The organism is Paenibacillus terrigena DSM 21567 (genome assembly GCF_000374845.1).
GTDB lineage: Bacteria > Bacillota > Bacilli > Paenibacillales > Paenibacillaceae > Paenibacillus_K > Paenibacillus_K terrigena.
Window position 1 is genome coordinate 461,371 of record NZ_KB895414.1, and the last position, 57,671, is coordinate 519,041.

General features: G+C 46.6%; 55 protein-coding genes and 1 riboswitch (2 of these 56 only partly in view). Of the genes, 12 read left to right on the forward strand and 43 right to left on the reverse strand.

Translation table 11 applies throughout. The annotated features are described in order from the left end of the window. Positions 1–1,199, reverse strand: partial view of an ATP-binding protein gene (locus C558_RS0110105; protein ID WP_018756144.1) — the 5' portion only. The gene continues 403 nt to the left of window position 1, outside the view; the window shows 1,199 of its 1,602 coding nt (coding positions 1–1,199); the start codon lies at positions 1,197–1,199; its stop codon lies off the left edge, out of view. 158 nt (positions 1,200–1,357) lie between these two features. Beyond that, positions 1,358–2,167 (reverse strand): phytanoyl-CoA dioxygenase family protein, encoded by an 810-nt coding sequence (locus C558_RS0110110; RefSeq protein WP_018756145.1) that lies wholly within the window; start codon positions 2,165–2,167, stop codon positions 1,358–1,360. A 176-nt stretch (positions 2,168–2,343) separates the two neighbouring features. On the opposite strand from C558_RS0110110, the gene C558_RS0110115 reads away from it, so the two are divergent. Further along, on the forward strand, positions 2,344–3,141 hold the full coding sequence (locus C558_RS0110115; protein ID WP_018756146.1) for a helix-turn-helix domain-containing protein: 798 nt from the start codon (positions 2,344–2,346) through the stop codon (positions 3,139–3,141). 1 nt (position 3,142) lies between these two features. Here the strand turns inward: C558_RS0110115 and C558_RS0110120 are convergent, their stop codons facing one another. Together C558_RS0110120 and C558_RS0110125 are read right to left on the reverse strand one after the other, a co-directional pair. Further along, entirely contained in the window at positions 3,143–3,568 is a 426-nt protein-coding gene (locus C558_RS0110120; RefSeq protein ID WP_018756147.1) for an Rrf2 family transcriptional regulator, read from the reverse strand. A 159-nt stretch (positions 3,569–3,727) separates the two neighbouring features. Further along, positions 3,728–4,177: a DUF3939 domain-containing protein gene (locus tag C558_RS0110125; RefSeq protein WP_018756148.1), complete on the reverse strand. Its 450-nt coding sequence runs from the start codon at positions 4,175–4,177 to the stop codon at positions 3,728–3,730. A 160-nt stretch (positions 4,178–4,337) separates the two neighbouring features. Here C558_RS0110125 and C558_RS0110130 point away from each other — a divergent pair, with 160 nt between their 5' ends. Continuing rightward, positions 4,338–5,174: a protein phosphatase 2C domain-containing protein gene (locus tag C558_RS0110130; RefSeq protein ID WP_018756149.1), complete on the forward strand. Its 837-nt coding sequence runs from the start codon at positions 4,338–4,340 to the stop codon at positions 5,172–5,174. 52 nt (positions 5,175–5,226) lie between these two features. Here the strand turns inward: C558_RS0110130 and C558_RS0110135 are convergent, their stop codons facing one another. The 6 genes from C558_RS0110135 to C558_RS0110160 all read right to left on the reverse strand — a co-directional run bounded on the left by C558_RS0110135 (position 5,227) and on the right by C558_RS0110160 (position 10,963). After that, complete coding sequence (locus C558_RS0110135) at positions 5,227–6,228, reverse strand: globin-coupled sensor protein (protein ID WP_018756150.1); 1,002 nt, start codon at positions 6,226–6,228, stop codon at positions 5,227–5,229. A gap of 117 nt (positions 6,229–6,345) precedes the next feature. After that, positions 6,346–6,903, reverse strand: a complete 558-nt coding sequence (locus tag C558_RS0110140; protein ID WP_018756151.1) for a GNAT family N-acetyltransferase — start codon at positions 6,901–6,903, stop codon at positions 6,346–6,348. Further along, on the reverse strand, positions 6,900–8,093 hold the full coding sequence (locus tag C558_RS0110145; protein WP_018756152.1) for an MFS transporter: 1,194 nt from the start codon (positions 8,091–8,093) through the stop codon (positions 6,900–6,902). Before C558_RS0110145 ends, C558_RS0110140 begins: the two co-directional genes overlap by 4 nt. Before the next feature lie 21 nt (positions 8,094–8,114). Continuing rightward, entirely contained in the window at positions 8,115–8,561 is a 447-nt protein-coding gene (locus C558_RS0110150; protein ID WP_018756153.1) for a MarR family winged helix-turn-helix transcriptional regulator, read from the reverse strand. Between the two features lie 171 nt (positions 8,562–8,732). After that, complete coding sequence (locus tag C558_RS0110155; RefSeq protein WP_018756154.1) at positions 8,733–10,079, reverse strand: MATE family efflux transporter; 1,347 nt, start codon at positions 10,077–10,079, stop codon at positions 8,733–8,735. Positions 10,080–10,186: 107 nt separating this feature from the next. Continuing rightward, on the reverse strand, positions 10,187–10,963 hold the full coding sequence (locus tag C558_RS0110160; protein ID WP_018756155.1) for a class I SAM-dependent methyltransferase: 777 nt from the start codon (positions 10,961–10,963) through the stop codon (positions 10,187–10,189). A gap of 187 nt (positions 10,964–11,150) precedes the next feature. Here C558_RS0110160 and C558_RS0110165 point away from each other — a divergent pair, with 187 nt between their 5' ends. Continuing rightward, positions 11,151–11,447: a hypothetical protein gene (locus C558_RS0110165; RefSeq protein ID WP_018756156.1), complete on the forward strand. Its 297-nt coding sequence runs from the start codon at positions 11,151–11,153 to the stop codon at positions 11,445–11,447. A 123-nt stretch (positions 11,448–11,570) separates the two neighbouring features. Here C558_RS0110165 and C558_RS0110170 read toward each other — a convergent pair whose 3' ends face one another. Continuing rightward, positions 11,571–13,466, reverse strand: a complete 1,896-nt coding sequence (locus C558_RS0110170) for a PrkA family serine protein kinase (RefSeq protein ID WP_018756157.1) — start codon at positions 13,464–13,466, stop codon at positions 11,571–11,573. A 215-nt stretch (positions 13,467–13,681) separates the two neighbouring features. Here C558_RS0110170 and C558_RS0110175 point away from each other — a divergent pair, with 215 nt between their 5' ends. Then, positions 13,682–14,434, forward strand: a complete 753-nt coding sequence (locus C558_RS0110175; protein WP_018756158.1) for a DUF2161 domain-containing phosphodiesterase — start codon at positions 13,682–13,684, stop codon at positions 14,432–14,434. Between the two features lie 78 nt (positions 14,435–14,512). Here C558_RS0110175 and C558_RS0110180 read toward each other — a convergent pair whose 3' ends face one another. Further along, entirely contained in the window at positions 14,513–15,751 is a 1,239-nt protein-coding gene (locus tag C558_RS0110180) for an aminotransferase-like domain-containing protein (protein ID WP_018756159.1), read from the reverse strand. A gap of 235 nt (positions 15,752–15,986) precedes the next feature. On the opposite strand from C558_RS0110180, the gene C558_RS0110185 reads away from it, so the two are divergent. Together C558_RS0110185 and C558_RS0110190 are read left to right on the forward strand one after the other, a co-directional pair. Continuing rightward, positions 15,987–16,400 (forward strand): hypothetical protein, encoded by a 414-nt coding sequence (locus C558_RS0110185; RefSeq protein ID WP_018756160.1) that lies wholly within the window; start codon positions 15,987–15,989, stop codon positions 16,398–16,400. Continuing rightward, positions 16,397–17,464, forward strand: coding sequence for a phosphodiester glycosidase family protein (locus C558_RS0110190; RefSeq protein ID WP_018756161.1), 1,068 nt, complete (start codon positions 16,397–16,399; stop codon positions 17,462–17,464). The genes C558_RS0110185 and C558_RS0110190 overlap by 4 nt, the downstream gene beginning before the upstream one ends. A 293-nt stretch (positions 17,465–17,757) precedes the next feature. Here the strand turns inward: C558_RS0110190 and C558_RS0110200 are convergent, their stop codons facing one another. Then, positions 17,758–18,012 (reverse strand): AbrB/MazE/SpoVT family DNA-binding domain-containing protein, encoded by a 255-nt coding sequence (locus C558_RS0110200; protein ID WP_018756163.1) that lies wholly within the window; start codon positions 18,010–18,012, stop codon positions 17,758–17,760. A gap of 116 nt (positions 18,013–18,128) precedes the next feature. Continuing rightward, positions 18,129–18,593, reverse strand: coding sequence for a tRNA (uridine(34)/cytosine(34)/5-carboxymethylaminomethyluridine(34)-2'-O)-methyltransferase TrmL (trmL, locus tag C558_RS0110205; RefSeq protein ID WP_018756164.1), 465 nt, complete (start codon positions 18,591–18,593; stop codon positions 18,129–18,131). A 201-nt stretch (positions 18,594–18,794) separates the two neighbouring features. Between trmL and C558_RS0110210 the strand changes: the two genes are divergently transcribed. Together C558_RS0110210 and rsgA are read left to right on the forward strand one after the other, a co-directional pair. After that, positions 18,795–19,511, forward strand: a complete 717-nt coding sequence (locus tag C558_RS0110210) for a response regulator transcription factor (protein ID WP_018756165.1) — start codon at positions 18,795–18,797, stop codon at positions 19,509–19,511. Between the two features lie 289 nt (positions 19,512–19,800). Then, positions 19,801–20,871 carry a ribosome small subunit-dependent GTPase A gene (rsgA, locus tag C558_RS0110215; protein ID WP_018756166.1) on the forward strand — a complete coding sequence of 357 codons (1,071 nt, stop codon included), beginning with the start codon at positions 19,801–19,803 and terminating at the stop codon, positions 20,869–20,871. 93 nt (positions 20,872–20,964) lie between these two features. Here the strand turns inward: rsgA and serC are convergent, their stop codons facing one another. From serC to aroF, 3 genes are all read right to left on the reverse strand, one after another. Then, the gene (serC, locus tag C558_RS0110220; protein WP_018756167.1) at positions 20,965–22,053 is read right to left on the reverse strand and encodes a 3-phosphoserine/phosphohydroxythreonine transaminase; all 1,089 of its coding nucleotides are present in this window, start codon (positions 22,051–22,053) and stop codon (positions 20,965–20,967) included. A gap of 264 nt (positions 22,054–22,317) precedes the next feature. Then, complete coding sequence (gene glnA / locus C558_RS0110225; RefSeq protein WP_018756168.1) at positions 22,318–23,742, reverse strand: type I glutamate--ammonia ligase; 1,425 nt, start codon at positions 23,740–23,742, stop codon at positions 22,318–22,320. Positions 23,743–23,991: 249 nt separating this feature from the next. Next, positions 23,992–25,056 (reverse strand): 3-deoxy-7-phosphoheptulonate synthase, encoded by a 1,065-nt coding sequence (gene aroF / locus C558_RS0110230; RefSeq protein WP_018756169.1) that lies wholly within the window; start codon positions 25,054–25,056, stop codon positions 23,992–23,994. A 265-nt stretch (positions 25,057–25,321) separates the two neighbouring features. Here aroF and C558_RS0110235 point away from each other — a divergent pair, with 265 nt between their 5' ends. Both C558_RS0110235 and C558_RS0110240 read left to right on the forward strand, forming a co-directional pair. Continuing rightward, a complete protein-coding gene (locus C558_RS0110235; RefSeq protein ID WP_018756170.1) occupies positions 25,322–25,603 on the forward strand; it encodes an ArsR/SmtB family transcription factor in 282 nt (93 codons plus the stop codon). 69 nt (positions 25,604–25,672) lie between these two features. Further along, positions 25,673–26,881, forward strand: a complete 1,209-nt coding sequence (locus C558_RS0110240; protein WP_018756171.1) for an MFS transporter — start codon at positions 25,673–25,675, stop codon at positions 26,879–26,881. A 45-nt stretch (positions 26,882–26,926) separates the two neighbouring features. Here C558_RS0110240 and C558_RS0110245 read toward each other — a convergent pair whose 3' ends face one another. The 19 genes from C558_RS0110245 to metA all read right to left on the reverse strand — a co-directional run bounded on the left by C558_RS0110245 (position 26,927) and on the right by metA (position 50,324). Then, a complete protein-coding gene (locus C558_RS0110245) occupies positions 26,927–27,427 on the reverse strand; it encodes a DUF2062 domain-containing protein (RefSeq protein WP_018756172.1) in 501 nt (166 codons plus the stop codon). Between the two features lie 11 nt (positions 27,428–27,438). Beyond that, entirely contained in the window at positions 27,439–28,386 is a 948-nt protein-coding gene (locus tag C558_RS0110250; RefSeq protein WP_018756173.1) for a 4-hydroxy-3-methylbut-2-enyl diphosphate reductase, read from the reverse strand. A 58-nt stretch (positions 28,387–28,444) separates the two neighbouring features. Further along, on the reverse strand, positions 28,445–29,896 hold the full coding sequence (locus C558_RS0110255) for a sensor histidine kinase (RefSeq protein ID WP_018756174.1): 1,452 nt from the start codon (positions 29,894–29,896) through the stop codon (positions 28,445–28,447). Then, positions 29,896–30,591 (reverse strand): response regulator transcription factor, encoded by a 696-nt coding sequence (locus C558_RS0110260; RefSeq protein WP_026263832.1) that lies wholly within the window; start codon positions 30,589–30,591, stop codon positions 29,896–29,898. The genes C558_RS0110255 and C558_RS0110260 overlap by 1 nt, the downstream gene beginning before the upstream one ends. A 72-nt stretch (positions 30,592–30,663) precedes the next feature. After that, positions 30,664–32,271: a S1C family serine protease gene (locus tag C558_RS0110265; protein ID WP_018756176.1), complete on the reverse strand. Its 1,608-nt coding sequence runs from the start codon at positions 32,269–32,271 to the stop codon at positions 30,664–30,666. A gap of 115 nt (positions 32,272–32,386) precedes the next feature. Further along, entirely contained in the window at positions 32,387–33,040 is a 654-nt protein-coding gene (locus C558_RS0110270; RefSeq protein ID WP_018756177.1) for a response regulator, read from the reverse strand. After that, the gene (locus C558_RS0110275) at positions 33,027–34,070 is read right to left on the reverse strand and encodes a sensor histidine kinase (protein WP_018756178.1); all 1,044 of its coding nucleotides are present in this window, start codon (positions 34,068–34,070) and stop codon (positions 33,027–33,029) included. The genes C558_RS0110270 and C558_RS0110275 overlap by 14 nt, the downstream gene beginning before the upstream one ends. Positions 34,071–34,073: 3 nt before the next feature. Next, a complete protein-coding gene (gene liaF, locus C558_RS33100; protein ID WP_018756179.1) occupies positions 34,074–34,940 on the reverse strand; it encodes a cell wall-active antibiotics response protein LiaF in 867 nt (288 codons plus the stop codon). Between the two features lie 191 nt (positions 34,941–35,131). After that, a complete protein-coding gene (locus C558_RS0110290) occupies positions 35,132–35,389 on the reverse strand; it encodes a hypothetical protein (protein ID WP_018756181.1) in 258 nt (85 codons plus the stop codon). 22 nt (positions 35,390–35,411) lie between these two features. Continuing rightward, on the reverse strand, positions 35,412–35,969 hold the full coding sequence (locus tag C558_RS34640; RefSeq protein WP_156826057.1) for a 3D domain-containing protein: 558 nt from the start codon (positions 35,967–35,969) through the stop codon (positions 35,412–35,414). A 123-nt stretch (positions 35,970–36,092) separates the two neighbouring features. Next, complete coding sequence (locus tag C558_RS0110300; protein WP_018756183.1) at positions 36,093–39,584, reverse strand: cohesin domain-containing protein; 3,492 nt, start codon at positions 39,582–39,584, stop codon at positions 36,093–36,095. A 34-nt stretch (positions 39,585–39,618) separates the two neighbouring features. Beyond that, positions 39,619–40,692, reverse strand: a complete 1,074-nt coding sequence (locus C558_RS0110305; protein ID WP_018756184.1) for a peptidyl-prolyl cis-trans isomerase — start codon at positions 40,690–40,692, stop codon at positions 39,619–39,621. A 191-nt stretch (positions 40,693–40,883) separates the two neighbouring features. Beyond that, the gene (thrS, locus tag C558_RS0110310) at positions 40,884–42,824 is read right to left on the reverse strand and encodes a threonine--tRNA ligase (RefSeq protein ID WP_018756185.1); all 1,941 of its coding nucleotides are present in this window, start codon (positions 42,822–42,824) and stop codon (positions 40,884–40,886) included. A 373-nt stretch (positions 42,825–43,197) separates the two neighbouring features. Then, complete coding sequence (locus tag C558_RS0110315; protein ID WP_018756186.1) at positions 43,198–44,112, reverse strand: putative sporulation protein YtxC; 915 nt, start codon at positions 44,110–44,112, stop codon at positions 43,198–43,200. 153 nt (positions 44,113–44,265) lie between these two features. Then, on the reverse strand, positions 44,266–45,399 hold the full coding sequence (gene mqnC, locus C558_RS0110320; protein WP_018756187.1) for a cyclic dehypoxanthinyl futalosine synthase: 1,134 nt from the start codon (positions 45,397–45,399) through the stop codon (positions 44,266–44,268). Between the two features lie 189 nt (positions 45,400–45,588). Next, positions 45,589–46,947, reverse strand: a complete 1,359-nt coding sequence (locus tag C558_RS32525; RefSeq protein ID WP_018756188.1) for an EAL domain-containing protein — start codon at positions 46,945–46,947, stop codon at positions 45,589–45,591. Positions 46,948–47,037: 90 nt separating this feature from the next. Beyond that, positions 47,038–48,207: an aminotransferase class I/II-fold pyridoxal phosphate-dependent enzyme gene (locus tag C558_RS0110330; RefSeq protein WP_018756189.1), complete on the reverse strand. Its 1,170-nt coding sequence runs from the start codon at positions 48,205–48,207 to the stop codon at positions 47,038–47,040. Positions 48,208–48,209: 2 nt separating this feature from the next. After that, positions 48,210–49,382 carry an aminotransferase class I/II-fold pyridoxal phosphate-dependent enzyme gene (locus C558_RS0110335; RefSeq protein ID WP_018756190.1) on the reverse strand — a complete coding sequence of 391 codons (1,173 nt, stop codon included), beginning with the start codon at positions 49,380–49,382 and terminating at the stop codon, positions 48,210–48,212. Between the two features lie 24 nt (positions 49,383–49,406). After that, a complete protein-coding gene (metA, locus tag C558_RS0110340) occupies positions 49,407–50,324 on the reverse strand; it encodes a homoserine O-acetyltransferase MetA (RefSeq protein ID WP_018756191.1) in 918 nt (305 codons plus the stop codon). Between the two features lie 106 nt (positions 50,325–50,430). Next, positions 50,431–50,542: riboswitch (SAM riboswitch) on the reverse strand. A 386-nt stretch (positions 50,543–50,928) separates the two neighbouring features. Between metA and corA the strand changes: the two genes are divergently transcribed. Further along, complete coding sequence (corA, locus tag C558_RS0110345) at positions 50,929–51,864, forward strand: magnesium/cobalt transporter CorA (protein WP_018756192.1); 936 nt, start codon at positions 50,929–50,931, stop codon at positions 51,862–51,864. Positions 51,865–51,964: 100 nt separating this feature from the next. Here the strand turns inward: corA and C558_RS0110350 are convergent, their stop codons facing one another. Further along, entirely contained in the window at positions 51,965–52,978 is a 1,014-nt protein-coding gene (locus C558_RS0110350) for an HRDC domain-containing protein (protein WP_083927143.1), read from the reverse strand. A 235-nt stretch (positions 52,979–53,213) separates the two neighbouring features. Here C558_RS0110350 and C558_RS0110355 point away from each other — a divergent pair, with 235 nt between their 5' ends. Further along, complete coding sequence (locus C558_RS0110355; protein WP_018756194.1) at positions 53,214–53,513, forward strand: DUF3055 domain-containing protein; 300 nt, start codon at positions 53,214–53,216, stop codon at positions 53,511–53,513. A 65-nt stretch (positions 53,514–53,578) separates the two neighbouring features. Here C558_RS0110355 and C558_RS0110360 read toward each other — a convergent pair whose 3' ends face one another. The 6 genes from C558_RS0110360 to C558_RS0110385 form a co-directional block, all read right to left on the reverse strand. After that, a complete protein-coding gene (locus tag C558_RS0110360; RefSeq protein WP_018756195.1) occupies positions 53,579–54,712 on the reverse strand; it encodes a phosphodiester glycosidase family protein in 1,134 nt (377 codons plus the stop codon). An 8-nt stretch (positions 54,713–54,720) separates the two neighbouring features. Continuing rightward, positions 54,721–55,596, reverse strand: a complete 876-nt coding sequence (locus C558_RS0110365) for a 5'-3' exonuclease (protein WP_018756196.1) — start codon at positions 55,594–55,596, stop codon at positions 54,721–54,723. Positions 55,597–55,717: 121 nt separating this feature from the next. Continuing rightward, positions 55,718–56,077 carry an arsenate reductase family protein gene (locus tag C558_RS0110370; protein WP_018756197.1) on the reverse strand — a complete coding sequence of 120 codons (360 nt, stop codon included), beginning with the start codon at positions 56,075–56,077 and terminating at the stop codon, positions 55,718–55,720. Positions 56,078–56,099: 22 nt separating this feature from the next. After that, on the reverse strand, positions 56,100–57,071 hold the full coding sequence (locus C558_RS0110375) for an RluA family pseudouridine synthase (RefSeq protein WP_018756198.1): 972 nt from the start codon (positions 57,069–57,071) through the stop codon (positions 56,100–56,102). Beyond that, positions 57,068–57,637 carry a cob(I)yrinic acid a,c-diamide adenosyltransferase gene (locus C558_RS0110380; RefSeq protein ID WP_018756199.1) on the reverse strand — a complete coding sequence of 190 codons (570 nt, stop codon included), beginning with the start codon at positions 57,635–57,637 and terminating at the stop codon, positions 57,068–57,070. Before C558_RS0110380 ends, C558_RS0110375 begins: the two co-directional genes overlap by 4 nt. After that, positions 57,634–57,671, reverse strand: the 3' end of a protein-coding gene (locus C558_RS0110385) for a bifunctional adenosylcobinamide kinase/adenosylcobinamide-phosphate guanylyltransferase (RefSeq protein ID WP_245583787.1). Its footprint extends 532 nt past the window's final position; 38 of the gene's 570 nt are visible here — the last part of the coding sequence; the start codon falls outside the window, past its right edge; the stop codon is at positions 57,634–57,636. The genes C558_RS0110380 and C558_RS0110385 overlap by 4 nt, the downstream gene beginning before the upstream one ends.

The following is a 57,671-nucleotide window of genomic DNA, read 5'->3' on the forward strand; positions in this document are numbered from 1 at the left end:
AACTGCACCGTCTCTATCACGACATCTTGCAGGATATGCTCCTTCTTCTCAGGAGAGCTCGGCTTAGCCATGAGTACGAAGTCAGACACCAGCCGCTTCAGATCAAGCAATTCACCATAGACAATCTCCAGGTAACGAACATACATTTCACGAGACAATGGCTTCTCGCGAAGCAATTGAATGAAGCCCATAATCGATGTGAGCGGATTACGGATCTCATGCGCAATGCCGGCAGCAAGCTTCCCGATAGCTGAGAATTTCTCATACGTCAACATCTGATTCTCAAGCTCATTGCGTTCCGTAATATCGCGAAGCTGCAAGTAGGCCCCTGTTAATTCCTGATGGTCATTCACGACGGGTATCGCATCGAGTATACATGTAATACGCTTATTCGCAGATAGCAAGAATGTGCATTCTTGATTTTCAAATCGGTTACCATATAGGATGACATCACACATATAACTCGCAAAGGGTTCAACGTCACAGATCCATCTTCCGATCATCGAAGTACGCTTACGATTCATAATCCGCTCAATCAATTGGTTGCATTCCGTAATGTACCCCTCTGCATCGGTAATAATGATGCCGTTATTGACACTCCGAATTAAGGTATGATTCATAATATCTTTATTATGGTTCGTTCTTCGCAGTTCAATTTCACGTTCCATCGAGTCGACCATATTCGAGAGGAGTGGAAGCGCAAACCGATTATGATGTTCAACGAAGATCATCATGGAGACTGTACCTGCCAAATGATCTACCTGATTAACTTGAAATGGAACACTATAGCAAGCGGTATTATGCATATGTTCGTGAAAATGATCACAGCCTAGAAGCTCAATCGGTTTCTGTTCCTGCAACGCAAGATGTACGGCATTGGTCCCGAAATCTTCCTCGCCCATCAGGGTGCCTATTTCCATCCCGATCTTGTTCACTAGACTTCGAATTTTCTCATTGCCGACAAAGTCAATAATGTAGCCTTGACCATCGGTTAGCGCGATGAGAATCGGAATCCCATCAAGTTGAGATCTGGTCTTCTCGCCGAAAAAATTCATTACCGATATCACTTCACGATAGTTATTCCGAATTCGAAGAAGTTCTTCTTCACAGAGACGATTCTTCGAGAAGGGAATGGCGCTCGGTGTCATTCCTTGTTCCAGGCATCTTTTTTTGGATTCGACAATATATGAAGCTTCCATGGGTCATTCCGTTCCTTTCATCCAACACAAAAAAAAGTATGATATTCTCAAAGAATACCATACTTATTGAAATAAAACTTCCAAAATATTCAGATTCTTCAATTCGAATAGGAAATAAGTCATATCCTTGACGTAATCTGTTTTATTAGATATTGCGATTAATGCGGATACGCCGTGTCGAATAGAATGCCGCACGGTCCCCCATCCGGATTGATTCCGAGGTCCACCTCTGTCCCGTCTGCGAGGAATAACGGCCGATAGAATTCACCGATTTGCGCTGCTGAAGCGTTCGCATAATGACAAATGAACGCTCGCCGGAACCGATCTTTCGATTTGTTACGATAGGACCCATGAATTAAATTCCCGTTGAAAAATAATACATCGCCTTTATCCATCACGGCTGGAATCGCTTTCTGATCTTTGGGCGGTTTGACGTAATGCGTCGTGAAGGATTCTTGTTGATCTGCTCGATCAGGACACACAATGTCGTAATGGTTCGTCTTCGGCACGATCAGCATACCGCCATTCTCTTCGTCCGCCGCATCGATCGCTGTCCACGCGGCGATGCAATTGCCTGGCTCTACTTTCAAGTAGAAATTATCTTGATGCAGCGCTTGTCCTCTGGAGCCTGGGGGCTTGTAGTAGAACATACTCTGTGCCGCAAGCGGTTCTTCCTCGTAGAGGTCCCTTAAGACATCCAGTACAGGGGAATGAAGCATATAACTCTTCGCTGTATCATTAAATCGATGGGGATGCATTACACGCGGGTAGCGTGCTAGTGGGTCGTTCACATCCGCATCCAATTGGGGTTCAAAATGTCCAGGAATCATCTGTCTGCTTATGATGTCAAATGTCTCTTCAATGGTCCGCACATCCATATCCGTGAATAAACCCTTCACAATCAAATATCCTTCTTGCTCAAACTGTTCCTTCTGATCCTTCGTTAACACACGTAATTCGTAAGACATCATCAGCGCCTCCCTTGAGCTTCCTACCATCATTTCCTACAGTATATTCTAGAGATCGCTGGATCTAAATCATCGATCCTGCTAATCTCTCACACAATTCTGCTATTCTTCTTGTCGATAGCCTTGCTGCATCATATGATAAAGGAGACACGTTATATGCGGATGGAGGGGCTCGAATGCATCAGGAGCGCACCAAGAGGACGATCGAAGAGGAACAAGATTTAATCATTGCTGGACATTTCGCTGTACCAGACACTTATGTATCCAAGCGGCCGCACGGACGGAAGGATTGGCTCATGATCTATACGCTCGGCGGTGAGGGTTACGCGATCACGCCCAAAATGCAAGTGACTTGCCGGGCTGGTGATGTGACGCTATTGAGGCCAGATATTCCGCAGCACTACGGAACGCGAGAAGGTGCACATTGGGACATGGTCTGGGTGCATTTCTCCGATCAACGCGTTGAGAAGCATTTACTCCCACATCAAGAAATCCATCAACAATCGATAGAGAATGAATCCGCCCGGAACCGGATACGTCATGCATTCGAGCGGATCATTACCGATTCTACGGAAGGTGGACCCTATGCCCAGGAGCTCGGTTATAATGCCTTACGTGAAATCCTCATGCTACTCGCACAACGAGACATGCAGAAGCGCGATGCACGCGTGGAAGAAGTGCTGTTCCTCCTCTCACAGCATATTCGCGAACCCCTGAAGGTTGATGTTATCGCGAGAAAAGTTGGACTGTCTTCCTCGAGGCTATCACATGTATTTAAAGAAAATACGGGATGCTCCATCGTCGAGATGCTCAATCAAATGCGGATCCGTCAAGCTGCGTTACTCCTTAGGCATACCGATCGGAGCGCATTTGAAGTGAGTCAGGACGTGGGGTTTCACAACTATAATCATTTCATTAATCAATTTCGGAAATATATTCACATGACGCCAAGCGCGTATCGTGAACAACAATAATTTATGACTGTGCGTGCAAAATATCATTCGCCACTTGATCCAATGTCACGCGCGCAAGCTCTTGTTCCATCGCTTGCTGCGCTTTGGCGAAATTCGTCTCTAAGGTACTCTGAATATTTTTGCCCACAATACAAGCAGGGTTCGGATTCTCATGAATCGCGAACAACTCTTCTTGGACACCAACCTGAACCGCGCGATACACGTCCAAGAGCGTTATTTCATAAAGTGGGCGGACTAAGGTCGCGCCGGCTACACCCGGACTGGAATGGATTAATCCTGCTTTATTCAATAAACTCATCATACGTCTGATGACGACGGGATTCGTATTTACACTTCCTGCGATAAGTTCAGATGTTATACGTCCTGATTTATGAAGTTCAAGCAGCGTCAAAATATGAACCGCAACGGAAAAACGACTGCTAATCATCCTCATTTCCTCCTCTGTCTACAGCTATTTATGTTGTAACGATTATAGTTACACAGCCATGAAAAGTCAATTTGGGTATAAAAAGGAGCATCCCCATCGCTATTCCCTCGGAGGATGCTCCTGCTTCAATTGGATGCCAATACATGACATGATACATGATTATGGATGATGGCTTAACATATTTTCCTCATCCGTAATGTATAGCGGAAATGGAGGTTTCTCTTTCAAGTAGAATTGTTGCATAAGCAATTCATAATGCACGCGACCATCCGCGCAATCCTGCATAACCGGCAATTTGTGATTGTCATCGACATAAGCATCGACAGCTTCTTGAACAATGTCCAAGTAATGTGGAATCAACTGATCCTCTTCTGTAAAGATTTCATACGTTTGCGTACTCATATAATAATTTTCAATTGGTATTCCACCTAAATAAGGAACGAGTCGTGCACTGTTAATTCGATTATCTTGGTCCACGAGAATGGTTCGTTTCACATTTTTCGGTAGATTGGCTTCAAATTGAATAACAGCCTTCTCAATATCATTCAACGTCGTTTGGATACGTGCCGGCTCTTGATTCGGTTTGTTTCTCTTCCAGAATGTCCACATAGAACTCCCTCCTCGGCCTGTCGGTAAGCGTTCTCAAACTAAACTTACAGATAACGATTTTGTTGTTTCCTTACTCCTATTATACCATATTTCCACATATCTTCTAAGGCAATGTTAGAATGTATATTGTACATTTCGTGGAGAAACGGAGGCATATCCTATGCACATCGAGCAAATTCATCGTAAAGGGCAAGGCACCTATAACGAAGATGCCATCATTATTAACGGGGATCAGCATATTTATGGGGTGGTGGATGGCGTCTCGAGCCTAGTTCCTACGCATCATACCAGCACCAGCTCAGGTCAGATTGCAGCACAGCTTGTCGCGGAGCATTTCATGAATACCGATCATCCGAAAACACTGGTTGAACGAACCATGGCGGCCAATGATCAGCTGCGGGCCACCATGCTTGAATCGCAGGCCGACATCCACGATGCAAGCGCGAGGTGGAGTGCGGTCCATGCCGTTGTCCACGTGAAACCGCATCATATTGACTGGGTGCAGAGCGGCGATTGTATGATCTATGCAGTGTATGAGCATGGTCTTGTCCGGACAATCACGTATGATAGTGTTGAAGTACATGATGAACGGGCCCTTAACCTGTGGAAAAGCATAAACAACATGACGCTGATTCACGGGGAACGTCCACACGAGGTCACCGAACAATTGCAGCGGAATCGACGATTCTCGAACCAGCCCGGCGGATACAGCGTTATCAACGGTGAGCCCGAACTCGCGCAGCATCTCGAATCAGGTCGAATAACACGACTAGGTCTGAAACATTTGCTCCTGATCACAGACGGTATCTATCCTTGGCAACCCGTCTACCCGCATCATGCCGAGCAAACGCATGCCTTTGTTCATGATGTGATACACCAAGGTCTGCAATCATATGTTGATCAATTATGTAAATGGGAAGCAGAAGATCCTGACTGCACCCGATCCGAACGGTTCAAAATGTCCGATGATAAGACGGGCATTCTACTCACCTTCTAACACACATAGAATAGGGCGCCTTATACGGGCGCCCTCTATTTTTCATATACGCTTATTCATTTAATCCCTTGAGATCCATCGCAACTTTCTCAATCATTTGTACGAAGGCGTGCAGTTCTTCCGAGCTGGCTGCTTGGTGGCGTGCATTCACCGATGTCTGCTCCGACTCCTGCTTCACCTGCACCAGCTTGGATTCAATTTGTTCCAGCTTCTCTTGGATTCGCTCCTGCGCTTGACGTGATGTTAGCGCGAGCTTACGGACTTCATTCGCTACAATCTCGAACCCTCTACCATGCTCGCCAGCATGCGCTGCTTCAATTGCTGCATTCAGGCCGAGTAGATGCGTCTGATTCGAGATGCCACGAATGAGTACGCCCATTTCCGTAATCTGCTCTACTTCCACATTTAAGCTCTCAACGAGCTCATGGGCATGATCTTGCGACTCCGCCGTCGTAATCGCCGTCTCTGCAATAGTCTGCGCACTGGCATCCAGTTCGAGCATCATCGCTGCAAGCTCTTGAACGACTAGGCTGACTTGATGAAGCATATGTTCCTTCTGGTCCACCATGACTTGAATTTTATCTTTCTCCTTCAACTCATAAGCTTCAAGTACCAGTTGAGAATCAAAATTGAACATTTTCGATATCGCATGCACCAATTGAATCCATTGATACGGCAATTCATTCTTAAGTACTTCGGTAGCAATGTTCAAATACACCATGTACGTGCCCAAGTACCAATTCGTTGTCAGACCGATTCGGGAATGAACACCGCCGATGCGGACCCGGTTTATGATGAATTCCTCATCAATAATCCCCTGACTGAGCGACATCCAATAATCGGATTGGGTCTGCTTCAACCGCTCAATGGTACTGAATTTGCCGATCAATTCTACCAGTTCTGGCTGTTGCTGAATTTGTGCGTATAACCGGTCTACCACGAGATCAACAACCTTGCGAAAAACCGGTTGATTGGAAGCAAGCAATTGCAGATCTTCTTCCGTGATACCCGTGTATTCTAATTGTTTCAATCGATGCTGCGAAACGTTGATCATAAATTCCCTGCCCCTTTAAAATATATATAGGTTTATCCCCTGATTATAAGGAATAAAGACTGGAACATACAGGAAACGCCAATATTAATATGGAAATTATTAGACAAACTGTCTATTTTATTCGCAATTTTTGATCATATGCCGGAAATGATAGCCGCTGACCGTGATCTCGCCATCGACATGATAACCTTTCTTCACATACAATTGATACGCTGGCTCATTATCCATCTCCACGAGCAGCGCTAATTTGGAATATCCTCGTTCCTTGCCTTGATGTTCGAAGGCATCCATCAGCTTCTTCCCAATCCCTTGACCTTGGAATGCATCGTTCACAGCTACGGAATCCAGATAATATTCATCATCATGGGCTTCCTTCACAAATGTAACCTCTTTCCCGCTAACCGATCGAATTCGATCCACAAAAGGCTTGTCTAATTCCTCCGAATGACTCCCATGATAAGCTAGCAAGAAGCCTACGACCTGGCCATCCACTTCATAGACGATCGTGTTCTCGTAGCTAAGTCGATTTCCTGGTTGAGTAAAAAATTCTCCGACGATTTTCAACGCTTCTTGGTCATCTGTCGTTCCCGTCAGCGTATTTGCAATGCGGCCAATTGCCATGTGAATTAATGGTACTACTTGTCCTGCATCTTCTGCTCTTGCTGTTCGAATCATGATTGTCCCTGTCTCCTTCTTGCAATAACATAGATTACTATAAATAATACCATGAATAACGAGGAGAGGCGAAACATCATCGCATAACTTGTCTTCAGCGCAACAATACCGAGCGTCATCGAGCCCAGTGCAATCCCGAAATCGATGGAGTTATAGAACGCCCCATTGGCTACCCCGCGATTCTCCGGTTTCGCCCGTTGAATCGCCCAAGCTTGCAATGACGGCTGCAGCGCACCGTAGCCAACTCCATAGCAAAGAGCTGAGACAATCAACATCGGAAGAGATGTCGTATATGAAAGGAATAGCATTGAGATAATAACCATAAAACAACCAATTGGAAGAACGACGCCATGGCCTCTACTGTCATAAATTTTACCTGAGATCGGACGAACGAGCAGAACCGCAAGCGCATTGAACAAGAAGAACCATCCGACATTCGGGATATGATTTTCTTTGCCCAACATCGTAATAAACGTAATCAATCCGCCGTACGTGATCGACAATAAAATAGTTAAAACGCAAGGAAGCAAGGCATCACGATCCATGAACTTGATCTTCATTGGCTTTTTCACGGTATGACTCGTCTTCTCTTGTCGATTCATTTGGATCGTGAATGTGATCGGGATAACGATCGCAATCAGAATCGAAGCAACAACAATAAGGGTGCCAAAGCCATAGTCAGTAAGCAGCCATAAGCCAATGACTGGCGCGATGGACATTGATAAGCTTGTCGATAAGCCGAAGTAGCCCATCCCTTCACCGATTCTTCTTTTGGGAACGATCTCAGAGACGACGGTACCGTACGTGGTGCTAATAATCCCGAATCCGACACCGTATACGATACGGACGAGGATAATTAGGGCAATCGCCCCGACACCATAGTACGTCATCGTCGATAATAGGAAGATGAGGAGACCTGCAATGACTAGTGGTACCCGCCTCATCCGAGAAACAGCAACACCAGCATACATCCGAGTGGCAATGGCGGAGAGTGCGAACATACTGATGACAAAACTGATCATAAGGCTTGATACGTTAAATTTCTGCGATACATACGCGGGTAAAGCGGGGGTAATCATTTGTAGGTTCAGATAGACGAACAAATTAGACACGGTTATTAATATAAAATCTTTCGTCCACAACCTCGAGGCAGTGGACGGTTTCACCTCTGTAGCATGTGCAAGTTCCATCAAGGACACCTCTTCTGTCTATTAATTATGCAATATTAATCCCTCAGCGTTCTTATAGAGCAGCATCAGACTCTGTCTGAACTGCGTAATCTGTTCAGGCGTCATGCCAGCGAATAACTCCTTATCGTACGCCTTCTCAATCGGAATTAATTCTTCTGCTTTCTTCCGCCCTTCATCAGTTATGTAGAGCAAGAATGCGCGACGATCACTTGGATCTGTCTCTTTGCGTACAAGCCCTTTCCGCTCCAGGACATCCAAAATACGCGTCAACGTCGGCTGATCACGAGCTGTTCGCTGCGCAAGCTCCTTCTGATTAATGCCGTCTTCTTCCACTAAGCGTACAAGCAGTGTATATTGCTCTGGTGTCATGTCATAAGGCTTGAACCGTTGTGTCAGAATTTGTGAAGCTTTACGATAGGTCATGCCAAGTCGAAATCCTAGTGATTCATCCAAAATACTTGAGGACATGTTAAACCTCCAAATTTCATTAGTTAGTATACTAATTATAATATGTGTAATTAATTTTTGTAAATCATTATTTTACTTTCACTTTATTTTCACGGAATACAACAAAAAAAACTCCCGATCATTCATGGTTCGAATAATCGAGAGTTCTTATGTTTTCATTCTATGAACGAGTTAGGCATGAACTCCGCCTTTCACCTGAATGGTACTCCAATCTTTTCGATAGAAGCGATACATCAGGGTTAGGCCAAAGACCATTAAATACGTGTACAGCGCGATCCAAGCGCCAATACTGCCCATATCCAATACGAAAATCAGTAAATAGGACAGCGGAACGAAGAGGCACCACGCTACGACTAACGAGGCACGTAGAAGGAAGGTTGTGTCACCTATACCTCGCAACCCACCGGCATAGAAGTTCAAGAATCCATCGAACAACTGCAAGAACGCCGAGATCATAATGAGTTGCGCCGCCGTATGGAAGACACCTGGATCCGTATTGTTATACAGTTTCGAAATATTCTCTGCGAAAATAAATTCTACGGTTCCGAGCACGAGTAAGAAAATTGAACCCATAATGGCCGTATCCGTCCCCGCACGTCGTCCACGCAGTGGCTGTCCTCGACCGACCTCTTGCCCGACCAGAATCGTCGCCGTCGCTCCAAACGCAAAAGCCGGCATGAATCCAAAGGACATGACATTCAGCGCCACTTCATTTGCAGCGAGCGCCTCGGTACCGAGTCTTGCGACGAATACGGTAAAGATGAACATCGATAAGCTCATCGAGAATTCTTGTACCCCAAGCTTCGTACTCTCGGAGATCATCTCTCCCATATCTTTGAAGCGCGGCATCACCCAAGTCCGGGTGTTGTAGAGTGGATGCAAGCGGAAGAAATAGACATAGATCGCGAGCAAGAAGCCGATCGCTTCCCCGATCAGAATCGCAAGGCCTGAGCCTTCAAGTCCAAGTTCCGGTAAGCCAAAATGTCCGAAGACAAGCGCGTAGACTAGGAATAAAATGATGACATTACTAATCACAGATAAGACCATGGAAGTCTTCGTATCTCCAATCCCGCGTAGAAACCCATGAAACACGAACGAGATCATCCCAATCGCAAGCGCTACGAATCGCAGCTGCAGATAGGACTCCCCCTCAGATACCAGCTCCGAAGAGCCGCCCGTCCAGCCTAATATGACGCCGGAGAACAACCAGCCCATGATTAATAATACGATTGCAAAAAACGTGCATAAATATAATGCATAATACATCCGTTTAACCCCGGTCCTCATATCATTCGCGCCATAGTTCTGAGCGACCAAATAGTTCACCGTATGCCCGATACCGGAGAAAATGGCGAAGCCGTTATACATAATAATGTTCGACACGCCGACAATGGCAATGATAAGCGCTCCGAGATGCCCCACCATGATCAAATTGACCGTTCCGATTACCGTCGCCGTCGCGAATGATAAGAGGGAAGGAATCGCGAGCATTAAAATCTTTTTCCAATTCTGTAACATTTCAAACAACCTCTCCATTGAGTTAACTCCCATTGTGCAATAGAAGCCAATCCTTGGCAACGGAAGAACGGCGTATTCATCCATTTTTGTCATATCTCACAAAGGAATTAACCATTTCTTACAGCATAAATACGGACTCGGCAATAATCAGCGATCCACTGTCCATCTTGCATGCATTGCGGCCTTGTCTGTTCAATAACTTCTTGGACGACAACAGTACGTTGCTCCTTCGTCAAATGATTCAGGTATGAGCCCGCGAACGTATCCAACCAATTCTCCATCCCCTGTTCACCATCCTCAAGGATCGTTGGTCGGTCGAAGTGAATCGCCTGCATGACGCGGAATCCGACCTGTTCTAATAATGAAGCATATTCACCTATACTCGGAAAATACCACGGATTCATCGATTCTTCGTAACATCCATGGGCAGTCATCACATCTTTAAGCGCGATAGAGATACTCGCAATATTTCCTTTACCGCCAAATTCTGCGACCAATCTACCGCCTGGATGAAGCGCATTGGCCATGGCGTGAGCAGTACTCGGCGCATCCTTCATCCAATGCAGCGCCGCGTTACTGAATATCGCATCTGCAAGTTCTATCGTCGACCAATGCTGACCGTCCGCTTGCTCGAAAGATAGATGTGGATATTTCGTCATCGCTTCTTGAATCATTTCCCGGGAAAAATCGATCCCGTGTATCTTCGCCCCACTCTCCGCGATCTTCGCGGACAAGTCTCCTGTCCCACAGCCCCAGTCTATAATTCGCTCGCCCGCTTGCGGTTTCAGCCATTGTACGACCTCCTGGCCAAATACGGATACGAAAGACATGGATCGGTCATAATTTCTCGCATCCCACTGCTGCTGTCCGTGATGGATTGTCATATGAATCCTCTCCTTTCATGTATAGGTTTATTTTGGCATCTTTTTCGTTATTCGTGAAATATATAATAGTTATTATTGTGATAGTTTTTGACTATAAAAGTGCAAGATGTCTCACTCTAAATGATTTAACTGCATATTTGCAGTTATTTCAGCCGGGTAGCGGCTCTTTCGGTGATTTAACTGCATATTGCAGTTATTTCAGCCGGGCAGCGGCTCTTCGGGCGATTTAACTGCATTTTTGCAGTTATTTCAGCCGGGCAGCGGCTCTTTCGGCGATTTAACTGCATTTCCGCAGTTATTTCAGCCAGGCAGCGGCTCTTCGGGCGATTTAACTGCATTTTTGCAGTTATTTCAGCTGAGCAGCGGCTCTTCGGGCGATTTAACTGCATTTCTGCAGTTATTTCAGCCAGGCAGCGGCTCTTCGGGCGATTTAACTGCATTTTTGCAGTTATTTCAGCCGTGTAGCGGCTCTTCCGCGATTTAACTGCTTATCTGCAGTTATTCCGTCCGCGATGGCCCCCAACGCCGCCCCTAATCACAAAAGCCATGCCCACCCCACTGGGGCAGACATGGCCAGATGTACTTTCTTCCACCGTTACGTATCGGCTTACCGATTGAGTAAGCTTCCCACATAACGCAATAACTCGTTCGCGCAGACCGGGCAATAGCCATGTTCATCCATCAACCGTTTTGATACCTCGTTAATTCGCTTCAGCTGCTTCTCATCCGGTGTCTTCGTGGATGTCGTAATCTTAACGATATCTTTCAGATCCGCGAACAGCTTCTTCTCAATCGCTTCCCGCAGCCGATCATGGTTGTTGTATTCGAACTTACGCCCTTTGCGGGAGTAAGCCGAGATTCGAATCAGAATCTCTTCCCGGAACGCTTTTTTCGCATTTTCCGAGACACCGATCTGCTCCTCAATCGAACGCATCAATCTTTCGTCCGGATCCATCTCCTCATCCGTTAGTGGATCGCGGATTTTGGTCCAATTGCAGAACGCTTCAATATTATCGAGGTAATTCTCGAACAACGTCTTCGCCGACTCTTCGAAGGAATAGACGAACGCTTTCTGAATTTCCTTCTTCGCCAGATTATCATATTCTTTACGTGCGACGGCAATAAAGTTCAAATATTTCTCGCGCTCATCCTTCGTAATAGAAGCATGCTGATCCAGACCATCCTTCAGCGCCCGCAGCACATCCAGCGCATTAATACATTGCAGGTCCTGCTTAATGAGTGCGCTCGAAATCCGGTTAATGACATAACGCGGGTCAACACCCGACATGCCTTCTTCCGCATACTCGCTTTGCATTTCTTTCAAGTCCGCTTCCTTATAGCCTTCGACCTCTTCCCCGTCGTACATGCGCATTTTTTTGACGAGATCCATGCCCTGCTTCTTCGTCTCTTTCAGCCGCGTGAGAATAGAGAAAATCGCAGCAGACCGCAGCGCATGCGGTGCAATATGGATATGCTTCATATCGCTCTGTCCGACCAGCTTCTCATAAATCTTCTCTTCAGCAGATACCTTCAAATTATACGGAATCGGCATCACGATCATCCGGGATTGCAGCGCCTCATTCTTCTTGTTCGCAATGAACGCCTTATACTCGGATTCATTCGTGTGGGCTATGATGAGCTCATCGGCGGAGATAAGTGCGAATCTTCCTGCCTTGAAGTTTCCTTCTTGCGTCAGCGACAACAGGTTCCACAGAAACTTCTCATCGCATTTCAACATTTCCTGGAACTCCATCAGGCCACGGTTTGCTTTATTCAACTCGCCATCGAATCGATAAGCTCGCGGATCAGACTCCGAGCCATATTCCGTAATCGTCGAGAAATCGATACTTCCTGTAAGATCCGCAATATCTTGGGACTTCGGATCTGAAGGCGTGAACGTACCAATACCGACACGTTGATCTTCGGAGATCGCGACCCGTTCAACCAAGACACGCTCTATATCACCATAATATTCGGTGCGAAGACGCATCTGACAAGAGGGGCAGAGGTTGCCTTCGATTCGAACACCGAGCTCTTTCTCAACTTCAGCACGCAGCTCGTGCGGAATTAAATGCAAGGGTTCTTCCTGCATCGGGCATCCCTTAATGGCATACACGGCCCCCTGCTCTGTGCGTGAGAATTGCTCTAACCCCCGTTTGAGCATTGTAACAAGTGTCGATTTACCACCACTGACCGGTCCCATCAAGAGGAGAATCCTTTTCCGAACATCGAGTCTTCGCGCTGCCGAGTGGAAATACTCTTCCACCAATTTCTCGAGTGCCCGATCCAGGCCGAATAACTCCTTCCTGAAAAAATTGTATTGTTTGTTGCCGTGACTTTCTTCCACACCATGGGACTTAATCATTTCGAACACCCGGGAATGAGCGGTCATTGCCGGGGTTGGATCTAGACGCAGTAAGTCAACATATTCTCGAAATGTCCCAGTCCAAGCTATTCGCTCACTCTCCGCATGATGTTCAGATATTCGCTTAAATAAGTCCATGATTCTAACCTCCTACGCTTCTGTTTTCTATTGGTGCCCCTATCAGACCGAAGTGTGACAATGCCAATAAACCATTTCAAAAGTGTATTACATAACTATGCGCGGAGATGGGATTAGTTGCTCGAAATTTTCAGTTCGATCCTATATAATGAGGGCTAGTTCTGATACGAAAATTGGAATGATGTGAGATTTATGGGGACAAGGGGAGAAGAATCATGGCGATCCAGCACGAGACCGAGCTATATGAGCCGATCAAGCGTTTCTATGAGGCACGCGGTTATACGGTAAAAGGGGAAGTCCGCCATTGCGACCTGGTCGCGGTCAGCCCAGATGAGCAGGACATCGTCATTGTCGAATTTAAGAAAACCTTCAACCTCGCACTGCTGCTGCAAGGGGTCGATCGGATGCAATCCAGTGAGCAGGTCTACTTAGCCGTCGAACGAAATCGCAGTAAAAAAGGTGCGGTGAATCAGCGTTGGGGTGAGCTTACGCGGTTATGTAAACGGTTGGGACTCGGTCTCCTTACCGTCACATTCTATAAAACGAAGAAACCTGTCGTTGAGGTCTTGTGCGAGACCACGACAGCGACCAACTATATGGCAACACCAGTGAACAAACCGGCACGCGTGAGCGGCCGGCGCAAGAACCGCTTGCTCCAGGAATTCAAGGAGCGCAGCGGGGATTACAATGTAGGTGGCAGCACGAAGCGGAAGCTTGTCACCGCATATCGCGAGAAGGCGCTTCACCTCGCGCAATGCCTTCGTGAGCACGGGCAGCTCAGCCCACGCGCACTACGCGAGCTGTGCGGATACAGCACCACAGCCACTATGCTCCAGCACAATTACTATGGCTGGTTCGATCGCGCCTCGCGCGGAATTTATCAGCTGACGCCTGCAGGTCACGCAGCGCTCGAAGAATATGCCCGCGTCTTACAAGAAGCTGCAGCCGCAGCACAAAAGGACGTCTAGCAGCAGGCCAATTTGACAACAAAAGCCCCCAACAGATCGTCAATCCGTGTCTGTTGGGGGCTTTTTCCACATTCTCTATTAACTCCGCGCGACGAACTCGCCAATCGATTCAGCCAGAACCTTCATTGCTGTCTCAATCTGCTCACGCGACGAATGCGTGAAGTTAAGCCGCATCCGATTGCGCTTCGGCTCTGCAGCATAGAAATCATTACCCGGAACGAAGGCAACCCCCTTCGATACCGAAACCTTGAGCAGCGCATCCGCATCGAGTCCTGACGGCAGTTCAACCCAGAAGAACATACCGCCCTTCGGCGTAATCCAGTTCGTCTCCTGCCAGTCCGGACCCTCGAGCAGACCCTTCATGAGCAGCATCCGCTCCTCATATTCTTGACGAATCTCTGTGATATGTTCATCCAGATTGAAGTCAGGCGCGACGAGCAATTCATAGAGAATCTGCTGATCGAGCATACTCGAATGAATATCCGCCGCCTGCTTCACCCGCGTCATCGTCTGAATCACGCGCCGATCCCCCATTGCCCAACCTGTACGCAGTGCAGGGGCTACCGTCTTACTGAACGTACTGGTATAGACGACGATCCGTTCGTCCGTTTGTTGATCCAGTGAGAAAATCGTTGGATATGGATCTTCACCGTTCGCTGTGCCCTGAGCCTGTCCGCCATCTGTACGAAACCGCAATTCGCCATACGGATCGTCTTCGAGAATGAGAACGTCTTTCGCGCGGCATAACTCGAGTAGTCCCAGACGACGCTCTAGACTCCAGACATTGCCTGTCGGATTAGAGAAGGTTGGTACGACATAGACCATTTTCGGCGAATATTGTTTGATTTTGTTCGCGAGATCGGCTAGATCCATTCCATCTGCATCACTCTGTACGGGGATAATCTTAACCCCACGGAACTGAAGCACCTGTAGACAAGCTAGATAAGTCGGACTCTCAACGAGCACAATATCATTCGGCTCCAGATAGACCCGCACGAGCAGATCAATCGCTTGCTGCGATCCTGTCGTCAGGATCATTTCATCCGGACTCACATGCATATTCTTCCGCGACGCCATGCGCTCACATAACTTCTCGCGCAGCTGTGGTAATCCTTCGGTTACGCCATATTGCAGCGCGCGTTGATTGCCTGACAATGCCCGATTTGCCGCACTTCGCACCGCTTCCATCGGGAACAATGCCTCATTCGGCAGACCTCCTGCCAAGGAAATGATCGACTTCCCTTGCGTAAATTTCAAGATTTCGCGAACCGCAGACGCCTTAACCTCTTGTACACTCGGAATAAATCGGTAATTCATGGACGATTGCTCCTCTCCCAATACACTTTACACAAGATCATACGCCTTAACATTTTTTTCCGCAATCCCTTGTACGAATCTACGATAAAAATACATAGATTTAACAGAATTCGACAGAATCTAGTCGTTTTTTGCGATACTGGTAAATCCATGGTAGAATACACAGGTGCAAGACTTAAGGTTGTCAGCCAACCATCTTTTAAACTTGCAAGTCATATTTTTAGAGGTGATAGAAATGAATTCTTCTTTGGAGCCAAATGTCGAATCTTCCGAGGTGAAGCGTAGGGTGAAAAAGGGGGGCGCATCAGCAAAATGGTTCCTTGTTTTCTGGATCGTTATGATTGGAATTGGTATATACGCAACCTATTTATATAGCAACCATATGAAACAAACCATGATCACAGAGCTGCAGTCGTCCACTAATCAACAGCTTGCAGAAATCAAATCCGACTATGCAGCGCAGTTAAAAACCATGCACAAAGAAATAGAGACATTGAAGAGCAAGGTCGATACGTTCAACGAGCTGCTCACATTCACGAAGGATAACGCCAGCAACAAGACAGACAACAGCAACAAATTATATTCGCAATTAAATGAAGTGAAACAGAAGCTGGATGCACTTCAGAAGAAGATGGATCTCCTGAAATGAGAACGCCCATACAGCGGATGAATCGCGTGTTCATGCTGGCAAGCGCGCCATTCATCGGCATGCTCCTATTTATGCTTTTCGCTGCTCATCCTGTATCCATTAAGTATGAAGCAGATCCCTTACCGCCACAGACGGAATTAATGAAGGCTACGAATCTATTAGGTGAACAATTGGATCAAGCGGGTAAGACCGCGCAGTTCACAATTACTTCGATCCGCAAAGTGGCTACCATCTATCAGAAGACAACGTCGACCATGAATTCGATTGTGAAGCAATCTGCCACCCAAGCTGCACGACCAGAGAAGATCTACAATACACGTATTACGAAGCGACTTGGCAGTCCAAAGGAACGGATTGACAGCAATAACATCACGATGGAGCTCTTCCGTATCAATCAGGATACATACAACGGTTACGCCCTCAAAATCAAACTCAAAGATCCGAAAGCCATGAAGATGGTCCTCGGCCAAGATAAGGTCGGGAAATCTGAAACGACACTCGGAGCTGTTCGAAGATATGGGGCTGCCGCAGGTATCAACGCAGGCGGGTTCGCGGACGGCGGCGGAAGCCGGTACCCACTCAGCACAACGATGATGAACGGCAAGTATGTAAATGGCGGATTTGAGCCAAGCTATAAAGACCTCAGCTTCGTCGGGTTGAATAAGCAAGGTAAGCTTATCGGTGGGAAATTCTCGTCCAAGAACCAGCTGGATCAGCTCGATCCGGAGTTCGGTGCGACCTTCGTGCCCGTGTTGCTCAAGAATGGAGTCAAAAATCCGATCCCGGATAAATGGAAGGCCCCTCGGCGCGCTCCTCGAACCGTTATCGGCAATTATAAGGACGATCAGCTGCTGATTATGGTCATCGATGGATATAATGAACGTGGCAACTCCGGCGCTACGCTGGAGGAATTGCAGAACAAGCTTGCTAACCTAGGTATCACCGATGCATTTAATTTGGATGGCGGAGGATCTTCATCCTTGATCTTCAATGGCAGGATCGTCAACAGCCCTTCCGACGGTCAATTGCGTCCGGTACCAACCCATTTCCTATTCTTTAAATAAGAACGATTTGTGAATCTTAGCCATGGAAATGTTCACATTTTAATGATTTTCATTTAGGTATATATTGGGTATAATAGGTTTTAGCTATTGGAGGTGTGCATAATGTCACTGACTTTCTGGATTGTTATGTTAGTGTTTGTGCTATTCATTACGGCAATTCTCACTTCTTCGTACAACGAAGATAAAACCAAAGGGCTGTAATACATATATTACGTGTCCCGACACGCAAAAAAGCTTCCTAGATCCATGATTATGGATCAGGAAGCTTTTTTCTACCCCCAACATGAAAAAAATTAAGCTTTCCGTTGCAAGAGGTTCATTTCCTCGGCACATTGCATGCATATGTACTTTTCTTTAAATTCGATAACGCTTACCATAGACCCACAGAACAAGCATTTCGGGCGATAACGTTCTAAAATAATGTGATCCCCTTGAACAAGAATTTCAACAGGGTCCCCCTCATTCATTTGATAACGTTTTCGAAGCGACTTCGGCAAGACAATACGTCCCAGTTGGTCAACTTTTCTGACTACACCGGCAGGTTTCATAAGTAGCGGCCACCTTTCTCTATCAGTCTATTTAAACCTTAGAAAACTCTGCCCTTCTACACTTCGCTTATAAACCCGCAAAATCCTGCAAAAAAAAATCAGAATTTATGAATTTGTTATCCAATTGGTTCGAAATCAAGTTGACGCAGTGCTTCATAGACGATAATCGCCGCAGAATTTCCTAAGTTCAAGGAGCGTACTTTGTCTGTCATCGGCATCTTCATACATGTATCGGGATTTGCATGAATGAGTGATTCAGGCAGCCCTTTGGTTTCTTTGCCGAATACGAAGAAATCATTATCCTGGAACGTAAAATCCGTATACCGATGGCTTGCCTTGGTCGTAGCATAGAAGAATCTTCCTTCAGGATATTTCGCTTGCACTTCCGCAAACGAATCATGATATTCGATATGTACCGCATACCAATAATCCAGTCCAGCACGCTTCAATGTAGCATCGTCGGTACGGAACCCTAGCGGGCGTACCAAATGTAAATGGGTACCTGTCGCTGCGCAAGTCCGAGCAATATTACCCGTGTTCGCAGGAATTTCAGGCTCCACTAAGACGATATGTAATGGCATCCGTTCATTCACCTCACAATTCTTATTCATTATACACTATGGTGTCAAAATTTACGATGAATCCAATTCATAGATCATTCAACCCATTATTATGAAATATTTAACATGGTTTTTACGTTAGATTAATCTTCACATGACGAACCTCCCTCATAATGAGCACAGAGGAACAACCAGGAACCATCTGGAGAGGAGCTACCGCGTATGATGAAGAAAAAAATTCTAGTCGTTGATGATGAACCTTCCATTTCTACGTTAATTGACTTTAATTTAAAATTGGCTGGATTCGAAGTAATGTGTGTATTTGATGGAGAAGCGGTATTCGACGTCATCCAACAATTTCGCCCTGATTTAATTGTACTCGATGTCATGCTCCCAAAGATGGACGGATATGAGGTATGCCGATCACTTCGCCGTGAGAACAATCTCGTCCCTATTATTATGCTCACCGCGATCCAAGATATAGCGAATAAAATCACAGGCCTTAACCATGGTGCCGATGATTATATGACGAAGCCTTTCAGTCCACAAGAGTTAATCTCTCGCATTCAAGCAATTCTGCGCAGAGTTCAAGCCCTGCCTTCCATGAAGGAAGAGACGATCTATGCGATTGGACGGCTCAATGTGCATGCAGAACAGCGCGAGGTGATCTTAGACGGCGATACCGTCGAGTTAACACCGAAGGAATTCGAGCTTCTCCTATTCCTCTGCAGACATCGCGGCAAAGTGCTCAGCCGACAACAGCTTCTGCATGGCGTATGGGACTATCATTTCCTTGGCGATACACGTATTGTTGATGTGCATGTTAGCCATTTACGTGAAAAAATCGAGAAAAATGCTCGGAGCCCGCAATATATTATGACCGTTCGCAACGTCGGATATAAATTAAATGAACCCGTGTTCAAAGAGGAGCTCGCTTAGCTCTTTTGTGACCTCGCGCAAGTTCCCATTGCTTTTTGCCACACCAACTCCTATAATGTTCTTGTTCACCCTGAATAAGGAAAACAACAAGGATGTTCTATCCGTAATGAGAAAAGGAGTGGTAAATATGGTAAAAAATACGTTAATTGCCGGAACTGATAACTTGTCGCGAGGTCACAGTGCTCCTTAATTCCATTCATGGACTCCATTCGGTAGACGATTAAGATTAAGGATTCACTGTGGCTTGGATTTTGATTTTCAAACCCAAGACCATTAGGAGGAATCCATTTTGACATTTCAATTACAACAATTAGGCTTTAATCCGTCGATTCAGACGGCATTTGAATCATTCGCAAGCTTAGGGTATCAAGCTGCACGCGTGGCGCTTGAGCATACCCATCTATATACGTTATATACAGAACATGGTGAACTAATCGGCGAAGTCTCTGGAAAATACCGGTATGGTGCACTAGGCCGCGGCGATTACCCTGCGGTTGGCGACTGGGTAGCGATCTCGGCTCGTCCCGAAGACGGCCGTGCAACGATTCATGCGGTGCTGCCACGATTCAGTAAATTCTCTCGTAAGGTCGCAGGTTCCACAACAGACGAGCAGATCGTGGCGACCAACATCAATACAGTCTTTCTCGTCGTCGCGCTCAACAATGACTTCAATGTGCGAAGAGTCGAACGTTATCTCATCATGGCATGGGAGAGCGGTGCTAATCCGGTCATTATTCTGAGCAAAGCTGATTTGTGCGATGATCCTGAAGCAAAAGCAGCGGAGCTAGAATCTGTTGCGATCGGCGTTCCTGTTCATATTGTGAGTACTGTCTCGGAAACGGGCTTTAACGAGCTTGAGCCTTATCTAGCAGAAGGAATGACGATTGCCCTACTCGGATCATCAGGTGTCGGCAAGTCTTCGATTATTAATCAGATGCTCTGTACGGAGAGTCAGAAGGTACAAGGGGTGCGTGAAGGGGATGACCGTGGCCGTCATACGACGACACATCGTGAACTATTCATTCTCCCTGATGGTGCGCTCATGATTGATACACCAGGAATGCGCGAGCTTCAATTATGGGATGCCGATGAAGGCTTCTCAAGCTCCTTCCAGGACGTTGAATCCCTTGCAGAACAATGCTTCTATTCAGACTGTCAGCACCAAGAGGAACCGCGCTGTGCGGTAAGAATGGCGCTTGAGAATGGATCGCTCGAGCAAGGCAGGTATGACAACTATAACAAAATGAAGGCTGAGCTCGCTTATCTCGCCCGCAAGGAAGATGCGAAGCTGCGTCAGCAAGAGAAGCTGAAATGGAAGCAGATAACGAAATCCATGCGTAGCAGCCATAAGTCACGGTAAGGCTATGACACGGTTAACCAACAATAAAGGCCGTCCCAACGTCATCAAGATGACAAGGGGACGGCCCTTTAATATTTCTATTCAAGATATTCGTTAGCCATTCTTCTGCTGGAAGTCAGCCATGAAGGTTGCAAGTGCCTGACAAGTCTCTTGCGGCACCGCATTGTACGCCGAAGCACGCAAGCCACCTACACTGCGATGACCTTTCAATCCAACGAAACCTACGGCTTCCGATTCTTTAATGAACTTCTTCTCTAGCTCTTCCGATTGCAGACGGAATGTAAGGTTCATGATCGAACGGCTGCTTTCCTGTGCACAACCAATATAGAATCCACCGCTGTTATCAATCGTGTTATAGATGAGGTTCGCTTTCTCGCGATTATTACGCTCAACCGCAGCTAGTCCGCCTTGCTCTTCAAGCCATTTCAAGGTTTGATTCACCATATAGATCGAGAATGAAGGCGGTGTATTGTAGAGCGAGTTATTCTTGAAATGTGTATCGTAACGGAGCATCGTCGGAATCGTCTTCGGCGACTCGGCGATAAGATCTTCACGAGCAATTACGACGGTAACACCTGAAGGTCCTAAATTCTTCTGTGCTCCAGCGTAGATCATGCCGAATTTCGACACATCGACCGGGCGACAGAGAATATCACTCGACATATCGCCAATAAGAGGTACATTGCCTGTATCCGGGTAGGACGCGAATTGTGTCCCTTCTATGGTCTCATTGGATGTAACGTGTAAGTAAGCTGCATGAGCAGGGATTTCGATCTCGTCCAGCGCTGGAATCCGCATGAATTTATCCGCTTCGGAAGAAGCTGCAATATGCGTCTCACCGATCAATTTTGCTTCTTTAATCGCTTTGTCCGCCCAGCTGCCTGTCATGACATAGCTTGCAACTTGTCCTTCGCGCAGTAAATTCATCGGAATCATTGCGAACTGCGTGCTCGCTCCGCCTTGTAGGAACAGCACCTTATAACCAGCAGGAACATTCAATAATTTCTTCAGTAACTGCTCGGTCTCATTATGAACACCTTCATAAATCGCACCACGGTGGGACATTTCCATAATGGACATACCTGATCCCTGGAAATCTACGAATTCTTGCTGCGCGCGCTCTAGCACGGCTAACGGAATTGCTGCGGGTCCTGCATTGAAGTTATAAGCTCTCTTGCTCATGATCATCTCTCCCTACCCTATCTATATTTATTTACCACAATAGAAAGCTGCCGTCGGCAATCGAAGACATTTTCTATTGGGCGATAAAACCTACAATGAACAGCGGTCGATCGTCTTCGAGAAGCTTGATATTGGATTTCACAATAAAATAGTTACGGTTATGATAGCAGTAATATAGGGTTCCATCAAGTGGAATTGTTACGGCAACAGCAAAAAATTCCTGCCCCATCCGAAAATGGATCGAAGCAGGAACTGCGTTCTATATTAGCAATCGAAGTATAGGCTGTACTCTTGCGGATGAATACGGATATTCACCGATTTCGCTTCGCCACGCTTAAGCTCGATGTAGTTCTCGATGAAGTCCTTCGTGAAGACGCCGCCTTCAGTCAAGAATTCGTAATCTGCTTCCAGTGCATTTAGCGCATCGTCTAATGTGCCTGGTACGCTGCGAATTTCTTTCTTCTCTGCATCAGACAATTCGTAGATGTTCTTATCGAATGGTCCATAACCAAGAACAGAAGGATCAATCTTACGCTTGATACCGTCAAGACCTGCCATCAGCATCGCTGCGAATGCAAGGTAAGGGTTCGCTGTGGAGTCCGGTGTACGGAACTCGATACGGCATCCTTTTGGCGTTACAGCCGCAACTGGAATACGAATCGCTGCAGAACGATTACCTTTGGAGTATACCAAGTTCACAGGCGCTTCATAGCCTGGTACTAATCGTTTGAACGAGTTCGTACTTGGGTTCGTTAATGCGATCAATGCTGGTGCATGATGCAAAATACCGCCGATGTAGTGAAGCGCCATTTCGCTCAAGTTCGCGTAGCCGCCCTTTTCATAGAACAAAGGTGTGTCACCGTTGAAGATCGATTGGTGAACGTGCATTCCACTACCGTTATCGCCGAACAATGGTTTTGGCATGAATGTCGCCACTTTACCATATTGCTTTGCCGTGTTATGAATAATGTATTTGTATTTCATCAAGTTATCCGCTGTCTTCGTCAACGTGTCGAAGCGGAAGTTGATCTCTGCTTGACCTGCTGTCGCAACTTCATGATGGTGACGCTCGATGCGAAGTCCGGCTTCAGCCATAAGACGACACATTTCACTGCGGATATCCTGTTGTGTATCGACTGGAGCTACTGGTACATAGCCACCTTTCGTACGCACTTTGAAGCCTAGGTTCCCGCCATCTTCCTTACGGTTCGTGTTCCAAGAAGCTTCCTCGGAATCCACGTAGAAGGACGAGCTGTTCATGGAGTTCTCATAACGAACGTCGTCGAAGATGAAGAACTCAGACTCTGGTGCGAAGAATGCCGCCGTACCCACACCTGTCGTTTGCATGAATTGCTCTGCCTTTTGCGCGATGCTGCGCGGGTCACGTTCATAACGTTCACCATCTGGCGTATGAATGTCACACATCACGATCAATGTTGGATGTGCTGTGAATGGATCAATATATACGGATTCAGGATCTGGCATCATAACCATATCCGATTCTTCAATGCCGCGGAAACCTGGGATCGATGAACCGTCAAAAGCAACGCCGTTCACAAATGTCTCTGCTTCTACTTCAGAAGCCGGCAACGAGATGTGATGTGCGCGACCGCCAAGGTCCACGAAACGGAAATCTACCCACTCAATATTGTTTTGCTTAATTAGGTCTAATACACTTTGAACTGACATCCTATATTCCTCCCATTCCCGAACATTAATCGGGTTCCCACTTGTAAATGTTCAACTTTTCTTTTCTTTGTTGAAGTTATTATATTCCTGTGTTGAACCATCGTCAATACTCATGTCAGGTATTTTTTATGGTTTATGTGAGGTAATGTGACATAGTACAAATCATTCGTTATAAAGTGCAAATGCCCTGTTATGATGCCAAAAAAGACCATTGCATCATCGCAATGGTCTCGTTTTATTATCAATCTATTAGACAACCTTCCACGTCTCGAACGCTTCCGCCGGAGCTTTCTCCGTGTCGAAGTTTTTACCCATTAATGTGCCTAACTTCTCCAGATCTTTCAATAGGTTCGCGAATTGATCCGGGAAGAGCGATTGTACGCCATCGCCTGTCATCGAATTATCTGGATCGGTATGCATTTCAATAATCAATCCGTTCGCGCCTGCCGCAACAGAAGCCTTCGACATCGTCTCAACCAACTCCCGACGACCTGTGCCGTGGCTCGGGTCAGAGATCACTGGTAAGTGGCTCAATTGCTGAAGAACAGGAATCGCCGTCAGGTCGAGCGTATTCCGTGTGTATGTCTCGAATGTACGAATGCCGCGCTCACAGAGCATTACATTCGGATTGCCGCCTGCAAGAATGTATTCCGCCGCATTCAGGAACTCATCATACGTAGAACTGAAGCCGCGTTTAAGCAGGACAGGCGTATTGCATTCCCCAAGCTTGCGCAATAAATCGAAGTTCTGCATATTGCGTGTTCCCACTTGAAGAATATCCGCATACTCTGCACAGATATCTACTGTCTCAGGCGTCATGACTTCTGTAATCGTCAATAATCCATGCTTCTTCCCTGCTTCTGCCATCATGACTAGACCTTCGACACCAATGCCCTGGAAGCTGTAAGGACCTGTTCTTGGCTTGAATGCGCCGCCGCGTAGAACTTGACCGCCTGCTAATTTAACAAGTCTAGCAATCTCATCAATCTGTTCAGGCGATTCAACCGCACATGGACCGCCCATAATCGTCAGATTGTCCCCACCGATCTTCACGCCTTTAATCTCGATGATCGTATCATCTGGATGGAAGTCGCGGCTTGCGAGTTTGTAAGACTTCGAGATTTTGATGACATTCTCTACATCTTTCATTTGACGAAGATGTTCTGCGAGCTTCGGCTCGAATTGACCGACAATCCCAATCACCGTACGATCTACGCCACGAGAGATATGGGCCTGTGCCCCTGCTTGCTCTATCACTTTAACGATTTCATTCACACGGGCTTCCGAAGTTTTATTGGATGTAATAGCAATCATGTTCAACACTCCTTGATTTGTCGTTATCTATTGTCGTTCCATTGTCACCATTTCACTATTATACTGCAACGCTTATACGCTTTTAAGCTTTTATTCGTTAAAGTGATTATACGACCTATTTAGATGTCCGTCAAGACCATCTAAATAAAAAAACGATGCAAGCGCTTTTTCAGAAAATAACATATTTACTTCAACGGAAAGTTATGGTACCTTAATTTCGATAGATATAGAAATAATGACAACACACAGCGAAGGTGATAAAACCATGTTCGAAGACAACGTAGACGCACGACAAGCTGTCAAAGTATACAAAGCACTCGGGGAACCTACCCGGCTCAAAATCGCCATGCTGCTTACAGAAGAGCAAAATTTGTGCTGCTCCGCGATTAAGGATAAGCTCGAATCTGTTGCAGGCTCAACCTTGTCGCATCATCTGAAGCTATTGACCGATTGCGGCCTATTGGAACTTCGTAAAGACGGAACCTATATCTTCTATCGTGTGAATCGCGAAGTCGCACAGAAGTACGCACCGTTTTTGCTCGTATAAATTTTTTTGTTGTTATTTCTATATTTTTAGAAATACTGAAATATAAGTGGAGAGAGGAGCAAAACAATCATGTCCAATGCTTGGAAAATTTATATATTAGCTATCGTTAGTTTTCTGGTGGGTACATCAGAGAATATTATCGCGGGGATTCTAGACAAGGTGGCTGCGGATACAGGAATCTCCGTTGCTGCAGCCGGTCAATTAATTACGGTATTCTCACTGGCGTTTGCCTTTGGGACCCCCATCCTCATGGCGCTCACAGGGCGCGTGGGAAGGAAACAACTACTAATCTATTCCCTTAGCATATTCGTGATCGGAAATGCGATCGCCGCCATCATCCCTGGATTCGGATTCCTAATTACCTCTCGCATCATCTCTGCGCTCAGTACCGGCGTATTCGTCGTCACTTCATTAACGGTTGCTTCCAAGCTCGCCCCGGCAGAACGACAAGGAAGTGCCATTGCCACCCTCGTGATGGGTTTCAGCACCTCCTTAATCATTGGTGTTCCTTTAGGAAGAGTTATTGCATCCTCGTATGACTGGAAGCTGATCTTCGGAGGCATTGGTATCCTCGGCATCCTAGCCATCTTCTTGATCATCTACGTCATTCCGTCAACGGTCGGCGTCGAAGAACCCGTTCCCCTTCGCAAGCAGCTTACGCTCCTTCGACAACCGCGAATCGCGATTGCCTTATCCATCACCTTCTTCTGGATCCTTGGCTACTCGATCGTCTATACGTACATTTCGCCATTTCTTCTCCAAATCACCGGGATGAATGAACAAGGCGTCAGTATTGGATTATTCGCATTTGGCATCGCCAGTCTCATTGGCTCGAAGTTCGGAGGATTTAGCACCGACAAATGGGGTGTTGCTCGCACATTGATCAGTGGCATGTTGGTTCATGCTGTCGTTCTCCTAAGCCTATCCATTTCGGCTCACTCGGCTGCTATCGTATTCCCGCTGCTCATGATATGGGCGTTCTCCGCTTGGTCATCTGGACCTACACAGCAATATTATCTCATTTCACTTGCGCCCGAAGCTTCTGGCATTATGCTTAGCTTGAACACCTCGATTCTCCAGCTGGCCATGGCAGCTGGCGCAGGGATTGGCGGCTTTGCCATCGAGCAAATCTCGCTGGCATCCATCAGCTGGATTGGTGCTGCAGGTGTAGCGGTAGCAGCTGGAACAGCTGCTGTATCGCTAGGACTCTCACGATTCCGCGCACGCGCTCGATCCCGGATTCAGCTTGAAGAGCCACAACGTACCGCAGCGAATTGATATCGTTCCGCCAACAAGTATGCAAAAAAAAGGCTGCAATTCACGTTATCCGTGAATATGCAGCCTGCGTGTTTTTCGTTTTTCTTTTCGCTTATGTCCTACGTAATCAATCATCCACTTCACAGGAAAGTACATAATCAGTCCGAGTATAATCCCATCTACAATACCACCGACAATTAGTTTCAAATTATACATCATGAACCGATTGATCCATTCCGGCACGTAAGGAATATGAATGTGAACACGCTTCGGCAGCATCATCCCCCCAACCATGCCATTCAGGAAGGACATCGGAATATAGATGATCTTACCGAAGACAAATCCGATTAACGCACTTGCAAAGCTTGCTCGTAGAATATACACGAGGGGGAAAATCAAGAAAAAAGCCAGCCCCATCGTAGGTAACGTGAACATCTCAATGGCAAGACCAATCGAGAATCCCTTTGCTACTTTTGCTCCACCGCCTCGAGCGCGGATCAGCAGCAAGTATTTATACTTCATCCATCTCCCGATACCTTTGAACCAGGAATATTTCCGGTTGGACATGGTCAAATTCCTTAGCTAGACTTATCGCGAACGGTTGGCAATAGTTTATCCATCTTCACCGTTCGGATGATTGGCCAAGTCGATTCGTTATCAGCATCATACTGTTCCAAGTATGCGATCACTTCTTTTGTAATCGGTGTCGGTGTTGATGCGCCCGAGGTGACACCTACTTTACGAACCCCTGCTAACCATTCTCGATTGAGCTCTGTAATATCCGCAATACGATAAGCTGTGACACCCGCAATCTCTTCAGATACTTGCGCAAGACGATTCGAATTGTTGCTTCGCGGATCACCTACGACAATCACCAAATCCGTCTCACCAGCTTGTTCTGCAACAGCTTGCTGTCGAACCTGCGTAGCCAAGCAAATCTCGTTATGAATTTCTGCACGAGGGAATTTCTCAATCAAGCGATTCATAATATGCTTAATATCCCATTGGCTCATCGTCGTCTGATTCGTAATAATAATACGATCCGTAGGCAGTTCAAGCTGATCAATCTCTTCTTCTCTTTCGATCAGATGAACATGCTCCGGCGCAACGCCGATGGCTCCTTCTGGTTCCGGGTGCCCTTTCTTGCCGATATAGATCACTTCATAACTATCAGCGACTTTCTCACGAATTAAATCATGTGTCTTCGTCACATCCGGGCAAGTCGCATCGACTGTCGTAAGCCGCTTCTCCCGTGCAATACGGCGGACTTCTGGCGAAACGCCATGTGCCGTGAAGATAACCGTTCCTTTATCTACCTTGCTTAGGATCTCTAGACGGTTCTCCCCATCGAGTGTAATGATGCCGTCCTTCTCAAAAGCATCTGTCACATGACGATTGTGTACGATCATACCTAATATATATATAGGGCGCGGTAAATCCAGATTCTTCGCTGTCTGTGTCGCGAGTACCATCGCGTCGACAACCCCGTAACAATACCCACGAGGCGAAATTTTGACGACCTCCATGTTGCACCTGCTTTCATCTACATACTACCCAAACGTTGTATATCAGAATTATTATACTCTATTCAAGGGTAGGATGAAAGCTGCTAACAATAGGAAGCCAAATGATAAAGGTCGATCCTTTCTCTACTGCTGTGACCACTTCGACAGAGCCGTAATGCTCATCAATAATCCATTTGGCAATCGATAGGCCAAGCCCCGTCCCTGCGATAATTCCACGTGATTCATCCGCTCGATAGAAGCGGTCAAAAATATACGGTACCTGCTCGCGATCCATCCCAATACCTGTATCCTTGATTCGGATTCCTACTTGCTCATCATGGCGGATGGCATCGATCGTAACAGACCCTTCTAGCGTATATTTGAATGCATTCTCGATGAAAACAAACAGCATCTGCTGTAAATATTCCTTATGCCCGTTCACACCAATTGCGTCCAGTACCGACAGATCCCCCGTGATCCATTCGGCTGTCCGCGGCAGAAACTGTGCGCGTCGAATCACTTCATCCACGAGCGGCCGCAAATGGATCGGTTCTTTCTCCATGATGACGCCCGCATCTGCGCGAGCAAGCGCCAACAAGTCGTTCACAAGGCGCGACATACGTCTGGATTCGCCTGCGATATCCTGCAATGCTTCGAGCGACATCTCCTTCTTCATCGCCTCGTCGATGTGCTTCTTCTCTAATTCCCCCGTCGGTCCCCACATCTTCTCGAGCAAGTCCACATTTCCGCGAATCGTCGTGAGAGGTGTCCGCAATTCATGTGAGGCATCCGAGACGAATCTGCGTTGTGCCCGATAGGACTCATCTAGCTCACGGTAGAAGATTTCCATCCGAGAGATCATCTCATTGACAGTATCCGTCAATTGTCCAATCTCATCGTTCGGCCCTGTCCGCTTAATCCGGACACTAAGATCCGACCCCCGCTGGATTTGATTCGCTGCACGAATCACGTTTTCAATAGGGCGCAGTGATTTCCGAGCAAGGAAGAGTCCGATTGAGGACGCGATAATGACCATCGTAATGGATACGAGCGTAAGGATATTTTTGAGCTGAGTGAAGAACAAGACTTCTTTCCCCGTATAGACACCAATCGTTGCGACGCCGATGGATTTATTGCTATTCTTAATCTTGATCGGGCCTTCATACACATAGAACGGAAGACCTTCGACGGTAATATGCTTGAATCCAGGTTTTATTTGATCGGTTGACTTAGGATATGGGAACTGTATCCCCCCTAAATTAGGCGTCACTTTAATCGTACCATTCACATAGTTTACGAATTGGGCGTACATTTCCTCCTCAAAACCTCTACCGCCAACATTCAAATCAATACCATCCAAAAAATTATAATCTGCTGTAATTCGCATCACATCAACCTGCTTGTTAATCCGGTCCCGCATCCCGCCATAAATGCTCTGATCTGCGAACCAATAAATCGCAAGTCCAACAAGAAGGAACGTAACGGCTAGAATTGATGCATACCATGCTGTAAGCCGAAGCCGAATCGACATTACGAATCACCTCGCAGCACGTAGCCTGCGCCACGCACCGTCAGAATGATCCGTTTACCTCCGAACTCTTCGGTCTTCTGCCGCAGCATCGCTACATACACTTCCAGTACATTTGATTCCCCGCTAAAATCATACCCCCAGATTTTCTCCATGATCATGTCCCGCGTCAATACCCGCTTCGGATTCAACATGAATAGATGGAGCAACTCGAATTCCTTTGTCGTCAACTCTATTGTATGCCCATCACGAATCACTTGTCGCATGTCTAAATCCAGCACTAGATCTTCATAAGCAACCTGTCTGGATACGGATTCCACTTCGGTCTCACTCGATTTGCGACGCAGTAAGGCACGAACACGCGCAAGCAATTCTTCAAGCGCGAACGGCTTGACCAGATAATCATCCGCACCATTATCGAGCCCTTTCACGCGATCCTTGATATCATCCTTCGCCGTTAACATCAGCACCGGCACGGAGCTGCCCGCTTCGCGGATACGCCGGCATACTTCCCAGCCATCCACCTTCGGCATCATGACATCAAGAATGACGATATCCGGATCGGATTCCATCATCTTATTCAATCCTTGCTCCCCATTCGATGCGGTCATTACTTCATACCCTTCAAAAGCAAGCCCGCGCCGCAGCATCGAAATAATCTTCTCATCGTCATCTACAATCAATATCCTCTGCCTCATCGCTTCATCCCCCTGTCTCATGCGAAAAGGAAGCAAGAAGGATCCCTCCTTCCGCTTCCTCCCTAACCATTATTATTGGTTTCCATTTGCGTTGTATTTATTTTTGTCACCGATTTTGACTTTTAGATCCATCGCTTTCCCATTCCGAACGATATTGAACGTCACTTCATCGCCGACTTTCTTCTTCTGGATCGCTTCGATCAACACGTCATTCGTCGCATATTTCGTTCCGTCGATCCCTGTTATAATGTCGTACGCACGAAGGTCAGCATCATAAGCTGGTGTACGGTAGTATACTTGCGTAACTATCGATCCTTCGACTTTGTCCGTATTCAACTGCTTCGCAATATCATCCGTCATCGTCGCAAGCGTTGCACCAATGAACGGCACAGGCACTTGTGGAATTTCCTTATTCGCTTTTAGGTTCGACAAGTTCTCCAGAATGGTCTTCGCTGGAATAGCAAACCCGATCCCTTGGGAGTCCGCGCTTACCGCCACGTTCATCCCGATCACTTCACCGTTCATATTGAGCAATGGACCACCAGAGTTACCTGGGTTGATCGACGCATCGGTTTGAATCAAATGTTTGTATTCACGCGTCTTCCCTGCTTCTTGATCCGGAATGCTAATGGAGCGCTCTTTCGCACTTAACACCCCAGCCGTAACCGTATGGTCGAAGCCGTTCGGGTTACCAATCGCCACAAGCCAGTCACCGGATTGGGTTTGATCCGAGTTACCGATGTTAATCGTCGGGAAGTCCGTTCCTTCAATTTTGAGAACGGCGAGGTCTAAGTCAAAGCTTGAGCCGAGTACTGTTGCAACATACGGCTTATCATGCCCTTCCAAGACGACCTTGACTTGATCAGCTCCTGCAACAACGTGTTGGTTCGTTAAGATGTAGCCGGATTTGTCGAAAATAAACCCTGAACCTAACCCATTCTCAATTAACTGGTCACTGTTGCTGTTCTGACGTTGTTGATTGGACCCGCCGCTGCCATCACCGAAGAATTGACGGAAGAACGGATCATCCATAAATGAATTGGAACTGCTTTGTCGTTTACTTTGCTTCACATACGTCTCGATTTTCACAACCGCAGGACTTGCATTCTTCACAATGCTTGTAATATCTCCTGGGCGATCGAGCTGCGGTGTATTCACATTCGCGCTTGTCGTTACGGCATTCCCACTGGATGAGCCTGCACCTTCAGAAGCGTTCGTACTTCCTGTGAACAAGTTATACCGGTCAGATACGAACATTAAGGAACTAATGACGAGCATCCCTGCTAAGAAGGAGATGAACACCGTCTTGAACGATGATTTCGGACGGGCTTGATTCACTTGCCAGTTCCCGCCGACGGTACCATTTCCGCTTCCGCCGTTACTGTAGTTCGCGAAATCCACGTTGCCCGCCTTCAATTCCATCCCTTGCGAAGTATAGTAGGAACGCGTCGGCGCCGCTTTGATTGGATCTGGAGGTGTTACTTCTACTTCAGAAGCCGTTCCACTGCCGACCGTTGTGGAATCATTTCCCGTTACATCGTTTGGTACCGATTTGAAAGGTCCATAAGAATAGTAATACGAAGATGACTGCTCTTGCTTGTCTTGATTTTCATTAGGCTCATTATTGTTATGCTCTTCGAATAATTGTTCATTATCATTGCGTTTATTTTCTTCACTCATTCGAATGACCTCCATTACTATATTAGCTGCTCTGTATAGTCATTATCATGAACGATGAACCTTAAACCAACCTTAAAAACAATTTAAACGAAAATAAAACCTAGGCGATAGCCTTTTAGGCGCTTACCCACCCTTTACGATGCGCATATATAGCCAACTGCGTCCGGTCATCCATTTCACATTTCATCAGTAAATTGCTCACATGAGATTTCACCGTTTTAATGCTGATATGCAGCTCTTCGGAGATATCTTTGTTCGTCTTGCCCTCAGCAATTAGCAGGAGCACTTCCTTCTCTCGCTCGGTGAGACCATCCGATTCTACTTGTGTAGTACGCTGCCGAATCCCTCGGGTTAAGGCTTGGGAGACATCTCCGGTCATGACAGGCATGCCACGGAATGCGCCTTGCAGCGCATAGATCAATTCATCGGCAGAGACTGTCTTCAGAACGTAACTGACCGCGCCCGCTTCTACTGCCTCTACCACTTGCCGATCTTCTAGAAAGCTTGTAAGGATAATGATCTTCATCGCAGGAAATTCACGCATAATCTCTCGCGTCGCTTCAACGCCATTCATTTCTGGCATCATCAGATCCATTAATATAACATCAGGCATGCCTTCAGCAAATCCTTGCTTCAATGCTGCAATCGCTTCGAGCCCATTGCTAGCTTCCCCAATGACGTTGAACTTCGGCTCAATCATCAAATACGTGCGTAATCCCATACGTACCATTTCATGATCGTCAACGATCAATACTTTAATCTGTTCCATCGATCTTCGTCTCCTCTTCGAATCTCGGCATGTATACACGAATGGTCGTCCCAACACCTGGTGTACTCATAATATCCACCTGTCCGCCCAGCTTCTCTGCACGTTCTTGCATCGTATGCAGCCCGTAGGATCCAGGCTTCAACATCTGCTTATTAAATCCACGGCCGTCGTCATTGATAGATAGAATATATTGACTCTCCCGTTCTGTCAGCTTCAGGGTGACTCGCTGTGCCGAGGCGTGCTTCACAATATTTGCTACTGCTTCTTGGATAATCAAGAACATCTGATGTTCCTTCGCCTCCGAGATTGGTTCATGCAGGTCCAGCTCTTTGGTCCCTTGCAGTCCATTATGTCGGCAATAATCAGGAAACCATGCATCCAGCGCTTCCACCAGTGATTTTCCTTCCAATTCAATAGGCCTTAACTGTGCGATGAGTCCTCGCATCTGCTTCTGCGCCAGATAAGACATTTGGATTAACTGATCCATGACAAGCTTCGCACGTTCCATATCCACTTCCATCACCTTCGGGAGGGATGAAGCTGACATATGAATGGCGAATAAATGTTGACTAACCGAATCATGCAGGTCACGAGCCAACCGCTTCCGCTCTTCGGCTACGGCAGACTCTGTCGTCATCTCCAGCTGCACCACTTGCTGCTCCCCTAATTTCTGCAGTAATTTCATCTTCTTCTCTACGCTATCTACCATCGTATTGAATTCATAGTACAGACGTGCAAAAGAGGGGTCCTCTGTCCGCCGAATTCGAACGGATAAATTCCCCCTTGAGACTTGAAGCATGCTGTCATGAATGGCATCAATACGACGCTGCATCCGCTGTGCTACGGCATAACCGACGATCGTGCATACGATAATGATAAGCAACAGATACCCTACCCATAATCGGAAATCCGTTAACAGCCCCTGATATCGAAAGATACCGAGCAGCACAGCGACGATGCTAAATGCACTGGAGAGTGCGAAGTAAATCAATAATCCCCATTTTGAATTCTGCAATATGCGCGTCATCATGCTTTAACCTACTTTATTCACTTTTACATCACCGATAAATGTGCTGACGATGATGCGTACTTTTTTACTTGCTTCATTGTAGTACGGTGTTTCTTGACGGATATTCTTCATGAACCCGCTCTCGAAATGATCCAGCAGCTTTACATCTCCAGCTAGTGCACTGCAAGAGACTGCAACACCAACCTCAATATCATTCGGCACATAGACCTTAACGTCGCCAATGAAGGAGGAGATATTAATTTTCGTCTCCCCATATGGAATGTGTGCTTTCGTCAAATCAAGGACGGTGTCTCCAATGAAATGCGAGATATTCATCGGTTTCAATTCCCAGAAATCTGACCCCATATGGATATCCCCGATAAACCCGGACTTATTGACGGTACTCTCTTTCCAACCAAATTCGTAATCATCCTTCCAGGTTGATTTCGGTGCTTCAGTCCCTGGAGGAGGTGGCGGTGGCGGAGTCATCCCATAGGGCTCGGGCGGGATATGAAAATGCGGGTCATGTTTCTTATACGAACGTCGCGGTTTGAGAATAACGTACAGACCAATCAGAATAAGCATAAGCGGCACCAAATAACGGAAAAATTCCCCAGTTGATAGGTGTAGAACATCCAAATTACGTGCGAGGAAGAATCCACCGATGACGATCAAAATAACATTCCCGAACGAAATCGAACGCCCATATTCATGGTTTTTGTACGAAACTACATTCTTCAATCCTGCCAAAATCAGAATCACAGGCCAATACGTTCGGATCACATAACCAATATCCACGTGAACATAACCCATTTGATTCAATAAGAACACGACACCGATTCCGACAAGGATAAGCCCTCCGAACAATCGAGACCCAAATCCTGAATGCATAAACAACGCCTCCACTAACGATCTTCTTCTTCAATATAATCTTAGTGTACAGGATGTCAATTGCAATGAACAGCGTCGGCGGGTTGAAATTCATATCGGTCTCGAGACGGAGTCCGCTTCCACAAAAAGTTAAAATCAGGCATCAAATAGAAAAAGAGGACGCTTATGCGCCCTCTTTGGATCCATCCGTCTTATAGGTCGTCTGCATCCGCGTTTGCTTGAGAAGATTGACGATTCGCACGAGCTGCTGCATTAGCAGCTGCTGCGCTAGAATCGTTTGCTGCTTCGCTTGCGAATTCCGTATCGAAATTAGCTTTGTTCGCGCGTGCAGCTGCGTTAGCAGCGCTTGCGGAGCTAGCATTATTCGCCACGCCAGCTGTTTCACTCGCGAATTCTGCATTGAACTTTTGGTTGCCACTCATATTGTTGCGGTTGTTGTTCTTAGCCATGTTTGCTCACCTCCAAGAAGTATTATGCGACTTCCTTCGGGATCTTATGCACAATAACCGCCTCATTCAATTCATGGATCAACTTCTCCGTAACCTTGCCCTCACCACGCTTAATGATGTGGACCTTTAAGGTTTTTTTGCCCCACTCTTTGTAGACTTGTTTTGTGGTTTTATAATACAGGTCGATTTTGTTGCCTTTAATTGCTGATCCGGTATCTGCGACAATGCCATAGCCATAGCCCGGAATGAACAACACCGTTCCGATCGGCAGCAAGCGTGGGTCTGCGGCAATCGTTGATATTTTATGCTTATCGCGTCTGACCTTCACGCCGGAATACGTAATCCCGTATTGCGGATGGCCAGGTCGTTTGCCTGTCGATTCAACTCCTGCTGTATAGCCTGTTGCGACCACACTAAGTGTTTCTAGAATATCTTTAGGTTCTGGCGCAATGACTTCTTTAGCAGGTTTCTCCTGCGCTAGCGCCTGAAATGATAACGTTGGGAACAACAAACTCATAGCGAATACAATTACAATCATCCAACCATATTTGGGCCATGTTCTGCGTATGCCTCGAAGCATAATGGATATCTCCCCCTTATCACGAAAGGCTTTCCAGAGGTCCAACATTTTATGCATCGATATCCCCAAAAAAAAGAACACACCTAAGCAGCTTAGGCCGACGAAGGTGTGTTCTCCATTCATTTACTTCAATATTTGGTTGGCAATCCAAGCAAGGTCATGAATATCAATGACATTGTTATGGTCGATATCACCCATTGCAATTTGACTCCAATTTGGACTTGCCGACGTCTCTCCATAATGCGCTGCAATGATCGCCAGATCCCCAATGGAGTATTTGCCGTCATGGTTCATGTCGCCAGGCGGTGTACCAGGATCAATCGGCGTGATTTGTACTTCTTGGGAGGAAGCAGCAGCCCTCGATTCTACACCTTCTCCATCGGCAACAGTCGTCTGAAGGGCTGTGATCTGTGCCGTTTTCGCAACACTTGTATTCTTCGCGCGGAAGGTCAATTCAATAATCAACTGTGTTCCTGTAATGCCGTTGCCTTCCCCTTCACTTGCCACAATGAGACGCAGTTTTCCCGTATTATCTACCTTTTTCTCGACGATGCTAACCCGGTCTTTCATAGGAATCGCAGCGACGAATTCCAAGGCTGTGGGATCATAATGAATTGCAATATCTTGCGCATAGACGCTGTTGGTCACATTCTTCAATCCAAAATTGACTTTCAATTCTGCACCTGCTTGAACGGCTCCGCTGCCTATCAGCGTCGTTGTAAGTTCTTTGGTTTCGACAGGGAGGATGAGCGGCTCCACTTGATACGTCACCTTGTCATCGCTAAGCGCGTACTTGATATTATCGAAGGCAAAGGTACGTCCATTCGCGCTATCCCACAGGAATCCAAGAACAATCCGGTCAAAATTCTTGATCGCTGTCGTCGTCTTCACCAATTGCCCATCAATATACATCTTGAGATCTGTCTCGGAAGTATAATCCCATTTCAGTTCGTGCCATCCCTTACTCCGCTTGACCGTCGTAGCTTCCCAAGCCGTCGCATTGTTGCTTGCACGTACCGAATAATAATCAAGCGATCCATATGCACTACCATCATAGAGTAATCCCATCCCTGCCAAGAGCGTCGTTCTCGCATTCCCGACATGCGCGACCACACGTGTCTTCGTATCCATGGAACCATCGTCGTACAGCATCATCGTCACGACACCCTGCTTCGCCTGCCCGAATAGCTTCTGAATGGCGTTCGACCCGTTACCCACGGTGAAGAGTGCACTCTGCTTGCCTTGGTATGCGACTTTATCCGAGATCGTGCCTGTTGTTATAGATGCCCCCGTCTCCGGTACAAAATCGCCCCATCCGGACTCGAAACTCTGTGAGAAGACCAAATCCTTGTATTCTTGCACTTCCGCAGATACTTTGACGGCACGAACACCCGCTAGATCTCCTTTAACTTCCAACTTCCCAGTCTGCGAATCAATGATCACGTTAGGCTGATCCGACTTGTAAGTAACCTGATAGTATGGTGCATACGGAAGCGTATTCCCGTCTTCCGTGACACCGTCCGTTCTTAGTTGAATCGTTGGCTTCGAAGCCGATATTTCATTCACATCACTCGTAATCTTATAAGATGTAACGGCCGATGGCGTAAGTACCCGCACATGTGCCTCCCCTTTGACACTTGGGCTCACTGTACTCTCCGCCGTAATCGTTGCTTCGCCAGGGATCATTGGCGTCACAAATCCACTTTGATTCACTGTAGCTACGGCTGGGTTGGAGCTCGACCATTTCACTGTTTTGAACCAGGCGTTTGCAGGAGCTACTGTTGCATTCAATGTCGTTCCTACATGTCCTGCATAAAGGCTGACTTCTGTTCGGTCGATCGCGATGGATTGCGGCACAATCTCTGGGGACTGCTCACCCGGTTCATCATTTGTGAACTCGTGCGCTCCGATATCCACCTTCGCTGGATTCGCGATCAGATTTTTGAAGAAATCGACGGTTGGAGCTGACCATACTGACGGCGTCATTGCGGTCATATCCAGTCCTGCATCGATAGCCGGTGAACCCGGTAACAATTTGTATCCGCTCAATCGATTTACATTAAAGACGCTGCCCTTCGCTTCAATCAGATCTTTCGGTTCTTCACCCGGTCTTGCAAATTTCGGACTTGTAAATACATTGTCTTTGAACGTGATGCCTGTAAACTTCGCATTCTGATAATTCGTTCCTGGGTAGAAAATATTGTTCCTCACTTCGCCCCCAGCGAAGGTTTCCGTCCCCATCGCTGTATCTGCCTTCGAGTAGAAAATATTGTTATACAACCGCATATATTTACCCGAATCACTCATGAGTTTGGTATTGATGTTCGCATCTGTGAAGAATGTATTGTTATGAATTAATGGTGCATCTGCCGAACTCGTCGGTAAGTAGTGGAAAATATATCTTCCGTCCCCGTCGTTCACACTCACATTGTATCTCACGACTGAATTTTTCGATCCACCCATGAAGAGAATGAATCCGCCTCGGTTGCTGTGGCTGTAATTGTATTGATAGAGCGTGCCCTCGCAGAACATATCCACGTCGAATGCTTGACCGTCATTGTAACCATAAATTCCGCCATACACCTCGTTGTACTGCATGATCATGTCTTTGACGCCAATGACCCACAGCCCAGCATAGTTGACATTCCCAACATTCTTGGCTGAATGCTTCACAACCGTGTTGTACTCCATCCGGCCTTCACTGCCGATGTTGCTCATAACAAAGCCATCGCCTTGCACTTCTTCGACATAGTTGTTATTGAACTTCACATTCTTCAGCACTCTCGGAAAATTCGCATTCACGTCGCCTTCCTTATACAAGCCTGCATTGCGAATTCCCTCGATATCCACCCGCTTCACCGTATTTCCTTCCACGAGCACATCGGAAATATTACCGAGAATCAAGATGCCGCCACTGCCGATTTTCCAACCTTTTGGATTCCCGTCCACGTCATGAATGTAATTATTCTTGATCGTAATCCCGCGGTGCGGATTCGCTTCCCATTCTGTTGTCGTTGTTGAAGCTGTACGAATATTAATTCCCGCGCGCTGCGACACGACATCCGGATTAAAGTTCGTGATCTCGAGGTTCAAGAACTCCAAGTAACTACCATTCACCACATCAATCGTTGCAGACATCGTCTTATCTTTGACGCTGGTATAATTTTTAACGATAGCTGATTCTTCGGTCGTCGTTGTTCCATTCCCGTTCAAGACGGGTCTTCCCGCTTGCTCCAGATTCCCATAATGACTAAATACAATAGGCTCTTCCTTCGTACCTGAGATTCCCCGGAGTTTGACCGATCCGTTCCAGACATCGCCAGCCCGGAAGAGAATGTGATCTCCTGGAACAAAACGCGTCTGATTAACCTTATCGAGTGTCTTCCATGCCGTCGCTTCAGACAATCCATCCTGATCATCTCGTCCATTCGCACTGACGTAGTATGTATTGTGGGCAGCTGCAGCAGCATGCGTCTGAACCTCCACTTGCCCTGTCTGGTCTGCTGGTGCGGCTTGTGCCTGAGGTGAAATCATCATAGGCATCGTCATGGTCATGATCAGCAGCACGGACAGACATCGCAAGAGTAACCCCTTGTTCATACGTTTCTTGTTCAATGCAGTATCCTCCTCATTCATATTATAAGAGCGTCTAAGTAAACGAGATGCGATTCAGTACCTCTTGGTGTACTTCAATCACGGCTTTACTCAGTCGCTGACTTACCTGGAGCTCCACTTGCTTCTGAACAAACCTCTGAACGACGGCAGCTCGAACCTTCTCATACGGTTCATATCCTTTATCCTTGGCGGCTAACAGCCTATACAGAACGGTGTCTTCACCCGAAGAATCCAGGGCTGTAAACTCACCAGGTTTCATCTCCGTCAACACCAAATTTAAATTTTGCGCGAGATCATCATCCTTTGATTTGTCATCCAGGTCTAGACTTAGCCGTTCAATATGGATGTCTTGCGTTAAATTCAACCGCTTGACAACTTGCTCGGTGGATAAGTCATTCGTAGACGCCTGTTGTTTCAACGCTTCGAGCTCAGACTGCGCTTCCGTTGCACTAGGTACCGATATTTTCTCGTATTCATAGCTGTAGCCCCGATGGAATTGTTCTCGCTTCATGTCCTCGTACGTCGATCGAAACATCTCTTCGGATTCTGATTTCAAGGTCTCTTTCGTCAACTGATCCATCCATCGCTGAACATTCATGTTCTGCACATAGGAATAATATTCGCTTGCTCCATACTGCTTCGGGCCATAGATCGGCTGACCATTCCGAACCTTCGCTTCCCTTTGTTCGTTCTCCGTCTCGAACTGCTTCAGAAAGGCATCATACGAAATATCCGACACGATTCCTTGCTCCCGCATGAGAATTTGCTGCATTTTATATTTGCGCAGCTCTTCCATTGCCTTTTGTTTCGCATAATCAAGCGGATTCTCCCCATCATAGGTCGATGTCCAGAAATCTTCGGTATACTCCGCATTATATTTCCGTTTGAAGTAGCTTGATGTAAGCGCTTTATTATTTTGAAGAAAAAGTTCGAACTCATCCTTTGTTACCTCAACATGATCGATGGTAAACACCACGTCATCCCCGGATGCGTAGGAAGTCATTCGCCATGCAGCGATCACGATAATCATACATATTATTCCGATGCCGACCCCGATGAAATAGCGCTTGTTACCTGTAATCCTTAAGAAGACTTTTCCTTGTCTCATGACATCAGCTCCTCGATCAGGCTGCTATTTAACTTGATACGAACCAACCATGTGCCATCATTATAACCATTCCAAGTTAATGAAGGCGTGAATTATTTTGACTTTAAATATATAAAATTTTTACCTTTTCAAACACAAAAAAGATCCCTTACTTTAAAACCAAGTAAGGGATCTCTTCAGTGTACAAAATATTAGAAAATCAAGTGTGTGCGAATTTCTTCAGCCAGTCGCGCCACAGCCTCATCCAACTTGAGGAAGCCTTGATCGCCTACGCCGCGTTGACGAACAGAGACGCCGCCATCGTTCTTCTCGTTCTCACCGACGACGAACATGTAAGGCACTTTCTCTAGCTGTGCTTCACGGATTTTGTAACCGAGCTTCTCATTGCGAAGATCCGCTTCAACACGAATCCCTTCAGCCTGAAGCTTCTCAACCACTTCTTTAGCATAGTCTTCGAATGCGTTCGAGACAGGAATAATCTTCGCTTGCACTGGCGACAACCAGAGCGGAAGCGCACCTGCAAAGTTCTCGAGCAAGTAAGCAGTCATACGCTCCATCGTACTGATAATACCACGGTGGATAACAACTGGACGATGCTTCTGACCATCATCGCCAACGTATTCAAGCTCGAAACGCTCAGGAAGCAAGAAATCGAGCTGCGCAGTCGACAACGTCTCTTCTTTGCCGAGTGCTGTCTTGATCTGTACATCAAGCTTCGGACCATAGAATGCCGCTTCGCCTTCAGCTTCGAAGAATGGAAGTTCAAGCTCTTCCACCACTTCACGCAGCATGCGTTGGGACATTTCCCACATCTCATCATTTTGGAAGTATTTTTCAGTATCTTGTGGATCACGGTAGGAGAGACGGAAACGGTAATCCTTAATACCGAAATCTTCATAGACTTTACGAATCAAGTTCACGACACGTGCAAACTCTTCCTTAATTTGATCCGGACGGCAGAAAATATGAGCATCATTCAGTGTCATCGCGCGTACGCGGTGCAGACCTGTTAAAGCGCCTGACATCTCATAGCGGTGCATTGTTCCAAGCTCGGCGATACGAACCGGAAGGTCGCGGTAGCTGCGCATTTCGCTCTTGAACACCATCATGTGATGCGGGCAGTTCATCGGACGTAGAACAAGTTCCTCGTTATCCAATACCATTTTCGGGAACATATCTTCCGAGTAGTGCTCCCAGTGACCCGAAGTCTTGTACAACTCTACATTCGCGAGCACTGGTGTATAGACATGGTCATAACCCAATCTTTCTTCGAGATCTACGATATAACGCTCCAATGTGCGACGAAGCTTCGATCCGTTTGGAAGCCAGAGAGGTAAGCCTTGACCTACTTGTTGGGAGAACGTGAAGATTTTCAGTTCTTTACCCAGCTTACGGTGATCACGTTTCTTCGCTTCTTCCAAAAGACGGAGATGCTCGTCCAGTTCTGCTTTTTTCACGAATGCCGTACCATAGATCCGTTGAAGCATTTTGTTCTTGGAATCACCGCGCCAGTAGGCGCCTGCAACGCTGAGCAATTTGAACGCTTTGATGCGGCCTGTCGAAGGAACGTGCGGTCCACGGCAGAGGTCAAAGAACTCGCCTTGATCATAGATGGTAAGTACCGAATCTTCTGGCAAATCGCGAATTAATTCGAGTTTTAAATTATCATCGAGCTCTGTATAGATGCGAAGCGCTTCGTCACGGCTCACGACACGACGGCGAATCGGAAGATTCTCACCCACGATACGCTCCATTTCCTTCTCGATCTTCGCAAGATCTTCCGGATTCAAGGAGTGCTCCATATCGATATCGTAGTAGAATCCATCTTCAATGACCGGTCCAATACCTAACTTCACATTGTGCTCTTTGTACAGACGTTTGATCGCTTGTGCCATCAAATGTGCTGTACTATGGCGCATCAACTCAAGTCCATCTTGGCTATCGAGGGTCACGATCTCAACCGCTGCATCCGCATCGATCGGTGTATAGACATCCACGATCTTCCCATCGATTTTACCTGCTACTGCATTCTTCTTCAGTCCGCTGCTGATCGATGCTGCAACATCTTCAATGCTGCTTCCTGCCTCGTATTCGCGCACTGCGCCATCCGGCAAAGTTACTTTAACTGACATGTTCCCTTTTCCTCCTTCAATATAAAAAAACAACAAAAAACACTCATCCCAGAAAGGGACGAGTGTTATATACCCGTGGTTCCACCCTAATTCGAACGTAATATGCTATGCCCAAATGACTTGTAACAATAACGTTCCTTAGTGCATTCGGTAACGAGAATGAGTCGGATCCATCTACTATCATTCGATGAATCAGCTACAAAGGGGTAAATCGAAGGTGAGCTCTGAAGGAAATTACAGCCGATGTTTCCTCTCTCTGGACAGTTCAACCAAGGACTCATGTCTTTGTCATCGCTATTCGCGATTTAAGTTACCGTTATTATAAATCCATTCGAGGAGGAGGTCAAGCTGTATCCTTTTAATAATTCCTTAATTAATCATGCTGCTGCGCACTTTCACTCAAGTACGGCGAACAGACAGGACAATACACACATAACTGTGCACGGCTTTCGAAAATTTGCTGGATCGTCTTAATCACTTGCAGTTCTGGTTCACGCGTATGGATATAAATCTTCTGCGGTGAGACGGTAATCAAGGTGCTTACAATCATATCCTCGACCTCAATATCATGATCAGGCATCTCAACCACAACACTCGTCATTTGCTTCGTCTCAATCGGACGCATTTGATCATTCAGCAGCACAAATTGATGATCCCCACGATGCATCACATGGGCCACAGGAATCTTGGTCTCCTGCACGAACACGAAATATTTAAGCAATGCGATAAACTCATGATATTGCTGATCGAGAATATACTCATCAACCGCATACTCCACAATGTCACGCAATTCCTTTGTGTAGGCATCCAGACGGAACCGGATAAAGCCTTCCACGTGAAGTGCCGTATTCTCTTCAAAATATTGCGTAATCTCCTGAACGAGCAGTCGTTTGCGCCGTTCGCGATCATCCGGTGTACGGAACTCTTCGTTCGTCTCTTGTAGCAATTCCATACAATACGTCTCGATTTTATCTAGATCCTCTGATCGTTTGTAATGAAATTCTTTGCGAATAATGCGGCGTAGTACCGCACGTTCTTTGATTTCCAGAATATACTCCGCAAGCACATTCGCCGCCTTACTATAGACCTTCGGCGCGTGCTGCTTCAGCTTAAATCCTGGTAATATGCCATGGCAAATGATCTGGTATTCGTGGGAATTCCTCGATTCCGTAAATGTAACGCCTTCCGGCTGCATATGTAAATCAGCGAATTCTTGTTCCATCTGACTATGAAATTTTGACCAGGCTTCATCGGAAGTCGTCGTTATTGTGACTGTAAACAGTTCCATGTGACTTGCTCCTTCCCGAACAATGTTCTTATTCAGTATATGGGCTTTAGGAAACAGATATACAACGAGGATTTTCCCAGCAAGTCCAGAATCAAGGCGAATTTCTCACGGATGCAATAAAAAACAGCTACCCCCAAGGGTAGCTGTTATCAATTAATTCTGCATAATAAAATCGCGTTCAACATTCGATTCTTCTTCAAAAACCCGCAGGATATTATATTTCGTATCCCGCTGCGCAGGGATCTTGCCCGCTTCACGAATCGTCTCTAGAATCGTTCCGATATTCACTTTATGCGTTGCGCCTGCCGCCGAGACGACATTCTCTTCAATCATCGTGCTGCCGAAATCGTTGCAGCCATAGCTTAACGTCTGCTTCCCAACTTCTGGCCCCATCGTAACCCATGAGGATTGGAAGTTCGGGATGTTATCGAGATAAATCCGGCTGATCGCAAGTGTCTTCAGATACTCTTCGGGTGTGACACGTTCTGCCTTCATATTCGTATTGTCCGGTTGGAAGGTCCACGGAATAAAGGCCAAGAAGCCTTTGGATGAATATTGATTGTTAATGCACTCATCCTGTGCGACTCGCACACGATCTAGATGCAGCGCACGCTCATCCATTCCTTCACCGAAGCCAACAACCATCGTCGCTGTCGTGTTCATGCCGACTTTGTGTGCCGTCTGCATCACGTCCATCCAATCCCGCCACGAACCTTTGAGTCGACTAATCTTGCGTCGAGTCCGATCATCCAAGATCTCAGCTCCACCACCTGGTAGTGAATCGAGTCCAGCTTCATGAATAGCACGAACGACCTCTTCGAGCGATAAGCCATCTGATACTTCCTTCATCTTCATTATTTCAGCTGGAGAGAAGGAATGCATCGTAATGTTCGGGAACCGCAGCTTAATCTCACGTAATAAATCGGTATAATAGCTAAATGGCAAGTTCGGATTCGTTCCGCCTTGCATCAGAATTTCTGTTCCATTCACATCGATGGTTTCTTGGATTTTCTGGAAAATCGCCTCATTCGGCAATACATATCCTTCATCCGAGCCAGGTCTGCGGTAAAACGCACAGAATCGGCAATATACATCACAAATATTCGTATAGTTAATGTTGCGTCCAATGACGAACGTCGTAATCGGATCTGGATGCCACTTCTGCATGATCTGGTTCGCGACATGACCCATCTTCTCCACTTGATCCGATTCAAACAAGGTAATGCATTCTTCTACGTTGATGCGCTCACCTGCTGCAGCTTTATCCAATATGCGATCTACTGACATGTCTGCTCACTCCTTTGCTTCCCCACTGTTATCTTTCCCCCAAGAAGTAACGACTTCATCGTCCATAACAGGACGATAATCGTTCTTCGGAAATATAAGAACGGTTTACCCGTCAAACCTATAAACCCTTATATTTTAAAAACACCTGTACTTTTTATCGTAACACATTTCACAAGGAAAAACAGCATCCTAAGATGCTGTTACCGAGCGCAATCGATGTATTTTGTGTTTCATTTCATCAAGATAGAGTCGACCATGGCTCGGCATGAATCGTTCCGGCTTCGCAAAAAAGTACCCTTGCCCCATCTCAACATTGTGCCGCATTAGCACGCCTGCTTCTTCTTCCCGTTCGACCCCTTCAGCAATGACTTGGCATTGTATGTCATGCGCGAAGGACATGATCGCTTTGAGCATGGATTCCTTGGCAGCAACGCGATCAATTTCTTGAATGAGCGACTTATCAATTTTGATAATATCCGGAATGATCTCAAGAATAGATTGCAGACTAGAGAAGCCTGCACCTGCATCGTCAATCGCAACGCGAAATCCGAGACTGCGAAGCTTACGGATTACTTGCGAGCTGCTCACATAATCACGCATCAGATGTTGTTCCGTAATTTCGAAGATCACATGACTAGGCTTAATATTTTCCTTCTCAATATACCGTTTAATATTCCGTTCGAAGTGAGGGTGACTCAGCGTCACCGCTGTAATGTTAATAAAGACGGGACTCATGATCCCCCGACCCTTCATTTCTTCGAAAGCCTTCTGGATCACCACGAACTCCAACTCAGACAGCAATTGAACCCGGTCCGCATAATCAAACAAGGCCTCTGGCGAGTGAAATATCGTATCGATCGGTCCCCGCGTGAGCACCTCATAACCGTATACTTCGCCCGTCTTAAGATCCAAGATCGGCTGCGTAAGAACCGTAATATCCTTGTATTCAATAATTTGGCTTAATTGCTGCTTCAATGAATTGTATGGAACCGGCGCAAGCCCGGCTGCAAGCAGCCAGGCTTCTTGGACAGCGAGATAGATCCCATGCTTCTCATCATCGATATCCGCAGGGAGCTGTGTCGCACCGCTAATAATCTGAACCGTTAAATCACTCTCTTGTAGTTCAAAATTCAGATCCGTCTGAATCGACTTCCCGATGAGAATGGCAAGCGCATCCGTCTCTTGCGCCAGGAATGGAATCGTCTCACGAATAAAAATGCCATAGACATTGGTCTGAATCATCTTGACCCCTATAAGCCTGGATGCATCGACATATTCAAGCATCGTATCCCGAAGAATATGTTCGAGGACCTTAGTCAGGTGCTGCATCGTATCTGAAGAATGCTGACGAATGAATTGATCAAATTGATGGACACTTAGTAGAATGAGCGAGCATATATGGCCCTGCCGACGGGCCTTACGAACCTGATGAATAACGGGATCCCGCAGCTTAAAGCTCGGTGGCAGAATATTCATGGAACGGTTCGTTCGAGATAACATACAGATGTTCTTCAATCGTTTGATCGATTCATCAAAAAAGGTACTCATACTACGCTCTTATGCCCCCTCGCACCAACACGTTCTTGTTGTCACTATTCTATCACAGCATAACAAAATATAACAATATTTGCCTTATTGTTACACGTCTCGCAGGGCGCTCGATAAATCATCAATCAAATCGTCAACATGCTCAAGCCCTACCGAATAACGAAGTAATCCGTCTGTGATTCCCTTCTCTAGACGAACTTCACGAGGCATGGAGGCATGAGACATCATGGCTGGGTACGATAAAATGCTCTCTACAGCTCCAAGGCTGACGGCTACGAGCGGGATTTTTACTTTACTGAGCACTTGTTTCGCCCGTTCACCTGAACCGACATCAAATGATACAACTGCGCCATAACCCGCGGACTGTTGTTCATGAATTACGCGGCCAGGATGATTCGCTAGGCCTGGATAGTATACCTTCGCAATCGAAGGTTCTTGTTCCAGCCATGCCGCCAGCTTCTTCGCACTCTGCTCCGAATGCGCCATACGCGCTTCAAGCGTCTTCATGCCGCGCATGAGAAGCCAGCTTTCTTGCGTACTAAGTACCGCTCCCATCCCATTCTGCAAATATTTGACCTGGCGAGCAAGCTCTTCCGTAGCTGTGACAGCTAGTCCAGCAAGCACATCACTGTGACCGCCTAAGAACTTCGTCGCACTATGCAGTACAAGGTCCACACCAAGCTCAATTGGACGCTGATGATACGGTGTCATAAACGTATTATCCAGCATCGTTAGGAGGCCGTGTTCCTTCGCCCATGAAGTGACAGCCGCAATATCGGTAATTTTGAGCGTCGGATTTGACGGTGTCTCCATAAATACAGCTTTTGAATTCGGCTTCAGAGCGTTCTTCACTTGATCAAGATCCGTCATATCGACGAACGTCGTCTCAATGTTCATCCGACTAAGGATGGTCGTTAGGAAACGATAGGTCCCTCCGTACACATCTTCCGTAACGATCACATGATCACCCGCGGATAACAACATGAAAGCGGTAGAGATCGCTGACATCCCGGATGGGAAAGCATACCCATTCGTTCCGCCTTCAAGCAAGGCGATATAGTCTTCTAACGCCTGGCGTGTCGGATTCCCCGAACGGGAATAGTCATACGTCGGCGGATTGAAGATATCATGATGGTGGAATGTTGAAGCTTGATAAATCGGGACACTGGAAGCACCCGTCGTCTCGTCGATTTCACTTCCGAAATGAATCAACTTCGTTGCAAATTTATGATTCCGTTCTGATCCTTCTGCATGTGCCACGACTATGCCCCCTCGATCTCTTGTCTAGCAAGCTCAATTGCACGGCCTAAATCCGCAATAATATCATCGGCATGCTCAATCCCTACGGAGAAGCGCAGGAGACGATCATCTACACCGACCTTCTCACGAATTTCAATCGGAATATCCGCATGGGTCTGCACGGCTGGATACGTCATCAACGACTCTACTCCACCAAGGCTCTCGGCAAAAGCAATCAATTGAATATGACGTAATATCGGCTCAATATATTTTGCTTCCTTCATTTTGAAAGAGAAAATGCCCGTATTGCCTGAGGCTTGCTTCTTCTGAATTTCATAGCCCGGATGTCCCGGCAGACCTGGGAAATAGACTTGATCAACAAGCGGATGCTCCTGCAAATATGTAGCAACCCGTGTCGCATTATATTCATGACGCTCCATCCGCAGCGCCAATGTCTTCATGCCGCGCATTAACTGATAGCTGTCACTTGGACTCAGTACAGCACCAATCGAATTGTGCAGGAAGCCTGTATATTCAGATAGCTCCTTGCCTTTCGTTATGATCAGTCCGGCGAGCACATCATTATGACCGCCTAGATATTTCGTCGCACTGTGCACCACAATATCTGCACCTAGCTCAATCGGACGCTGCAAGAATGGTGTTAACAAGGTGTTATCGACAATCGTTAACATATTTTTGCGCTTCGCCCATGCCGCTACAGCTTCAATATCTGTGATCATCATCAGTGGATTCGTTGGTGTCTCGATGATAACCGCCTTCGTATTCGGCTGTGCCACTTCTTCCAGGGCATCGAAATCATTTGTATCCACATAAGAAGCTGTCACGCCAAAGCGCGACATAATTTTCTCGATTAACCGGTAAGTACCCCCGTATAGATCCAGCGAGACGATCAGATGATCGCCTTGACCGAACATGGCAAATACGGTCTGAAGCGCCGCCATTCCGGAGCTACAGGCAAACGCTGCATCGCCGCTCTCGAGTTTAGCTACTGCTTCTTCTAAGACGCTACGAGTCGGATTCTTCGTCCGAATATAATCGAATCCCGTGCTCTGTCCTAGCTTCGGATGACGAAACGCAGTTGATTGATATATAGGATAATTAATCGCTCCCGTAACAGGTTCCTGCACAGATCCAATCTGCGCGAGACGACTTTCAATTTTCAAATCTTCTGACATGTCTAGATATCCTCCTCTGTCCTATTAAATGCCTGCGCCAAGGTCAAATGGTGTCTCTTGATATACATAGTAATTCAGCCAATTAGAGAATAATAAGTTGGCATGCGCACGCCAGAGCGATAAAGGCACCCGTGATGGATCATCCTTCGGATAGTAGTTCTTCGGAATTGCGACATCAAGTCCTTTGGCGACATCACGGTCATACTCCCATTTTAATGTAAGCGGGTCATACTCGGAATGGCCTGTCACGAAAATTTGCTTGCCGTCTTTGGTCGCAACGATATAGATTCCCGATTCTTCGGATTCCGATAAAATCTCTAGGTTCTCATTAAGCTCGATATCTTCACGTCTTACCTCGGTATGACGGGATTGTGGTACGTAGAACTGCTCGTCGAATCCACGCAATAAGCTGATATTCGGCGTTGTAATCACATGCGGGTATACGCCAAAACACTTCTCTTCCAAAGAATATTTAGGTACGCCAAAGTGATAATACAGACCTGCTTGGGAAGCCCAACAGATATGCATGGTTGATGTTACGTTCGTCTTACTCCATTCGAAGATTTGTTCAAGCTCTTCCCAATAGTTCACTTCCTCGAACTCCATTTGTTCGACAGGCGCTCCCGTTACGATCATGCCGTCGAACCGACGATGGCGAATATCTTCAAAGGTATGGTAGAACGTCTCGAGATGCTCTACCGATGTATTTTTCGACGTATGGGATTTGGGATGAAGAAGAACCACCTCGACCTGCAGCGGGGTATTCCCGATGAGGCGCAGCAGCTGTGTCTCTGTCGTTTCCTTCGTTGGCATCAAATTTAAGATCACAATCTGAAGCGGACGAATGTCTTGATGGTATGCTACACTCTCATCCATCACAAAAATATTCTCATTAGTCAATATTTCTTTCGCTGGCAATGCATCTGGAATTTTAATCGGCATGCGTCATTCGCTCCTTTGTGGGATTCTTAATTCATGATGGTTATTGCTCGGAAGGTACAAAAAAAGACCTTCCAAGAGAAGGCCTACGTTAATAAATCCGGCGCCTCTCTCATCTCTCAGTAACGAAATCCATTCGTTTCCGCAAGAATTAGCACCGTGCTTTTCAGTCGGTTGCCGGGTATCATCGGGCTAGTCCCTCCACCTACTCTTGATAAGAATTTAGCAAAACCTTATTTGGTTTTATCATACATAACCCTACTTTAATCCAATTTGAAACAGACGTCAATACACTTCCATCGGCTTCATCCATCCCATGCTGAGGAACGCACCATTCTTCGGTCCGTGCCATATTCTACATTAACTTGGTTCACCGTTTTTTTCATTGCTTGTAAGATATAAGCGCGTTATACTAAGACGAGTGTTCCAAGAGATGAAACATAAAGCAGAGGTGAGTAAGGATGGAAGGCGACCCTATACCGCAGAGGACAATGTCACATGTACAATTAAATAGGAATGAAATCTGTCGGTTGTGCCTGAAGTCTGTGTAACAAACGCATCTTTTGGCCTGCCTTCTGGTTTCATTCGGGAAGAGGAGTGAAATCAGATGAAAATCCGGTTGGTACAAGAAGGTGTATTCACCGTCATCGAAGATATTAACCAAACGATCATCCCGCCAGCGAACGGCTTCTATTGGATCGATGCAGATGTCGAAGATCTGATCGTCCTGCAGCCGTTGTTCTTGCTGCACGATTTGGCCGTGGAGGATTGCCTCAGTGAAGAGGAACAGCGTCCTAAGATTGAAATTTACGAGGGACATTATTTTATTGTTATTAACAGTATTCGATTTGATGATGAAGAAATTTTCTTGCGCGCCCTGAGTATGTTCCTGGGCAAACATTATATTATTACGGTAACGAAGCAGAAGATCAATGAGCTCCGCACGGTAAAACCAATTCTGTGGGAGCAAGAAGTCAACCGACCTGATAATTTCTTATATCATTTGGTCGACCTTGTCGTTGACAGCTATTTCTCTGTCGGGGATCGGATTGAAGACCGCATTGAACATCTGGAAGAAGATATCGTCCTTCATACGAAAAAAACACATTTGAACGAAATTATCGGTCTGCGAAGCGAGATCCTGTGGCTCAAGAAGGTTCTTGGACCGCAGAAAGACGTGATCGCGACCTTGAATAAGAAAGACCTGCGTCTCATCGATGACCAGCTACAGAAATACTTCAGCGACATTTATGAGAATGCCGTCAAAATATCAGAGACCTTCGATACGTTCCGCGATTTGATGGCCAACTTACGAGAAGCTTATCAGTCCAGCGTCGCGAACCGCGCGAATGAGATCATGAGAGTCTTTACGGCGCTCACGACCATCTTCATGCCGATGACGATCATCACCGGGATCTACGGGATGAACTTCACCCACATGCCTGAGCTGGATTTGAAGTATGGCTATTACATCGTGCTCGGCGCGATGCTCTGCCTGGGGTTTGGAATGTACTTCCTTTTCAAGAAAAAGAACTGGCTATAACACCTTCTCGTGCTGATAAGTCGATTTTTTTAACATAATCAATGCAGGACTTGATCTGAACTGCTGCGCTTAGCAGTGTAGATCAAGTCCTGTTTTTCATTTATCCTGCCTGACGTTGTTGATTGTCTATCTCTCGCTGACGCCGATAACGAATACGAACCAATCGAATACGCTCGTAATACATGGCCGCTTGCTCTCCTTGCAGCCCCGTATCCCCATAGACCTCGAGCAAGATCGGCTTCAAATATCGATACCCATCGCGCTCAATAGCCGACCATATGGCGGCCTGCTCCTCTAGAGGCACCTGCTGGAGCTCTTCTTCGATCAGACGCTCGATATCATACCCTTCCCGGTCAAGACTTTCGAGCGCAATCAGAATATTCCGACGCGACATGCTGCAATACTGCTCCAGATCTGTAATGGAACAACCCTGCTGAATTCCTTCCAGCAAACGTTTCTGTTCTGCAAGCCGATCCATTTCCTGCTTATATTTTTGTTCTTTTTGCTTATACAGCCATTGGGCATATTCTTCCCGAGTCACCTGTTCTTTGACCCAATCCAGCGGAAACACTGTCGTTCGTTCGGTATCTTGAAGCAAGCTTACAATCTCCTCGCCATAGAGGTTCACCTTGTTCTCTCCGAAGCCAGGCAGTTGAAGCAACTCCTCCATCGTCTGCGGTACATAGACGCTGATTAGGCGTAGCATACGGTTCGTCGCAATGAAATAAGGAGCCTTCTTGTCAGCAGTGGCGCGAGATCTACGCCATTGACTTAACATGGCATATAACGATTCATTCGGATATAAATCGCTATAGCAAGCAAGCAGCTGCGACCGAACCAATCGTCCCGAGTGCTCCGCATCACTAATCATTCCATCAATAATCGGAGCGTACCCTTCCCCTAACTTCACCGCAACACCATGTCGAAATGTGGTTAGAAGCTCCTCCCAGGACGTACCCGAGTACCATACCGATTGTTCCATCTTGCCATGGTAGGGTTCACTCCATACAAGCTGCCACACCCCATGCGCCTCACCAATCGATAATTGCGATGTAATAGTCCCTTCTGATTCTTGCTTCCTTTCAAACGTGTTCAGAAAAACGATATTCATCATCCACCTCCAAAAAGTTCATGAACGCACGCAAAAAAGCACCCCTCTTATATAAGATAAGAGAGGTGCTTCCTCATTCGTCCGTTCATGCAATTGAGATCATCATAGCATAATTCCAAATTCTGGGCAAGTATAGGGAGACAAAAGTTTTCAAATAACTATAGGTACAGAAATTATAGTTCCTGTTCTTCCCAAATTCCGCTATAATGACCTCATAATCATTGAAGGAGTGACATCCATGTCTCAGCACGAGTTAGATTTTCTATCGGATTCAACGGAAGCAACGACGACGCGATTCGTGACATTCATTGGCGCAAGCTATAAACGGTTCGACCTCGCCATCATGACGACCAACCGCTTCTACGGGAAGAAATTAGTTACTGATCTTCAGAGCGGTATTACGGCAATTATCGGTGAAGAAGACTTGGAGGAAGAAGGCTACTTGGAATTCACCTTCAAACTGTCGGAAGAGGAAGCAGCAGGCGACCTGCGCGAATTCCTCCACATGGTTGTAGGCCCGACTGTCTTCACAGATTAATTACAATCCATCGATATAGAAAAAAGGCTACCTTACTCATCGAGCAAGGTAGCCTTCTTCTTGTTTCACTGCAAATTCATGCCGAACAGCAGCATGTTGCTCAGCGGTCTACCTGCTGACGTAAGGACTCTTCCGTTGGCATAGAGGCCGGATGATGCGCCCCCGTCCAAATTCATTGCCTGCTGCGCTCCAAGCTTCTGCATCACTTGTGCCCACGCTTGAATTGTCGCTCCATTGACCGTTGCAATCATAATGGAGCCATCCTTCATGACAGCAATCCCGCTTCGTGCACCGCCGCTGGTCAAAATTTTGGCAGATGTAAACCCTTCGGCCGTCGGATTCACCGCGAGCTTACCATCCTTCACAAGTCTTGGGCCCGCCCCAACTGCGGTGATGACATCTCCCCAAGGAATCTCATTGCCTTGCAGGTCCTTATAGTGAACTTCATATGAAGCCATTGCACCCACTTTAAATCGTTTTGCTTGCCCTGTCTCGCTACCGTTAAAGACAAGCACATAACCATTCGCTGGGATCGCGACATCTTGATTTTGCGTCACTTTGGTGACTACGCCTTTATCTACGACAACCATCTCACCATAGCTAAATCCAATCGTTTTGCCTCGTGCCGGTGTGTAGAGGATGCTGCTCGATTTCCCTTTAACAGGCGTTCGATTTGCAAAATAGACATAATAACTGCCGCTTTTGCCGCTGTCTGGATCGTAGACGCTTCCTGTAACAGATACCCGTAAATGATCCATTCGAACTTGGCCATTCTTCGTAAATCCAATCGTTGTCCCAGTGTTCCCAATATGAGCAAGCTGACCATTCTGTATGATCATGCCATAAGGCTCTGGAATACCGCCATAGGCTTCAAAGTATGTGCCATTGATACCATAATCCGCATGATACCGTTTAACAATGTCTTTCATATTAGCTGTCTGACCGACCTTGCCGCCTGCCAGACCTACTTGTACACCGATATTTTTCGGCATCGTCACGGTCTGTACCGTATAAGTACGTCCGCCTACGGCAACCTTCTTCATCTCGACTTTTGGTTGGTAAGCAAGCTGCTGCGTTCCTTTCGAGGAAGATGTCGTACTGCCTGCAGTACCTCCTTGCCCTGCTGCCGTAGCCACAACAGCTCCGGTAAGACTAAGGACAAGTGTAAGGACGATGGTCCGAATAAACTTAGTTGACATGCTGACTGTTACACCCCGATCAATGAATTTAAACTCTGCATTTCTAATTCTGCAAATTTGCGTTCAATTTGTGTACGATCTAAGGTAAATTCGCAGTTGTCTATCGAACAGACGAGCGGCACATCGCAACGAATACGTGCTAAATCGCGAGATAAGTGCAGCATGTCGATGTCCGCTTCAATTTTGGTACGCACAGCTTTGGTCAGTTCATGAAGGTTCTCTAAGATTCCTTCTACGGATTCGTATTGTTGAACGAGCTTGTAAGCTGTTTTCTCTCCAATCCCGCGAACACCAGGATAGTTATCACTGGTGTCCCCCATCAATCCTTTCACATCGATTACTTGCGCCGGTGTGAGTTGACGTTCTTCCATGAGTGTGGACGGGTTGTAGACCATATAATTCCCGTGTCCTTTTTTCATAATGATGACATGGACACGCTCGTCAACCAATTGCAGCATATCGTGATCGCCGGTCAGGATATAGATATCCATGTCAGACCCGTATTGCTTGGCAATCGTTCCGATACAGTCATCGGCCTCGTATCCAACTTCACCGATATTCGGAATGCCGAAGCTCTCCATCACTTCACGAATTAAGCTGAATTGCGGGATAAGATCTTCTGGTGCTTCGCCGCGATTAGCTTTGTAATCCGAGAATTGCTCAGTACGAAACGTCTTGCTCCCCATATCCCAACAGCAAGCGATATGCGTTGGATCAAATTTCGATACGGCATCCCAGAAATAACGAATAAATCCATAGATCGCATTCGTCGGAATGCCTGAACTTGTCTTGCGAATATAACCGCCATATGCTGTCGCATAATAAGCGCGGAATAACAAAGCCATCCCGTCGACGAGGAGTAACTTCTGTTTATTGTGTTCCAACTTTGGATCTCTCCTAACTCTAATCTAGTAACAATCCTGTAAGTAACATCCTATTATTCTAGCATAGTACGCTCGTGACTGCTTGGCCTCTTTTTGCCATTATAGGATCCTATCCCAGGGTTCAGCCCCAGCTGGTCTCGTACTGTTCTTCTTTGAATCCAACCGTTACTTGCTTCCCATCAGTAACAATCGGGCGTTTGATCAATCGGCCATTCGATGCCAACAGCTTGACTTGTTCCTCCGCGCTCATCTTAGGCAGCTTGTCCTTCAGCTGCATTTCCCGATAGACTTCACCCGAAGTATTCCAGAATTTCTTCAATTCAAGGCCGCTATTTTCGATTAATGCCTTTAGCTCCGCTTCCGTCGGCGCAACCTCGAAGATATCTTGGAGCTCCAGCTCATGCCCTTTCGCTTGAAGCGATTTAATGGCGCTGCGGCATGTGCCGCATTTCGTATAATGATAGACTTTTAACTTGGACATGACAGATTCTCCTTATAGCTCACTAAGTAATTTCGTTCTGCATCGCGTCTTGCAGCTGCTGAAGGTCATTCGGCAATTCTGCGGTAAATTCCATCCATTGCTTCGTGATCGGATGCGTAAGACCAAGCTTCCAAGCATGCAGCGCATGCCGATCCATTCGCGCGTCTAACGCCTGCGCCTTAGCATCTGTAGCTTCGTCAACGGGAACTAGAAACTTGTACATTTTATCACCGATTAATGGACAACCAATGGATTGCATATGCACGCGAATTTGATGGGTGCGGCCCGTCTCCAGCTTTAACTGAATCTTAGCACCCGCAGACGATTTGTAAGATTCCAGCGTTGTATAATGTGTTGTCGATGCATAGCCTGTTGGCGTCACAATGCGAATATGCGGTGACTCCGGATCACGATCAATCGGACCTTCAATCGTCCCTTGCTGCGGCTCCGGTATCCCATGCACAAAAGCCAAATACTGCTTATCCACTTGACCTGCAATCATTTGCTCAGAAATATGCTGATGAATATACGGATTCTTCGCGATCGCGAGCACACCCGAGGTATCTTGATCCAAGCGATGAACAGGCCGGAATCGATAATTCCAGCCCTGCTGTTGCCAGTAATGGACAACTCCATTGGCAAGTGTATTCATATAATGACCATGCGTAGGGTGAACGATGATCCCTGGTTCTTTATGCACGACTAAGAGATGTTCATCCTCGTAAATAATGGTGAAATCAACCGGCTGCGGCAAAATATCATCTGACTGCTCCTGCTCCATCCGAATCTGAACACAATCCCCTGCCTGCACACGAACACTGATATAATGTCGCTCACCATTCACTGTAATCCCATGCTCCGTTAGCTTCAATCTCGACATTAATTTGCGAGATACCATTAATCGATTCGATAGTATCGTCTTTAACAGCATCCCCTCCTCCGATGGAGGAACGATATAAGTGATCGGTTCGTAATATTGTGTCTCGATTGTCATGGCTCGGAACGGAACACCTCTGCACTGCGAATATACTCAACATCGGGAACACCGCTCCGTACATTCGCCGTTCGAGCGAGCACGAAGAATAAATCCGATAATCGATTCAAATAATGGCGAACCTCGGTATGAATATCTGCGACACTCCCCAGCTTCACAACCAGTCGTTCCGCACGACGGCATACAGTTCTGCACACGTGAAGCGATGCAGATCCACTGCTTCCACCCGGAAGAATGAACCGTGTCAGCTTCGGATTTTCTTGTTCATAATGATCAATCCATTGTTCTAATTGCGCTGTCATCTCAGCTTGAACTTTGAAGCTCTTCCCATCTAGATTCGCGAAGGCGAGATCCGAGCCGCAATCGAATAGCTCATGTTGAATTTGCAGCAATACGGATCGGATATCTGAGAATCGCTCCCCGCCAAGTTGACTCATCGCTTGACCAACGAAGCAATTCAACTCATCAATTGTTCCATACGTCTCTACTTGAATATGATCTTTCGGTACACGTCCGCCAATGACCGACGTCGTTCCTTGATCCCCCGAGCGAGTATAGATTTTCATCCTAAATCCCTCCCGAATTTTACCTGTTTACTTA

Bases quoted from the DNA above. Each gene is read 5' to 3' on its own strand.
- C558_RS0110110 (WP_018756145.1), bottom strand. From the start codon at position 2,167: ATGTCTTACGAATTACGTGTGTTAACGAAGGATCAGAAGGAACAGTTT.
- C558_RS0110115 (WP_018756146.1), top strand. From the start codon at position 2,344: ATGCATCAGGAGCGCACCAAGAGGACGATCGAAGAGGAACAAGATTTA.
- C558_RS0110120 (WP_018756147.1), bottom strand. From the start codon at position 3,568: ATGATTAGCAGTCGTTTTTCCGTTGCGGTTCATATTTTGACGCTGCTT.
- C558_RS0110125 (WP_018756148.1), bottom strand. From the start codon at position 4,177: ATGTGGACATTCTGGAAGAGAAACAAACCGAATCAAGAGCCGGCACGT.
- C558_RS0110130 (WP_018756149.1), top strand. From the start codon at position 4,338: ATGCACATCGAGCAAATTCATCGTAAAGGGCAAGGCACCTATAACGAA.
- C558_RS0110135 (WP_018756150.1), bottom strand. From the start codon at position 6,228: ATGATCAACGTTTCGCAGCATCGATTGAAACAATTAGAATACACGGGT.
- C558_RS0110140 (WP_018756151.1), bottom strand. From the start codon at position 6,903: ATGATTCGAACAGCAAGAGCAGAAGATGCAGGACAAGTAGTACCATTA.
- C558_RS0110145 (WP_018756152.1), bottom strand. From the start codon at position 8,093: ATGGAACTTGCACATGCTACAGAGGTGAAACCGTCCACTGCCTCGAGG.
- C558_RS0110150 (WP_018756153.1), bottom strand. From the start codon at position 8,561: ATGTCCTCAAGTATTTTGGATGAATCACTAGGATTTCGACTTGGCATG.
- C558_RS0110155 (WP_018756154.1), bottom strand. From the start codon at position 10,079: ATGTTACAGAATTGGAAAAAGATTTTAATGCTCGCGATTCCTTCCCTC.
- C558_RS0110160 (WP_018756155.1), bottom strand. From the start codon at position 10,963: ATGACAATCCATCACGGACAGCAGCAGTGGGATGCGAGAAATTATGAC.
- C558_RS0110170 (WP_018756157.1), bottom strand. From the start codon at position 13,466: ATGGACTTATTTAAGCGAATATCTGAACATCATGCGGAGAGTGAGCGA.
- C558_RS0110175 (WP_018756158.1), top strand. From the start codon at position 13,682: ATGGCGATCCAGCACGAGACCGAGCTATATGAGCCGATCAAGCGTTTC.
- C558_RS0110180 (WP_018756159.1), bottom strand. From the start codon at position 15,751: ATGAATTACCGATTTATTCCGAGTGTACAAGAGGTTAAGGCGTCTGCG.
- C558_RS0110185 (WP_018756160.1), top strand. From the start codon at position 15,987: ATGAATTCTTCTTTGGAGCCAAATGTCGAATCTTCCGAGGTGAAGCGT.
- C558_RS0110190 (WP_018756161.1), top strand. From the start codon at position 16,397: ATGAGAACGCCCATACAGCGGATGAATCGCGTGTTCATGCTGGCAAGC.
- C558_RS0110200 (WP_018756163.1), bottom strand. From the start codon at position 18,012: ATGAAACCTGCCGGTGTAGTCAGAAAAGTTGACCAACTGGGACGTATT.
- trmL (WP_018756164.1), bottom strand. From the start codon at position 18,593: ATGCCATTACATATCGTCTTAGTGGAGCCTGAAATTCCTGCGAACACG.
- C558_RS0110210 (WP_018756165.1), top strand. From the start codon at position 18,795: ATGATGAAGAAAAAAATTCTAGTCGTTGATGATGAACCTTCCATTTCT.
- serC (WP_018756167.1), bottom strand. From the start codon at position 22,053: ATGAGCAAGAGAGCTTATAACTTCAATGCAGGACCCGCAGCAATTCCG.
- glnA (WP_018756168.1), bottom strand. From the start codon at position 23,742: ATGTCAGTTCAAAGTGTATTAGACCTAATTAAGCAAAACAATATTGAG.
- aroF (WP_018756169.1), bottom strand. From the start codon at position 25,056: ATGATTGCTATTACATCCAATAAAACTTCGGAAGCCCGTGTGAATGAA.
- C558_RS0110235 (WP_018756170.1), top strand. From the start codon at position 25,322: ATGTTCGAAGACAACGTAGACGCACGACAAGCTGTCAAAGTATACAAA.
- C558_RS0110240 (WP_018756171.1), top strand. From the start codon at position 25,673: ATGTCCAATGCTTGGAAAATTTATATATTAGCTATCGTTAGTTTTCTG.
- C558_RS0110245 (WP_018756172.1), bottom strand. From the start codon at position 27,427: ATGTCCAACCGGAAATATTCCTGGTTCAAAGGTATCGGGAGATGGATG.
- C558_RS0110250 (WP_018756173.1), bottom strand. From the start codon at position 28,386: ATGGAGGTCGTCAAAATTTCGCCTCGTGGGTATTGTTACGGGGTTGTC.
- C558_RS0110255 (WP_018756174.1), bottom strand. From the start codon at position 29,896: ATGTCGATTCGGCTTCGGCTTACAGCATGGTATGCATCAATTCTAGCC.
- C558_RS0110260 (WP_026263832.1), bottom strand. From the start codon at position 30,591: ATGAGGCAGAGGATATTGATTGTAGATGACGATGAGAAGATTATTTCG.
- C558_RS0110265 (WP_018756176.1), bottom strand. From the start codon at position 32,271: ATGAGTGAAGAAAATAAACGCAATGATAATGAACAATTATTCGAAGAG.
- C558_RS0110270 (WP_018756177.1), bottom strand. From the start codon at position 33,040: ATGGAACAGATTAAAGTATTGATCGTTGACGATCATGAAATGGTACGT.
- C558_RS0110275 (WP_018756178.1), bottom strand. From the start codon at position 34,070: ATGATGACGCGCATATTGCAGAATTCAAAATGGGGATTATTGATTTAC.
- liaF (WP_018756179.1), bottom strand. From the start codon at position 34,940: ATGCATTCAGGATTTGGGTCTCGATTGTTCGGAGGGCTTATCCTTGTC.
- C558_RS0110290 (WP_018756181.1), bottom strand. From the start codon at position 35,389: ATGGCTAAGAACAACAACCGCAACAATATGAGTGGCAACCAAAAGTTC.
- C558_RS34640 (WP_156826057.1), bottom strand. From the start codon at position 35,969: ATGCTTCGAGGCATACGCAGAACATGGCCCAAATATGGTTGGATGATT.
- C558_RS0110305 (WP_018756184.1), bottom strand. From the start codon at position 40,692: ATGAGACAAGGAAAAGTCTTCTTAAGGATTACAGGTAACAAGCGCTAT.
- thrS (WP_018756185.1), bottom strand. From the start codon at position 42,824: ATGTCAGTTAAAGTAACTTTGCCGGATGGCGCAGTGCGCGAATACGAG.
- C558_RS0110315 (WP_018756186.1), bottom strand. From the start codon at position 44,112: ATGGAACTGTTTACAGTCACAATAACGACGACTTCCGATGAAGCCTGG.
- mqnC (WP_018756187.1), bottom strand. From the start codon at position 45,399: ATGTCAGTAGATCGCATATTGGATAAAGCTGCAGCAGGTGAGCGCATC.
- C558_RS32525 (WP_018756188.1), bottom strand. From the start codon at position 46,947: ATGAGTACCTTTTTTGATGAATCGATCAAACGATTGAAGAACATCTGT.
- C558_RS0110335 (WP_018756190.1), bottom strand. From the start codon at position 49,382: ATGTCAGAAGATTTGAAAATTGAAAGTCGTCTCGCGCAGATTGGATCT.
- metA (WP_018756191.1), bottom strand. From the start codon at position 50,324: ATGCCGATTAAAATTCCAGATGCATTGCCAGCGAAAGAAATATTGACT.
- corA (WP_018756192.1), top strand. From the start codon at position 50,929: ATGAAAATCCGGTTGGTACAAGAAGGTGTATTCACCGTCATCGAAGAT.
- C558_RS0110350 (WP_083927143.1), bottom strand. From the start codon at position 52,978: ATGATGAATATCGTTTTTCTGAACACGTTTGAAAGGAAGCAAGAATCA.
- C558_RS0110355 (WP_018756194.1), top strand. From the start codon at position 53,214: ATGTCTCAGCACGAGTTAGATTTTCTATCGGATTCAACGGAAGCAACG.
- C558_RS0110360 (WP_018756195.1), bottom strand. From the start codon at position 54,712: ATGTCAACTAAGTTTATTCGGACCATCGTCCTTACACTTGTCCTTAGT.
- C558_RS0110370 (WP_018756197.1), bottom strand. From the start codon at position 56,077: ATGTCCAAGTTAAAAGTCTATCATTATACGAAATGCGGCACATGCCGC.
- C558_RS0110375 (WP_018756198.1), bottom strand. From the start codon at position 57,071: ATGACAATCGAGACACAATATTACGAACCGATCACTTATATCGTTCCT.
- C558_RS0110380 (WP_018756199.1), bottom strand. From the start codon at position 57,637: ATGAAAATCTATACTCGCTCGGGGGATCAAGGAACGACGTCGGTCATT.